Annotated in this window: 71 protein-coding genes and 1 pseudogene (2 of these 72 running past the window's edge); 26 read left to right on the top strand and 46 right to left on the bottom strand. The window is 38.4% G+C overall.

Annotated elements, in window-relative coordinates:
• The 5 genes from ACXAE4_RS11855 to ACXAE4_RS11835 all read right to left on the bottom strand — a co-directional run.
• On the bottom strand, nt 1–768 hold the 5' portion of the coding sequence (locus tag ACXAE4_RS11855) for an N-acetylmuramoyl-L-alanine amidase (RefSeq protein WP_028414431.1). The gene continues 78 nt to the left of window position 1, outside the view; the window shows 768 of its 846 coding nt (coding positions 1–768); the start codon lies at nt 766–768; its stop codon lies off the left edge, out of view.
• Between the two features lie 271 nt (nt 769–1,039).
• Nucleotides 1,040–1,663, bottom strand: coding sequence for a LysE family translocator (locus ACXAE4_RS11850; RefSeq protein WP_028414432.1), 624 nt, complete (start codon nt 1,661–1,663; stop codon nt 1,040–1,042).
• Between the two features lie 157 nt (nt 1,664–1,820).
• Nucleotides 1,821–1,955, bottom strand: a complete 135-nt coding sequence (locus ACXAE4_RS11845; RefSeq protein ID WP_255219779.1) for a hypothetical protein — start codon at nt 1,953–1,955, stop codon at nt 1,821–1,823.
• A 136-nt stretch (nt 1,956–2,091) separates the two neighbouring features.
• A complete protein-coding gene (locus tag ACXAE4_RS11840) occupies nt 2,092–3,735 on the bottom strand; it encodes an APC family permease (RefSeq protein ID WP_028414433.1) in 1,644 nt (547 codons plus the stop codon).
• Between the two features lie 383 nt (nt 3,736–4,118).
• Entirely contained in the window at nt 4,119–4,676 is a 558-nt protein-coding gene (locus tag ACXAE4_RS11835; RefSeq protein ID WP_033580554.1) for a thioredoxin family protein, read from the bottom strand.
• Nucleotides 4,677–5,027: 351 nt separating this feature from the next.
• Between ACXAE4_RS11835 and ACXAE4_RS11830 the strand changes: the two genes are divergently transcribed.
• The 3 genes from ACXAE4_RS11830 to ACXAE4_RS11820 all read left to right on the top strand — a co-directional run bounded on the left by ACXAE4_RS11830 (nt 5,028) and on the right by ACXAE4_RS11820 (nt 7,363).
• Nucleotides 5,028–5,159 carry a hypothetical protein gene (locus tag ACXAE4_RS11830; RefSeq protein ID WP_013057845.1) on the top strand — a complete coding sequence of 44 codons (132 nt, stop codon included), beginning with the start codon at nt 5,028–5,030 and terminating at the stop codon, nt 5,157–5,159.
• A 343-nt stretch (nt 5,160–5,502) separates the two neighbouring features.
• Nucleotides 5,503–6,636 carry a processed acidic surface protein gene (locus ACXAE4_RS11825; RefSeq protein ID WP_289578022.1) on the top strand — a complete coding sequence of 378 codons (1,134 nt, stop codon included), beginning with the start codon at nt 5,503–5,505 and terminating at the stop codon, nt 6,634–6,636.
• 1 nt (nt 6,637) lies between these two features.
• On the top strand, nt 6,638–7,363 hold the full coding sequence (locus ACXAE4_RS11820; RefSeq protein ID WP_028414436.1) for a class D sortase: 726 nt from the start codon (nt 6,638–6,640) through the stop codon (nt 7,361–7,363).
• Between the two features lie 29 nt (nt 7,364–7,392).
• Here ACXAE4_RS11820 and ACXAE4_RS11815 read toward each other — a convergent pair whose 3' ends face one another.
• A complete protein-coding gene (locus ACXAE4_RS11815; protein WP_028414437.1) occupies nt 7,393–8,184 on the bottom strand; it encodes a sulfite exporter TauE/SafE family protein in 792 nt (263 codons plus the stop codon).
• Nucleotides 8,185–8,496: 312 nt separating this feature from the next.
• Between ACXAE4_RS11815 and ACXAE4_RS11810 the strand changes: the two genes are divergently transcribed.
• Together ACXAE4_RS11810 and ACXAE4_RS11805 are read left to right on the top strand one after the other, a co-directional pair.
• The gene (locus tag ACXAE4_RS11810) at nt 8,497–9,066 is read left to right on the top strand and encodes a GNAT family N-acetyltransferase (RefSeq protein WP_013083913.1); all 570 of its coding nucleotides are present in this window, start codon (nt 8,497–8,499) and stop codon (nt 9,064–9,066) included.
• Between the two features lie 191 nt (nt 9,067–9,257).
• Complete coding sequence (locus ACXAE4_RS11805; RefSeq protein WP_165573214.1) at nt 9,258–9,473, top strand: hypothetical protein; 216 nt, start codon at nt 9,258–9,260, stop codon at nt 9,471–9,473.
• On the opposite strand, the gene ACXAE4_RS11800 is transcribed toward ACXAE4_RS11805, so the two are convergent.
• Nucleotides 9,466–10,290 carry a 5'-nucleotidase, lipoprotein e(P4) family gene (locus ACXAE4_RS11800; RefSeq protein WP_028414438.1) on the bottom strand — a complete coding sequence of 275 codons (825 nt, stop codon included), beginning with the start codon at nt 10,288–10,290 and terminating at the stop codon, nt 9,466–9,468. The genes ACXAE4_RS11805 and ACXAE4_RS11800 overlap by 8 nt on opposite strands.
• A gap of 417 nt (nt 10,291–10,707) precedes the next feature.
• Between ACXAE4_RS11800 and ACXAE4_RS11795 the strand changes: the two genes are divergently transcribed.
• Nucleotides 10,708–11,340 (top strand): YitT family protein, encoded by a 633-nt coding sequence (locus ACXAE4_RS11795; RefSeq protein ID WP_028414439.1) that lies wholly within the window; start codon nt 10,708–10,710, stop codon nt 11,338–11,340.
• A 40-nt stretch (nt 11,341–11,380) separates the two neighbouring features.
• Here ACXAE4_RS11795 and ACXAE4_RS11790 read toward each other — a convergent pair whose 3' ends face one another.
• Entirely contained in the window at nt 11,381–12,379 is a 999-nt protein-coding gene (locus ACXAE4_RS11790) for an NADP-dependent oxidoreductase (RefSeq protein WP_014459317.1), read from the bottom strand.
• Nucleotides 12,380–12,507: 128 nt separating this feature from the next.
• Here ACXAE4_RS11790 and ACXAE4_RS11785 point away from each other — a divergent pair, with 128 nt between their 5' ends.
• Nucleotides 12,508–12,735: a hypothetical protein gene (locus tag ACXAE4_RS11785; protein WP_028414440.1), complete on the top strand. Its 228-nt coding sequence runs from the start codon at nt 12,508–12,510 to the stop codon at nt 12,733–12,735.
• Nucleotides 12,736–12,823: 88 nt separating this feature from the next.
• Here the strand turns inward: ACXAE4_RS11785 and ACXAE4_RS11780 are convergent, their stop codons facing one another.
• The gene (locus tag ACXAE4_RS11780; protein ID WP_028414441.1) at nt 12,824–13,258 is read right to left on the bottom strand and encodes a hypothetical protein; all 435 of its coding nucleotides are present in this window, start codon (nt 13,256–13,258) and stop codon (nt 12,824–12,826) included.
• Between the two features lie 251 nt (nt 13,259–13,509).
• Between ACXAE4_RS11780 and ACXAE4_RS11775 the strand changes: the two genes are divergently transcribed.
• The gene (locus ACXAE4_RS11775; RefSeq protein WP_028414442.1) at nt 13,510–13,968 is read left to right on the top strand and encodes a GyrI-like domain-containing protein; all 459 of its coding nucleotides are present in this window, start codon (nt 13,510–13,512) and stop codon (nt 13,966–13,968) included.
• A gap of 28 nt (nt 13,969–13,996) precedes the next feature.
• Here the strand turns inward: ACXAE4_RS11775 and ACXAE4_RS11770 are convergent, their stop codons facing one another.
• Entirely contained in the window at nt 13,997–14,470 is a 474-nt protein-coding gene (locus ACXAE4_RS11770; RefSeq protein WP_028414443.1) for a hypothetical protein, read from the bottom strand.
• Between the two features lie 98 nt (nt 14,471–14,568).
• Nucleotides 14,569–14,694, bottom strand: a complete 126-nt coding sequence (locus ACXAE4_RS11765; protein WP_016764808.1) for a hypothetical protein — start codon at nt 14,692–14,694, stop codon at nt 14,569–14,571.
• Between the two features lie 303 nt (nt 14,695–14,997).
• Here ACXAE4_RS11765 and ACXAE4_RS11760 point away from each other — a divergent pair, with 303 nt between their 5' ends.
• Nucleotides 14,998–15,882 (top strand): YitT family protein, encoded by an 885-nt coding sequence (locus ACXAE4_RS11760; protein ID WP_016764809.1) that lies wholly within the window; start codon nt 14,998–15,000, stop codon nt 15,880–15,882.
• A 38-nt stretch (nt 15,883–15,920) separates the two neighbouring features.
• Here ACXAE4_RS11760 and ACXAE4_RS11755 read toward each other — a convergent pair whose 3' ends face one another.
• From ACXAE4_RS11755 to ACXAE4_RS11715, 9 genes are all read right to left on the bottom strand, one after another.
• A complete protein-coding gene (locus tag ACXAE4_RS11755; RefSeq protein ID WP_028414444.1) occupies nt 15,921–16,679 on the bottom strand; it encodes a cytochrome c oxidase assembly protein in 759 nt (252 codons plus the stop codon).
• Nucleotides 16,672–17,154 carry a DUF2243 domain-containing protein gene (locus ACXAE4_RS11750; protein ID WP_047750497.1) on the bottom strand — a complete coding sequence of 161 codons (483 nt, stop codon included), beginning with the start codon at nt 17,152–17,154 and terminating at the stop codon, nt 16,672–16,674. The genes ACXAE4_RS11755 and ACXAE4_RS11750 overlap by 8 nt, the downstream gene beginning before the upstream one ends.
• A gap of 1,068 nt (nt 17,155–18,222) precedes the next feature.
• Nucleotides 18,223–18,633, bottom strand: a complete 411-nt coding sequence (locus ACXAE4_RS11745) for a disulfide oxidoreductase (protein WP_028414446.1) — start codon at nt 18,631–18,633, stop codon at nt 18,223–18,225.
• Nucleotides 18,633–19,340 (bottom strand): DsbA family protein, encoded by a 708-nt coding sequence (locus ACXAE4_RS11740; protein ID WP_098112343.1) that lies wholly within the window; start codon nt 19,338–19,340, stop codon nt 18,633–18,635. The genes ACXAE4_RS11745 and ACXAE4_RS11740 overlap by 1 nt, the downstream gene beginning before the upstream one ends.
• Nucleotides 19,341–19,376: 36 nt before the next feature.
• Complete coding sequence (locus ACXAE4_RS11735) at nt 19,377–20,228, bottom strand: M56 family metallopeptidase (protein ID WP_028414448.1); 852 nt, start codon at nt 20,226–20,228, stop codon at nt 19,377–19,379.
• Nucleotides 20,229–20,231: 3 nt separating this feature from the next.
• Nucleotides 20,232–20,645: a BlaI/MecI/CopY family transcriptional regulator gene (locus tag ACXAE4_RS11730; RefSeq protein ID WP_028414449.1), complete on the bottom strand. Its 414-nt coding sequence runs from the start codon at nt 20,643–20,645 to the stop codon at nt 20,232–20,234.
• An 84-nt stretch (nt 20,646–20,729) separates the two neighbouring features.
• Entirely contained in the window at nt 20,730–20,867 is a 138-nt protein-coding gene (locus ACXAE4_RS11725) for a YvrJ family protein (RefSeq protein ID WP_028414450.1), read from the bottom strand.
• Between the two features lie 55 nt (nt 20,868–20,922).
• Nucleotides 20,923–21,135 carry a DUF2922 domain-containing protein gene (locus ACXAE4_RS11720; RefSeq protein ID WP_013057867.1) on the bottom strand — a complete coding sequence of 71 codons (213 nt, stop codon included), beginning with the start codon at nt 21,133–21,135 and terminating at the stop codon, nt 20,923–20,925.
• A 15-nt stretch (nt 21,136–21,150) separates the two neighbouring features.
• Nucleotides 21,151–21,369, bottom strand: a complete 219-nt coding sequence (locus ACXAE4_RS11715) for a DUF1659 domain-containing protein (RefSeq protein WP_013057868.1) — start codon at nt 21,367–21,369, stop codon at nt 21,151–21,153.
• 118 nt (nt 21,370–21,487) lie between these two features.
• On the opposite strand from ACXAE4_RS11715, the gene ACXAE4_RS11710 reads away from it, so the two are divergent.
• A complete protein-coding gene (locus ACXAE4_RS11710) occupies nt 21,488–21,931 on the top strand; it encodes a hypothetical protein (RefSeq protein ID WP_028414451.1) in 444 nt (147 codons plus the stop codon).
• Nucleotides 21,932–21,970: 39 nt separating this feature from the next.
• Here ACXAE4_RS11710 and ACXAE4_RS11705 read toward each other — a convergent pair whose 3' ends face one another.
• Together ACXAE4_RS11705 and ACXAE4_RS11700 are read right to left on the bottom strand one after the other, a co-directional pair.
• Nucleotides 21,971–22,117, bottom strand: coding sequence for a hypothetical protein (locus ACXAE4_RS11705; RefSeq protein WP_165351766.1), 147 nt, complete (start codon nt 22,115–22,117; stop codon nt 21,971–21,973).
• A gap of 157 nt (nt 22,118–22,274) precedes the next feature.
• Nucleotides 22,275–23,597: an AlbA family DNA-binding domain-containing protein gene (locus ACXAE4_RS11700; protein ID WP_028414452.1), complete on the bottom strand. Its 1,323-nt coding sequence runs from the start codon at nt 23,595–23,597 to the stop codon at nt 22,275–22,277.
• A 149-nt stretch (nt 23,598–23,746) separates the two neighbouring features.
• Between ACXAE4_RS11700 and ACXAE4_RS11695 the strand changes: the two genes are divergently transcribed.
• On the top strand, nt 23,747–24,301 hold the full coding sequence (locus ACXAE4_RS11695) for an HAD-IIIA family hydrolase (protein WP_099331132.1): 555 nt from the start codon (nt 23,747–23,749) through the stop codon (nt 24,299–24,301).
• Here ACXAE4_RS11695 and ACXAE4_RS11690 read toward each other — a convergent pair.
• Nucleotides 24,252–24,827, bottom strand: a complete 576-nt coding sequence (locus ACXAE4_RS11690) for a poly-gamma-glutamate hydrolase family protein (RefSeq protein ID WP_099331133.1) — start codon at nt 24,825–24,827, stop codon at nt 24,252–24,254. The genes ACXAE4_RS11695 and ACXAE4_RS11690 overlap by 50 nt on opposite strands.
• A gap of 237 nt (nt 24,828–25,064) precedes the next feature.
• Here ACXAE4_RS11690 and ACXAE4_RS11685 point away from each other — a divergent pair, with 237 nt between their 5' ends.
• Together ACXAE4_RS11685 and ACXAE4_RS11680 are read left to right on the top strand one after the other, a co-directional pair.
• Nucleotides 25,065–25,598, top strand: coding sequence for a TetR/AcrR family transcriptional regulator (locus ACXAE4_RS11685; RefSeq protein WP_034328103.1), 534 nt, complete (start codon nt 25,065–25,067; stop codon nt 25,596–25,598).
• Nucleotides 25,595–25,921 carry a DMT family transporter gene (locus ACXAE4_RS11680; protein WP_013057875.1) on the top strand — a complete coding sequence of 109 codons (327 nt, stop codon included), beginning with the start codon at nt 25,595–25,597 and terminating at the stop codon, nt 25,919–25,921. The genes ACXAE4_RS11685 and ACXAE4_RS11680 overlap by 4 nt, the downstream gene beginning before the upstream one ends.
• Before the next feature lie 97 nt (nt 25,922–26,018).
• Here the strand turns inward: ACXAE4_RS11680 and ACXAE4_RS11675 are convergent, their stop codons facing one another.
• A complete protein-coding gene (locus ACXAE4_RS11675) occupies nt 26,019–27,596 on the bottom strand; it encodes a peptide chain release factor 3 (protein ID WP_028414456.1) in 1,578 nt (525 codons plus the stop codon).
• Nucleotides 27,597–27,838: 242 nt separating this feature from the next.
• On the bottom strand, nt 27,839–28,036 hold the full coding sequence (gene cspD, locus ACXAE4_RS11670) for a cold-shock protein CspD (protein ID WP_013057877.1): 198 nt from the start codon (nt 28,034–28,036) through the stop codon (nt 27,839–27,841).
• Between the two features lie 327 nt (nt 28,037–28,363).
• On the opposite strand from cspD, the gene ACXAE4_RS11665 reads away from it, so the two are divergent.
• Nucleotides 28,364–29,086 (top strand): DUF421 domain-containing protein, encoded by a 723-nt coding sequence (locus tag ACXAE4_RS11665; protein ID WP_223546162.1) that lies wholly within the window; start codon nt 28,364–28,366, stop codon nt 29,084–29,086.
• Nucleotides 29,087–29,163: 77 nt separating this feature from the next.
• On the opposite strand, the gene ACXAE4_RS11660 is transcribed toward ACXAE4_RS11665, so the two are convergent.
• Nucleotides 29,164–30,651 (bottom strand): hypothetical protein, encoded by a 1,488-nt coding sequence (locus ACXAE4_RS11660; RefSeq protein WP_154990284.1) that lies wholly within the window; start codon nt 30,649–30,651, stop codon nt 29,164–29,166.
• A 535-nt stretch (nt 30,652–31,186) separates the two neighbouring features.
• Between ACXAE4_RS11660 and ACXAE4_RS11655 the strand changes: the two genes are divergently transcribed.
• The 3 genes from ACXAE4_RS11655 to ACXAE4_RS11645 all read left to right on the top strand — a co-directional run bounded on the left by ACXAE4_RS11655 (nt 31,187) and on the right by ACXAE4_RS11645 (nt 33,427).
• Nucleotides 31,187–31,801 (top strand): NAD(P)-dependent oxidoreductase, encoded by a 615-nt coding sequence (locus ACXAE4_RS11655; protein ID WP_098112345.1) that lies wholly within the window; start codon nt 31,187–31,189, stop codon nt 31,799–31,801.
• A 22-nt stretch (nt 31,802–31,823) separates the two neighbouring features.
• Entirely contained in the window at nt 31,824–32,072 is a 249-nt protein-coding gene (locus ACXAE4_RS11650; RefSeq protein WP_014459293.1) for a hypothetical protein, read from the top strand.
• 275 nt (nt 32,073–32,347) lie between these two features.
• Complete coding sequence (locus tag ACXAE4_RS11645) at nt 32,348–33,427, top strand: PrsW family intramembrane metalloprotease (protein ID WP_154973754.1); 1,080 nt, start codon at nt 32,348–32,350, stop codon at nt 33,425–33,427.
• A gap of 468 nt (nt 33,428–33,895) precedes the next feature.
• Here the strand turns inward: ACXAE4_RS11645 and ACXAE4_RS11640 are convergent, their stop codons facing one another.
• The 7 genes and pseudogenes from ACXAE4_RS11640 to ACXAE4_RS11610 form a co-directional block, all read right to left on the bottom strand.
• Nucleotides 33,896–34,036, bottom strand: a complete 141-nt coding sequence (locus ACXAE4_RS11640; RefSeq protein WP_014459290.1) for a hypothetical protein — start codon at nt 34,034–34,036, stop codon at nt 33,896–33,898.
• A gap of 262 nt (nt 34,037–34,298) precedes the next feature.
• A pseudogene (locus tag ACXAE4_RS11635) lies at nt 34,299–34,565 on the bottom strand (manganese catalase family protein); the annotation flags it as partial.
• Nucleotides 34,566–34,608: 43 nt separating this feature from the next.
• The gene (locus ACXAE4_RS11630) at nt 34,609–35,565 is read right to left on the bottom strand and encodes a siderophore ABC transporter substrate-binding protein (protein ID WP_028414464.1); all 957 of its coding nucleotides are present in this window, start codon (nt 35,563–35,565) and stop codon (nt 34,609–34,611) included.
• Between the two features lie 23 nt (nt 35,566–35,588).
• A complete protein-coding gene (locus ACXAE4_RS11625; protein ID WP_028414465.1) occupies nt 35,589–36,347 on the bottom strand; it encodes an iron ABC transporter ATP-binding protein in 759 nt (252 codons plus the stop codon).
• Entirely contained in the window at nt 36,341–37,288 is a 948-nt protein-coding gene (locus tag ACXAE4_RS11620; protein ID WP_034267834.1) for an iron chelate uptake ABC transporter family permease subunit, read from the bottom strand. The genes ACXAE4_RS11625 and ACXAE4_RS11620 overlap by 7 nt, the downstream gene beginning before the upstream one ends.
• On the bottom strand, nt 37,281–38,231 hold the full coding sequence (locus ACXAE4_RS11615) for an ABC transporter permease (protein WP_028414467.1): 951 nt from the start codon (nt 38,229–38,231) through the stop codon (nt 37,281–37,283). Before ACXAE4_RS11615 ends, ACXAE4_RS11620 begins: the two co-directional genes overlap by 8 nt.
• 563 nt (nt 38,232–38,794) lie before the next feature.
• Entirely contained in the window at nt 38,795–39,601 is an 807-nt protein-coding gene (locus tag ACXAE4_RS11610) for a cell wall hydrolase (protein WP_013057892.1), read from the bottom strand.
• 362 nt (nt 39,602–39,963) lie between these two features.
• Here ACXAE4_RS11610 and ACXAE4_RS11605 point away from each other — a divergent pair, with 362 nt between their 5' ends.
• Complete coding sequence (locus ACXAE4_RS11605) at nt 39,964–40,218, top strand: hypothetical protein (protein WP_013057893.1); 255 nt, start codon at nt 39,964–39,966, stop codon at nt 40,216–40,218.
• An 81-nt stretch (nt 40,219–40,299) separates the two neighbouring features.
• Here the strand turns inward: ACXAE4_RS11605 and ACXAE4_RS11600 are convergent, their stop codons facing one another.
• The 6 genes from ACXAE4_RS11600 to ACXAE4_RS11575 form a co-directional block, all read right to left on the bottom strand.
• Complete coding sequence (locus ACXAE4_RS11600) at nt 40,300–40,464, bottom strand: hypothetical protein (protein ID WP_013057894.1); 165 nt, start codon at nt 40,462–40,464, stop codon at nt 40,300–40,302.
• 490 nt (nt 40,465–40,954) lie between these two features.
• Nucleotides 40,955–41,140 carry a hypothetical protein gene (locus tag ACXAE4_RS11595; protein ID WP_014459286.1) on the bottom strand — a complete coding sequence of 62 codons (186 nt, stop codon included), beginning with the start codon at nt 41,138–41,140 and terminating at the stop codon, nt 40,955–40,957.
• Between the two features lie 556 nt (nt 41,141–41,696).
• Complete coding sequence (locus ACXAE4_RS11590) at nt 41,697–42,260, bottom strand: NAD(P)H-dependent oxidoreductase (protein WP_289578033.1); 564 nt, start codon at nt 42,258–42,260, stop codon at nt 41,697–41,699.
• 235 nt (nt 42,261–42,495) lie between these two features.
• Nucleotides 42,496–43,056: a signal peptidase I gene (lepB, locus tag ACXAE4_RS11585; RefSeq protein WP_098112348.1), complete on the bottom strand. Its 561-nt coding sequence runs from the start codon at nt 43,054–43,056 to the stop codon at nt 42,496–42,498.
• Nucleotides 43,057–43,142: 86 nt separating this feature from the next.
• Entirely contained in the window at nt 43,143–43,502 is a 360-nt protein-coding gene (locus tag ACXAE4_RS11580; protein ID WP_028414471.1) for a nuclear transport factor 2 family protein, read from the bottom strand.
• A 107-nt stretch (nt 43,503–43,609) separates the two neighbouring features.
• On the bottom strand, nt 43,610–44,155 hold the full coding sequence (locus tag ACXAE4_RS11575; RefSeq protein WP_028414472.1) for a CBO0543 family protein: 546 nt from the start codon (nt 44,153–44,155) through the stop codon (nt 43,610–43,612).
• A 282-nt stretch (nt 44,156–44,437) separates the two neighbouring features.
• Here ACXAE4_RS11575 and ACXAE4_RS11570 point away from each other — a divergent pair, with 282 nt between their 5' ends.
• A complete protein-coding gene (locus tag ACXAE4_RS11570; RefSeq protein WP_028414473.1) occupies nt 44,438–45,094 on the top strand; it encodes a DUF975 family protein in 657 nt (218 codons plus the stop codon).
• Nucleotides 45,095–45,208: 114 nt separating this feature from the next.
• A complete protein-coding gene (locus ACXAE4_RS11565) occupies nt 45,209–45,622 on the top strand; it encodes a DUF1259 domain-containing protein (RefSeq protein ID WP_028414474.1) in 414 nt (137 codons plus the stop codon).
• 116 nt (nt 45,623–45,738) lie between these two features.
• On the opposite strand, the gene ACXAE4_RS11560 is transcribed toward ACXAE4_RS11565, so the two are convergent.
• Both ACXAE4_RS11560 and ACXAE4_RS11555 read right to left on the bottom strand, forming a co-directional pair.
• Nucleotides 45,739–46,068: an AzlD domain-containing protein gene (locus ACXAE4_RS11560; RefSeq protein ID WP_033580525.1), complete on the bottom strand. Its 330-nt coding sequence runs from the start codon at nt 46,066–46,068 to the stop codon at nt 45,739–45,741.
• Nucleotides 46,065–46,790: an AzlC family ABC transporter permease gene (locus ACXAE4_RS11555; protein WP_033580524.1), complete on the bottom strand. Its 726-nt coding sequence runs from the start codon at nt 46,788–46,790 to the stop codon at nt 46,065–46,067. Before ACXAE4_RS11555 ends, ACXAE4_RS11560 begins: the two co-directional genes overlap by 4 nt.
• Before the next feature lie 95 nt (nt 46,791–46,885).
• Between ACXAE4_RS11555 and ACXAE4_RS11550 the strand changes: the two genes are divergently transcribed.
• Nucleotides 46,886–47,437 (top strand): helix-turn-helix domain-containing protein, encoded by a 552-nt coding sequence (locus tag ACXAE4_RS11550; RefSeq protein WP_028414477.1) that lies wholly within the window; start codon nt 46,886–46,888, stop codon nt 47,435–47,437.
• Between the two features lie 38 nt (nt 47,438–47,475).
• Here ACXAE4_RS11550 and ACXAE4_RS11545 read toward each other — a convergent pair whose 3' ends face one another.
• Entirely contained in the window at nt 47,476–48,159 is a 684-nt protein-coding gene (locus tag ACXAE4_RS11545) for a TerC family protein (RefSeq protein ID WP_028414478.1), read from the bottom strand.
• A 272-nt stretch (nt 48,160–48,431) separates the two neighbouring features.
• On the bottom strand, nt 48,432–49,415 hold the full coding sequence (locus ACXAE4_RS11540) for a LacI family DNA-binding transcriptional regulator (RefSeq protein ID WP_475236055.1): 984 nt from the start codon (nt 49,413–49,415) through the stop codon (nt 48,432–48,434).
• 160 nt (nt 49,416–49,575) lie between these two features.
• On the opposite strand from ACXAE4_RS11540, the gene ACXAE4_RS11535 reads away from it, so the two are divergent.
• Both ACXAE4_RS11535 and ACXAE4_RS11530 read left to right on the top strand, forming a co-directional pair.
• Nucleotides 49,576–50,055 carry an RrF2 family transcriptional regulator gene (locus tag ACXAE4_RS11535; protein ID WP_289578040.1) on the top strand — a complete coding sequence of 160 codons (480 nt, stop codon included), beginning with the start codon at nt 49,576–49,578 and terminating at the stop codon, nt 50,053–50,055.
• Nucleotides 50,056–50,073: 18 nt separating this feature from the next.
• On the top strand, nt 50,074–50,457 hold the full coding sequence (locus ACXAE4_RS11530; protein WP_028414480.1) for a nuclear transport factor 2 family protein: 384 nt from the start codon (nt 50,074–50,076) through the stop codon (nt 50,455–50,457).
• A 37-nt stretch (nt 50,458–50,494) separates the two neighbouring features.
• On the opposite strand, the gene ACXAE4_RS11525 is transcribed toward ACXAE4_RS11530, so the two are convergent.
• Complete coding sequence (locus ACXAE4_RS11525) at nt 50,495–51,319, bottom strand: SPL family radical SAM protein (protein WP_099000372.1); 825 nt, start codon at nt 51,317–51,319, stop codon at nt 50,495–50,497.
• A gap of 446 nt (nt 51,320–51,765) precedes the next feature.
• Here ACXAE4_RS11525 and ACXAE4_RS11520 point away from each other — a divergent pair, with 446 nt between their 5' ends.
• Together ACXAE4_RS11520 and ACXAE4_RS11515 are read left to right on the top strand one after the other, a co-directional pair.
• Nucleotides 51,766–51,894, top strand: coding sequence for a hypothetical protein (locus ACXAE4_RS11520; protein WP_255219776.1), 129 nt, complete (start codon nt 51,766–51,768; stop codon nt 51,892–51,894).
• A 145-nt stretch (nt 51,895–52,039) separates the two neighbouring features.
• A complete protein-coding gene (locus ACXAE4_RS11515) occupies nt 52,040–52,564 on the top strand; it encodes a hypothetical protein (RefSeq protein ID WP_099331137.1) in 525 nt (174 codons plus the stop codon).
• A 137-nt stretch (nt 52,565–52,701) separates the two neighbouring features.
• On the opposite strand, the gene ACXAE4_RS11510 is transcribed toward ACXAE4_RS11515, so the two are convergent.
• Together ACXAE4_RS11510 and ACXAE4_RS11505 are read right to left on the bottom strand one after the other, a co-directional pair.
• Nucleotides 52,702–53,142, bottom strand: coding sequence for a cell wall hydrolase (locus ACXAE4_RS11510; RefSeq protein ID WP_014459259.1), 441 nt, complete (start codon nt 53,140–53,142; stop codon nt 52,702–52,704).
• A 77-nt stretch (nt 53,143–53,219) separates the two neighbouring features.
• A complete protein-coding gene (locus ACXAE4_RS11505; RefSeq protein ID WP_099331138.1) occupies nt 53,220–53,738 on the bottom strand; it encodes a dihydrofolate reductase family protein in 519 nt (172 codons plus the stop codon).
• A gap of 90 nt (nt 53,739–53,828) precedes the next feature.
• Between ACXAE4_RS11505 and ACXAE4_RS11500 the strand changes: the two genes are divergently transcribed.
• On the top strand, nt 53,829–53,833 hold the 5' end (the start) of the coding sequence (locus ACXAE4_RS11500) for a helix-turn-helix transcriptional regulator (RefSeq protein WP_099331139.1). Its footprint extends 931 nt past the window's final position; 5 of the gene's 936 nt are visible here — the first part of the coding sequence; the start codon lies at nt 53,829–53,831; its stop codon lies off the right edge, out of view.

The following is a 53,833-nucleotide window of genomic DNA, read 5'->3' as shown; positions in this document are numbered from 1 at the left end:
CTGAACAGTCATATTATACTTCTTTGCAATGCTATAGAACGTATCTCCTGCTTGTACAGTATACGTAGTGACAGGAAAAACAATCTGCTGCCCAATTTGCAGTTTGGTAGGATCTACGCCGGGATTTGCATCCTGCAGCTGCTGAACGGTGATATTATACTTCTTTGCAATGCTATAAAACGTATCTCCAGATTGAATGATATAGAATGTAACGCTAGTAGAAGGTAAGTTTAAATACGCAGCAATTCCACGCGCGTGTGCTTCTCCCACTTCACGAAGAAACGTCGCGTTTTTTAATTTTTCAGCGTCGGCTGTTGTATCGATAAACAAGTTTTCAGTTAAAACAGCAGGCATATTTGTTTCACGCAGGACAGCATAATTAGCTGTTTTTAAACCGCGATCTGCAATCGTTCCAAATTTGCGCATGGTTGGTAAAATCTCTGCATGAAGCTCTTTTTGTAAAAGAGAAGATTGACTTCCCTCTTGTGATGGATAGCGATACGTTTCAAATCCAGTACCTCCGCCGGCATTAATGTGCATCGAAACAAATATATCTGCTCCCCATGCATTAGCTCGGTTCGCTCGATCTGATAATGAAACGAACACATCGGTTGAACGAGTTACTTGAACATCTACTAAATAGTTATGCTCTAAATACGCCCGCGCGTGTAGTACAAGCTGCAGCGTAATATCTTTTTCACGCAAATTATTTCCTAAAGCGCCTGAATCTGTACCGCCGTGCCCTGCATCTAGCCATACTTTTTTCATGTGAACCTTTCCTTTCAGCCATAATATGAAAGAACTTGGGGTTAACACCGGCTTTGTCCGATGTTTTATCTCTCATTTTATATATATATGTAAGTGGACAAGAAGGGTTCGTCCTCTTAAAGGTTAGAGAACAATAACTTAAAAAACTGGATTTTACCATAAACATAAAAAATCCGAACGAATTGGATTTATCGTTCGGATTTCCCTTTAACTAACCTATGTCCACGCCTCTTAATAGAGATAAAAAGCAGGTTCGCCATCTTATCTTCTGCTATTTCTCACTAAAAGCAATTTTTAAGCCAATAAGTGTAAAGATAGAGCCTTGCACGAGATTAAGCCGCTTAGACAGCGCCGGAGATTTTCGCAAAAACTCCCCTACTTTCCCTGCAAATAGACTAATTAACGTAAAGATAATCAGCGCTTGAACTAAAAACACAGCTCCATAAACAAGCATTTGCTGCGTGGTGTGTCCGGTTGAATGATTAACAAACTGAGGTAAAAGAGCAAGAAAAAAAAGCGAAACTTTTGGATTTAGCAGGTTCATAATCACTCCTTTTTTATATAGCACCTTGTACTCAATGGCTTCTTTATTTTCAACAGCGAGAGCGGAATCTTTGGCTGTAAACGTCTTATAAGCCAGATATAATAAATAAGCTGCCCCAGCGTATTTGACAATAGCAAATGCTAAAGCTGATTGATAAATAATAGCCGACAGACCCAACGTTGCCGCTGCTATATGACCAAGCAAGCCCGTGCAAAGACCTAATGAAGTCGAAATCCCTGCGTGTTTACCGTTTGATATGCTTTGTGCTAAAACAAATAAGTTATCAGGACCAGGCATAACCGTAAGCAAAGCGGCGACACCTAAAAAAGAAGTGATTGATACGATATCCATAAGTCGTTCTCCCCCTGCATGATTTTGCCAACCATTATAGCATTTTTTACTATCTAGTATTCAAAAAAAGAAAATTTATCCATAAAAAAGGCTGGGACATAACTAAATCAATCTAATCTAAAGACGAATAAATTGTATACATGAGCTGAGCTGCTTGTTACACCGCTGTTGATTTCCGTGCAAGGCTTCGCTTTCCGCGGGCGGCCGCTGAGCCTCCTCGTCGCTTACGCTCCTGCGGGGTCTCATCTGTTCCGCTTTTCCCGCAGGAGTCTTCGCCTTGTCCTCCAATCAACTGCTAGAAGCAATTGAAAACATGAAATCTATCTTCAACATAACAACAAAAAACACGAACTACCAATTAAAAAATAATTAATAGTTCGTATTTGACTTTAACTGAAATACTTTTGTCCCAGCCTTATTTTTACTACTTATTTAATTTGTTTTTCCATGATTTGTTCTTTAGCCGAGGCAGACTGTGCTTCCGCTTCTTTCATTTCATTATTAACATGAATTGCTTCTTTTAAATACTCTGTTTTGTACCCGCTTTTAAGTGCCCAAGCATAAAAGAAAAGTGCAACAATTGCAATAAGTCCCATATCCCAGCCGTATTTAATAATATTGAGTCCCCCGAATTTTTCACTTCCTATCCAGGAGATTGTCATCATACATAATAAGTAGACAATCATCCAAACGCCAGCTCGGAAGTTTTGACCAAAGCCTTTCCATTTTGATTTTGCTTGATAATAAAAATAAATTGGCAAACCAATTAAAATAATAAATAATACCTGTCCAGTTAACGGCCATCTCGCCCAGTAAAGAGTAAGTGAAGCAAAAATAAAGCCAAGAGGCGCTATTACATTTAACCCTTTTATACGTAAAGGTCTATAAAGATCGGTCCCCGTTTTTCTTAACGTCATAGCTGTGATAGGACCAGTAAGATATGAAATTAACGTAGCTACAGAAATAATTTCGGCTAAAATTCCCCAGCCTCTAAATAAAAATAAAAAGATGAATGAGACAAATAGATTAAAAAACATGGCTTGACGAGGAACGCCGTAAAGCGGATGAACTCGTCCTAGTATATTCGGCAAGTATTTATTTTTTTCCATACCATAAATCATGCGTGACGTGGTAGCTGTATACGTAATACCTGTTCCTGATGGCGATACAAACGCATCGGCATATAAAACAATAACAAGCCAGTTAATATTTAGTGCAATCGCTAAATCGGCAAACGGCGAATTAAAGTTCAGATGACTCCATCCTTTTACGATTTCTGAAGGATTTACCGCTCCAATAAACGCAATTTGAAGCAATACATAGATCACGGTTGCAATCAAAATGGATCCTACCACGGCAATTGGAATAGAGCGTCCCGGATTTTTCGCTTCTCCCGCCATGTTAATAGGGCTTTGAAAACCGTTAAAAGCAAACACAATCCCAGACGTAGCAACAGCTGTCAACACGCTTGCCCATCCATTTGGAGCAACGCCTCCTGCAGAGGAAAAGTTTCCGCCGTGAAATCCTGCAAATAAAAGAGCACCAATTGTAAGCCCTGGAATCACAATTTTAAAAACGGTAATAAGTGAGTTAGCTTTCGAAAATAAGCCTACCGTCCAATAATTTAAAAGAAAATAAATGATTAATAGCCCTGTAGCAATAGCCAAGCCTTTTCCAGTAAGAATCCCGTTTTCTACTAAACTGCCTGTCCATTTCGCCCACTCCCACGGCCATGAACTCATGTACTGAACAGAGGCAACCGCTTCAACAGGAATAACGGATACAATGGCAATCCAGTTTGCCCAAGCCGCAATAAAGCCAAGAAATGAGCCGTGTGAGTACTGCGTATACTTAACCATACCTCCTGCTTCTGGAAACATCGATCCTAGTTCACTGTAAGAAAGAGCTATAAATAAAATAACAACCATTCCAATAATCCAAGAAGCAATTGCTGCAGGGCCTGCAATTTGAGCAGCTCTCCATGCCCCAAACAGCCATCCTGATCCAATAATAGATCCAAGGCCGACCATCATGAGAGAAAACGTTCCCATTTTTCTATGTAAGTTATTCATGTATCTAACACCTTTCTTCTATATATTCTGAGAAGTGAGTTATTAAGCGCTTTCATTAAATTTAAAAAATAAAATTCATTTTGATCTCTAAAAATGCTGCTTAAAAGTACTAACCAAAAGCTTTTACATTCATTCACGCGTCCCCCTTCTTCATTTATTATTTGCTATTATATCATCATCAAGTTAAAAAAGTACGCGTTTTGAATAAAAAATATTTTTATTTTTAGAATTTTTTGCGTTTTACCAATTAAAAGTACGCGTTCTGAACACTAACATTTATAAAAACAGCCTTTTCATTAAAGTGATATACAAACGATTTTGCTGCAATAACCAGAAAAAAAGCAGGGTAAAATGAAGCGCTCATTTTACCCTGCTTTTTTAAATTATTTTACAACAGCTAACACTGTTTCTTTGAAGCTGTTATAAACATACGACCAGAGAGCCGGTTCTTCTTTATATCTTGTTCGTAACGCAGAAAAGACTTCTTTTTGCTTTTCTTCAAACGAAGGATCTTCTTTTGAAGGAAGTTCGGCGCGAAGCTCATCCACGATTTGCTGAACTTCAGGAGCACGAGGACCCCATTTACCTAGTAAATTTCCTTCATTATTAAAAATTAAAATAATCGGAATAGCACGGCCGCCGTTTGTTAAGTGACGATCAATTAATTCGGTGTCCGCATCGCGCAGTGCAACACGCACATCGATACCGGCAGCTTCAGCTACTTTACGAATGATTGGGTTAATCATCATCGCATCTCCGCACCAATCTTCAGTAATCGCTAAGAAGTGAAGATTGTGAGCTTTTAATTTGTCAGCCAGTCCATCTTTAGGAAGCTGAAATTGTTCATAAACAGCTAAACTTTCCTCTTTTAATGTACTCATGTCGTTCATATATGTTTGAATTGATTTTCCTTCTTCAAAATACTGCTGTTCTGTTTTCATCAAGATCCCTCTTTCTTTTTTGTATACGAATAGATGAGATATCCAATCTCGTTTTCGTCTTTTCTATACGCACTACTAGTATAGCTTTTAAGCACCATGAATCAAAATATAAAAGTCTGCGTGCTCATTTTGATCATGTTTTTTTATTCTGCGACGGAATTCATAAAACTTCAATTTAAAAACAGCACATTGAGATGTTATAAAAAAAGAGAATGGGGTACATGTACACTATCAATGTAACAAATTTTAAATCTTTGTGAATATTTGAGAATGTTTATTGTGTAACCGTCATCTTTTGATTATGATAATGATATGTTAGCTACTTGACTAAATATGGAGGATGAGGCGAATATGAATCAATCCCCGCATGAAAAGCGAAAAAAACGCAAACAGTTTGTAGAACGTTTAAGACTAAAAGGAATCAAAATAGAGCTGACAAAACCGCGCTCTCACTTTTCTTCACTATCCTTACTAAAATCATAACTCGTAGCCACCTTTTTCTAAAGCGGAACGGTATCGAATTTCAACTATCTATGCTAATGCTTACATATCATTTCAAAAAGAACAGCTTCTAAGTGCTGTTCTTTTTTGATGTTTCTTTATATTTCTGCTTTGTCAAAAAAATTATAAACCTTTTTCTTTATTTTCCCCTTTTTTCTACCTAGGTCTTTCCGCTCCCTTCCATATGGTATTCTCAAAATATATAGTTCTATAAATACCTTAAATTACCACTATATTCAAGGTATATATAATATAAGTATATATTGTAAATTTATAACTCTTACTATATAATCTTGTAGAAAACGTAAAAAAAAGGAGAAAATTGATGAAAAAACTGGGGACAATTTTATTATCATTTCTGCTGTTTGTTGGCGTATTTCCAACGTCTTCATTCGCAGCCGCGTCAACATTTGACGCAGACTTCAACAAATATTTAAAATCGGTAAGCCAAACGCGAGGTTTTGAAGTAACCAAAGACGACGTTGAATATTCACTTTCACTGTATGACGATAGTCTTGAAAACTACGATACAATCGCAGATTTAGAAGATTTGTTAGGTGAACCGATTGCAGCTGACTTACATAACGTGCAAGATGTGTATGCAGATTTTGACTTAGACAAAACAAGCTTAAATGCGTTATTAAAAGAGAACGGCCAAAGCTTAGACGATTATGTGTACCTAGATGATTTATACGATGATGTCGGCTTCTATCTAGAAGGCGATGACTGGTATGAAGATGATGAGTCATATGACGAAGAAGACACTTCTTACGATGATGAATTAAGTGAAGAAGATTTAAGCGGCTTACTATCATTTATGCAGTCTGAATTAGGCTTAACTTCAGAAGAGTTAAATCGAATTGAAGCACATTTTACATCGTTAGAAGATGAGCTTTCAAATGAAGCAACGCTTAACCGCTTAGATCAATTAGGCGAGCGCTTAGCGGCATTCGAAGATTTTGATACAGCAACAGAATTATCTGCTGATCAAATCGCTGAATTAATGTCTATTTATAAAGAAATGCTAACAATCTTCCATTTAGACGCTAAATTTTCACTTGTACAAGGTGGAAATGAAAGATCGCTTTCTCTTACTGATTTAATCAACTTAGAAGAATTAAAAAATGCAAGTCTAAAAATTTCTCTTTATACAACAGACGGTAAATTTTTAGCAGACATGGTGATCACAGGCGATATGTTTAATTCTGATATCATCACAGACACAGGAAAAGAAGTAGAAAAATCTGCTGAAGCTGTAGCAAAACCAGCTCAAGCGCAAAAACCAGCAGTGGAAAAGAAACAAGAACCGGAGAAGCAACAAACGAACAGCGCTGTACAAAAAACCGTTAAAGGCGGAAAACTTCCGGAAACGGCTTCTAATTATGTAACAAATACATTAATTGGATTAGTGCTTGTAGCAGCTGGCTTTGTTCTTTTCCGCAAAGTGAGACGCGCATAAAATGGAACCAAGAAAAACAAGAAGAACAATCAATCGTAAAAAGCGGTTGATTGTTCTTTCCCTTTTAGCCGCTGTTATCTGCTTTGGTCTTTGGTTTACAACAACAAACGCCTATAAATTTGCAAGAGGCTATTTGGCATTTAAAACAATGGATACAGAAGAACCAGCCGCAGCTTCAGTCTCTAAAAGCAAGGACTCATCAACAGCAGACTCTTCTGCTGAAGCTTCTTCTGTTGAACCCAAAAAAGCGGTACACTCTCGTACTGCTAGCTCAGAAAAAAAGCCAAAAGTGTCAAATGTGTCTTATCCGAAACAGCCAAAAATCGGTGATTTAATGGGAGAACTATATATTCCTAAATTAAACGCGAAGCTGCCAATTTATCACGGTACGAACGAAGATGAATTAGAAAAAGGCGTCGGTCATTTTGCGGGAAGCGTGCTGCCTGGTCAAAACGACAATTCTGTTCTATCAGGACATCGCGATACGGTTTTTCGTAAGCTTGGCGACGTGGGTGAAGGCGATTCGCTTGTGGTAAGTACAGCAGCAGGCACCTTCACATACAAAGTAAACAAAGTACGAATTGTGGATGCGGATGACCGGACCGTTATTGTGCCAAAACCTAGAGCCACTTTAACCGTCAGCACCTGTTATCCATTTAACTACGTTGGTTCAGCACCTGAACGCTATATTTTAGTCGCTCACCTTGTTGCATCAACAACAAAATAAAAAAGCTGCCCTTAAAGAGGCAGCTTTTTTTAATGAATAGATTTCATTAGTAAATCAAACCATATTTTCAACGAAGTCGCCGTAATAACGACTGCTAAGATCACTTGCAGCGACGCTACCTTCGTCTTTTGCCCGACAAAAGCGCCAATCGGAGCTGCTAGTAAGCTTGCTCCAATAATCATAAGCGCCGGAAGCAAAAGAACTTGATGCGTCATCACTTTACCGAATGTTGTTCCCATAGACGAAATAAACGTCACGGCTAATGAGCTTGCAATCGTTACGCGCACGGGAATTTTTAACACAGTAATCATAATAGGCACGAGTAAAAATGCGCCTCCTGCTCCGACAATCCCCCCGCAAATTCCAACTAAAAACGCCAGGGCTGCTGCCAATGGTTTTGAAAACGTCACTTCGAATGAATCGGCCGCTGGATTATTTTTTTTGGGCATAAACATTAATCCTGCAGCAATTGTTGCCATCACGCCGTAAATGAAATTAATCATTCCTTCTGAAAACGAGTTTGATAGCGTCGAACCAATGAGACTGCCAACTAAGACGCTGATACCCATATATAAAATTAACGGTTTATTCAAATAGCCGCCCTTTTTGTAAGCAAGAGCTCCTGAAACAGACGCAAACAGCGACTGTACGGCTCCTATACCAGCTACTTCGTGTGCGCTGAACATTCCCACTCCTACAAGAGGCGGAACAAATAGCAACAGCGGGTACAAAACAACTGACCCTCCAATTCCAAGCATACCTGCTAAAAATGACCCGAAAAACCCGAGTGCAAATACCGTTATTAATAGTTGTACATCCATGTTTTTACCACCTGCTTTTATCAATCCAATATCATGTTTGTTAGAAAGTATGTATACATACAACGCCTTATCTCTTCTTCCATTGTATCACTGTATATGGTTCTTTTCTGTAAAAATATTGATAAAAGTGCTTTCAATTATTAATTTTTTTAATCATTAAAATCCTATCGACTTTATGCGTTATTTACGTTTAGCCTAAACTTCCTCGTTCTCCCTTCTATTACTTGTGGTAGAATAAAGAAAAACTAGATGTTAGAACTGCCTACACGCTACGCTTATCTCAGCAGGCCCATCATCACAGGAGGCTTTCGTATGTTTGAATACAAAATTGATGACGAAGTTAGTTTGCATTTAATTGAATCAACTGACGCTTTCCCCTTGCTTTCTCTTATTAACGAGTCAAGACCTTACCTAAAAGAATGGCTCCCATGGGTAGATAGCATGCAAAGTATTGCTGACTATGATGAACTCATCCCTGAATGGAGAGCTCAATACTATAATAACCAAGGGTTCCAGGCGATCATTCGGTACTACGGAGAAATCGCCGGAATGATTGGTTTCCACGGAATTAATTGGGGAAATAAAAGTACAAGTCTCGGCTATTGGATTGGACATGATTTCCAAGGAAAAGGCATTATGACAAGAGCCGTACACGGATGCCTGAATTATGCATTTAATACGTTAAACCTTCATCGAGTCGAAATACGCTGCGGCGTTAATAATGAAAAAAGCAAAGCCATCCCTACGCGTCTAGGTTTTACGGAAGAAGGCATTTGCAGAGAAGGTGAATATCTATATGATCACTACCACGATCTTGTAATTTATGGCATGTTAAAACACGAGTGGAAGCAAGCTCCTTATGCTCCGTGGCTTCTTTCTTAAAAAGTAGAATCATTTGGACAAGCTATCGTTTAAATAGGGTATAGTAAAAAGATTAAAAGAAGCTGGGACAACAATATGTGAGTTGAAGAGAAATCCGAACGAGGTTGATTCTTAATGAAGAATCAACCTCGTTCGGATTTTTTATTGTGATGCTGAACACAGGTTTCATTCAATGCAGGTGATACCAGCTGTTGATTGGAGGGCAAGACGAAGACTCCTGCGGGAAAAGCGGAATAGATGAGACCCCGCAGGAGAGAAGCGACGAGGAGGCTCATCGGCCGCCCGCGGAAAGCGAAGTCTTGTACGGAAATCAACAGCGGTGTAACAAGCGGTTCAGCTCATGTATCCAATTTGTTCGCCTTTTGATTGGAGCGATTTCGTTATGTTTCAACCTATTTTTTAATTAAAATATTGAAGCTGTTCGCGGCGAAGCTTATCTTTTTGTTTGTCCGAAATTGAGTAGTCGTAGTTATAAATAGCTCCTTCCCAATCTCCATACATTGGATTTGGAAACACAATTAGCTTTTGACCAAATGCTTCTTTTTGTTCTTCTACAAGCTTATTTCGATCGTTCATCGACTTTTTATCAAAGCCGCTAAAATCAGATAAGTTATCACCAAACAGCAGGACTACATTATGATTCGTCGCTACTTTTTGACGGCGCGTTTCTTTTCCTTCGTCTTTTGGACCCGTCAACAGCACATGGTCTTTGGTTGCTTGAGGAATATGTAAATTCTTTAGGTTTTTAATTGTTGCCTCAAGCTGAGAAGTTGTACGGCCTGAAATGTAGTAAATATCTACACCTTTTTGATCTGCATACGTCAAGAAATCGACAGCACCTGGCACTGCTTTCGCTTTTGCTGCTTGCACCCATTCATCCCACTTATAAGGGAATCCTTTACCCGTTTTGATGGCTGAAGCTTGAAATGGGCTATTATCAAGCACGGTCTCATCTAAATCCAAAATAATGGCAGGCTTTTTATCGGTACTTTTTGCAAGCGCCTCATCTAAACGAAGCTTCCCTGTATTATAGCCTTGGTAATACAAAGCTTTCATTTCGCCGGATGTCTGGTACCAAGCGTCCGCCATAATTTGCTGATCAGCTAGATTTTGAACGGGTTCTTTTTTCTCAGCAGAAACCTCTTTTTCCTGCTGAGGGGCACATGCTGTAAGCGAAAAAGCAAGTACAGCCACACCTGTCAACGCTGATAATTTCTTATTCATTTTGCATCCACTTCCATCTCTACATATTTTCATGCTAATAATGTTATATATTACCTCAATCAAACAAAAAATCAACACAAATACGAATAATATTTTAATTAATAATTAAAATAGTTCGTTTTAACTGATATTCCTTCCCTTTTTTTGACCATTATCCAAATATTTGTTTATACATTTTCCAAAATCCGTTTTTCTCATTCTTTCTTTTTAATCTTTTTTTAGAAACATATCGGCTTATCACTCATTTGCTCCAGAAGAACTCAATAAATCTGAATTATCTAACTTTTTATCTTGTGTTAGATTCTCTCACAAAAGTGCTTTTTTTTGAAAAGATATATAGTAAAATAGATTTTGTGAATTAAAAGACGGTGTTTTCTATCGAAAGTATTGTATAAATATACAAAAGGGGATGGAGATATGAATCACGTAAAACAATGGGGATGGATTACCTTTGGCTGCTTATGCGTTGCCATCGGAATTCAATTTTTAACCGCTTCTAACCTCGTTATTGGCGGAACGGCAGGACTTGGCATTGTGCTGCAGCATTTAACCGGTATTTCATTTGGGGTATTGTTCTTTATCATCAATCTACCGTTTTATTTTATGGCTCTTACACAAATTGGACTGCAGTTTACGATAAAAAGCTTCATCAGCGTTAGCTTGATGTCAGTGATGTCCGATTTATTAGCTGCCAACTTTTCATTTGCACTTCCGCATCCGCTTGTAGCCGCGGTTATGGGCGGCATTATCGTCGGCATTGGACTAATCTTTTTGTTTCGTCACGGCTCTTCTCTTGGCGGAATCAACATGCTATGCGTGTTTCTTGATAAGAGATTTGGCATTAATCCAGGTAAAACAATGCTTTTGACAGATGTGTTGATTGTAGGCTCTGCAACAGTGGTATTCGGCGTAGTTCAAGTTCTTTATTCGTTAATTGGTATTTTTATCATGACAGGACTGCTTGGACGCTATCACAAACGCTCGCCAATCGAACGAACTGGTGAACATATTGAAGAAGAAGCCAAGCAACAAACGGCTTCAACCATGTAAAAAAACCGTGCGGAAATGATCCCGCACGGTTTTTTTACGCTTATTCTGCTACTTTTACAAGCTGTTTTCCTAAGTTTGCTCCTTCGAATAACCCAAGGAACGCTTCAGGTACATTTTCAAAACCTTCTACAACGTTTTCGCTGTACTTGATTTTCCCTTGCTGCACCCATTCGCCTAACTGCTTAATGCCTTCAGGGAATTTGTCAGCATAGTCGGCTACGATAAACCCTTTCATTAGCGCACTGTTAATTAATAAAGGTGTTTGAACACGTGGTCCAACATCTTGTTTTTCTAAGTTATACAGTGAAATTTGGCCGCAAAGTGGAATGCGCGCAAATTTATTTAATAAGCTAACAACTGCATCTGAAATCTCTCCGCCGACGTTTTCAAAGTAAACGTCAACACCATTAGGACACGCTTCTTCTAACGCTTCTTTCACATTTCCTTTTTTATAATTAATCACTTCATCAAATCCGAGCTCATCTTTTAAATAAGCAATTTTATCTTCAGAACCTGCGATGCCGACAACACGTGCGCCTTTAATTTTAGCGATTTGACCAACAACAGATCCAACAGCACCTGCTGCACCGGAAACGACTACTGTTTCGCCTTCTTTTGGCTGACCGATTTCAAGCAGTCCAAAATAAGCTGTGAGACCAGGCATACCAAGAACGCCGATAGCCGTTGTAATTGGCGCTAGCTCTGGATCAACTTTCTGTAAGTTTTTTGCTTCTGCGGCTGAATAGCGTTTCCAAGGAAGCATACCTGTCACGATATCGCCTTCTTTAAAGCGATCTGATTTTGATTCCGTTACGCGTGCTACAATGCCGCCTGCAAGCGGTGCGTTTAGCTCAAATGGAGGAACATATGATTTTGTATCGTTCATGCGTCCTCTCATATACGGATCAACAGAAAGGTAAAGTGTTTGAACAAGTACCTCGCCTTCTTTCGCTGTAGGCATTTCAATTTTTTCGTATTTAAACGTATCTTTTGTTGGCATTCCCTTTGGGCGTTCTGCTAATAAAATTTGTTCATTCATCGATATCGCTCCTTTTTATTTCTCTGTTTTTTGTAAAATGTGCTAAACTTACCTTTGTTATTTTAAATTATATATTGTGCACAACGCAAAAAATATGATTGTGCAATAACACCGAAGGAGAAAAAGACATGGAGCTAATTCGCTGTAAAGAAAATGTTGTTAAAAAACTAAACGAGTTTGTTCAAGTAACTCCCCCCGTTATTTTGTTTAAAAAAGGCAATATGTATCCGATTAAAATGGATATCAACTATAACTGGATTGCCACGGATGAACAAGGTCATGAGCATATTGTCGCTTCAAACACAAAGAATGTGCAGGACGACTACTGGTTTAGCTACCATTTTGACTTATATTAAGGAGTTTCCCGGATTTACTCTTCGTAAACGTTATATAAATAAAGTGTTGCATCAGTAAAAAAACAGCGCCAGAATTCTGGCGCTGTTTTTATGTAGTAATCGCAATTGCACGGGTAGTCGTTTGAACGGTCACCCCAGTTGAAGACCGGACAAAAAATTCCATTCTGACTGAGTACGTGTATGTACCAATTGATGCTACTGTATCTACCCATGTAAAAGAAAGAGCATTTTGCTGAGTAAATGATAGTGTTAGAACGGCTGCAGCTCCTTGCTGTAAATTCTGTGAAAACAAAAGCTGAGAATTTCTATATACTCTAAGTGTTACCCCGTATTGATAGCTAGTTAATCCAAGAGGAATGTTTGCTTCAATTGTAGCAAACCCATCTATTTTCATCTTCTGATTGTTTTTTTTCGTCTCAGCATTTACTGTTAAAATGCTCGTTTCAGAACCGTAAGTCAACGACTGCACGCTTTGAGACTGCGATGAAAATATATTCAGCTGGCTTTGAATTACGTCTCCCATTACTTTCCCTCCTCTTAGTTATATGAAATATATGGTAATAAAGTATATACTTACCTTTTGATTTACATGACTAAGAGTTCAAAGACCTCCGTCAACCAGCTTGCTAAAACTATTTCTTAATTCACAAAAGCTGGCTACTGTAATGTTCCATTTTCTGCATCGATATCTACTTAAGATTATGTTACAATCACGGTAAAGTAATTTATGATTGATAGAATAAAAGCTAGAGCTTGAAAAATTCGAGGTGGATTATGCAAGGTAAAGTTGTATATAAAGAAGGATTTTCAGTGATAGGCATAGCAAAAAACGGAGAGTATCAAAAAGAGAATCTTTTGAAGCAAATACTTAAAGAAAAAGAAATGATTAGCTCTTCAAAAGAACCTTATATGGTTACAGGCATTTGCATGGCTCCGAAAAAAGAAAATTATTTTTATATTGCAGGGACAGAAGTGGCTGATACGGCTTGTATTCCAAACGGTATGAGCGTTCATACGTTTCCTTCGTTTACATACCTGCAGTTTAAACACAGAGGTCCCATTACATCGCTTGGGTCGACGTATAACAGCATCTGGAATGAATGGCTGCCGAACTCTTCTTACAGCATGATTGAAGGTCCTGCTCTTGAAATTGTAAATACAGCTATACACGGCAATTTATATAGTGATACATATGAAATGGATATTTATATTCCCATAAAGCTTGGACATTAAAAAAGGTGAACTTACGTTCACCTTTTTCCTATTTTTGCAGCTGTTTATATAAATGATAAAGAGTAAAAACGCACTCTGGATGCCGCTCTTTATGGTTAAAAAAGCCATGGGGAAACATGAGTGAAAGATTCCCTTTTTCAATTCCGGTTACATACTTGTTTTCCATAAGCGGATATTCTTTCACAACCCAGCGCGCTTCATCAATCGTAGACGTAACCACTTCACCAAAGTATACGCCCATACACTCTTCGAATTCTTCTTTTGTCATCGAAAAATAGTCAAAACAATTGCTGTCTTCTAGATCATAGTAAAGAAGCTCTAATATTTTCAAACTTTCATCTGTAAAATCAACGGTGAATTCAGCTACCGCTTTGCTTATTTCATGAATATGATTCATGCACTGTTCGCGCACTTGATGATAGTAATAGCTAGCTTCAAACTGATGTTCACACGTCACTAGCGATTCTCCGTATGATGTTGTTAGATCATGATGCTTGCTCATGCTGACACCTCCACGCTAAGCTTATGGAGCAAGTATAACATTAACCAAGCTACTATTGAGCATCTTCCATTAACAACCTATCCGCGGCAATATTAGGTTCACTTTTTACTCATTATTCTGCCGTACACAAATCCTCCGCTAACAAGAAGAATACCGCTAATTAATACGCTGCTTAAAAAGATTTGCGAGTGCATCAAGTGATTATACATCATCCACACGCTCATTTCGTCATCTCCTTTTGGCCTTTTTTAACTAGTATCCCCGATTTTCTTGCCGCACATGCCGGCATTTTCATCATTTTTTCATCAAGCCTCTATATAGTTAAAGCCGTGAAGCCAATTATCTTTTTTCATCGTTTTACTCTTTAAAAAGCCTGCTTATGACTCTAAAGCAGGCTTTTTTTTATAGAGTGAAATAAGTAATTAAGCCGTCTATCCCCACTAATTGTGCATAGTAAGGTATAATTAAAGATAGTTTCACTTTTCTAAAGTGAGAAATACATAGGAGACATCAAAGGAGACATGCAAATGACAGAACTCGAAAAAGCGAAAATTCAGCACCGAAAGCTGTCCAAGGGACAGGTATTTGGTAGGGCTATCGCCATTGCGATCGGTGCCCTGCTCATGGCCACAGGACTTGAAATCTTCCTTGTTCCAAACCACGTTGTCGACGGAGGAATTACCGGTATTTCCATCATGCTTTCGCATATTACCGGCGTAAATCTAGGAATCTTTCTTTTTGTACTAAATCTTCCGTTTGTATTTATCGGGTACAAGCAAATGGGAAAAACATTTGCCCTTTCCACTATTTTTGGCATACTGGTTGTATCCATCTTAACTTCTATGTTTCATGATGTCCCCGCGTTTACCGCAGACGTTCTCCTTGCTACCGTTTTTGGAGGGATTATTCTCGGAATTGGAATTGGACTCGTAATTCGCTACGGCGGAGCGCTTGACGGTACGGAGATACTTGCTATTTTAATCAGTAAAAAAATTCCGTTTTCTGTAGGAGAAATTGTAATGTTTTTCAACTTCTTCATTTTAGGAGCAGCGGGATTTGTGTTCACCTGGGACCGCGCCATGTATTCTATCCTTGCGTACATCATTGCGGCTAAAGCCATTGATACAGTTGTAGAAGGATTGGAAGAATCAAAATCAGCTTGGATTATTAGTGATCATTCTGATGACATCGGCGATGCGATTAATGCGCGTCTAGGTAGAGGCGTTACCTATTTGCACGGTGAAGGTGCTTATACGGGCGATGATAAAAAAGTGATTTTCTGCATCATTACGCGCCTTGAAGAATCAAAGCTAAAAACCATTGTTGAAGATTTTGACCCTACTGCCTTTTTAGCCGTTGCAGATATTACCGAAGTCCGCGGCGGACGCTTTAAAAAACGAAACATTCACTAAAAAAAACGCGCAGAAAGCATGATGCTTTCTGCGCGTTTTTATGTAAAAGAGACTTTTTGAACCCGCTTAAACCATTCATAACAAAGAAGTACAATTAAACATAAGTCGATTAAATCGCCTCCGTAATACATCAGCATAGCCCCTTGCTGCGCCTCTTCTGCCGAGACGTGCATAGGCGGGTGAGCGTACACATATTTTGATAAAATACCGTGGGCGGCAAGAGCAAGAACCAATACGAACGCTCGGTACGTAAAAGTTTTTTGATGCGGCGAAGGATCAATTGAAATCATCGATACGGTGAATAAATAGCCGGCTAAAAATACGTGAATATGTACAGCGACATGCACGAAAAAAGAGTGATGCATCATGCCATACAGACTTGTTGTATAAAGAATCCAAAGTCCTCCTACGTTAAGAACAGAAGCTGTCACCGGACTGCTGATGAACCGAACAAACCGTCCTTTTAAAAGTTTTGACACCTTTCTGGCTGCATGAACCGGAAGCGTGCGAAGCAGCAGTGTAAAAGGTGCTCCTAACGCCATTAAAAGCGGAGCTAACATACCTAAAAGCAAATGCCCCGTCATATGCGCGGTAAAGTCCATATGAGCACGAGCTGCGAGCGGTCCTGCTACAGAAGATATGGCGCATAAAATACCAAGTGTCCAGCTGGACGTCCTATATAATGACCATTTTCTATACGTTGCATTTGAAGACGTTACAGCCCACACGTATAAAAAAAAGGCAGCGACAAAAGGCAGGGCTAATAAAAGCTGAGATATTACTTTATATTTAATCATGATGTGCACCTTGTTTACGTGTAAACCATGTTAACATGATGCCAATAAGCAGCATCAAACATGCAAGTACATTCCACGTAATGTCGTAAGGTGCAATCTTCACTCCGTACCGAATTTGGTGAAGGCCCATAAGCTTATGTTGCACGGTCCCGTCATAAAGCTGAAACGCCCCGGCTCCAAGCAATACTCCTCCTATCCACCTTTTCACCCACCAGCCGCCCCGGCGCCTTAGATCTGCCACCATAAAAAGTGATGCAATTGTAGCGAACCAGCTGAATGCATGAAACAAACCGTCTGACACTAAACCAGCGGCCGTTGTGGACTTATCATAAAAATGATGCCAATGAAGCAGCTGATGAAACACTGCTTCATCAATAAAAGCAACTAACCCTACGCCAAACAAAAAGCCTGACCAGCTATTTCGAGCGCGGTGAACCACGCGCTGATTTGCAGTTGCTTCGTGCTTCTTTTCCATATATATCCCTCCCTGCCAGTTCTTTAAGTTTATATCGATTCTAATGAACGTATACCCTATTAAAGAGAAATGAATCTATAATATGGAAAAATAGGAGCTATATCCTAATCTCGTTTTCACTATCTTTTCACCATAAAGGTATAGGATAGTATTTGCGAAGCCAATTAGCATATTTTTTCATAGTTTTACTCCCTTTCTAATGACCTGTTTCCCCAAAGCAGGTCTTTTTTATATCCCGCTTCTCTTTTCACCATTTTTTCACCATAAAGGTATAGGATAGTACTTGCGAAGCCAATTAGCATATTTTTTTCATAGTTTTACTCCTTTTGAAGACCTGCTTCCCCAGAGCAGGTCTTTTTTTATATCCAGTTTCTTTTTTCATCATTTTTTCACCATAAAGGTATAAGATAGTACTTGCGAAGCCAATTAGCATATTTTTTCATAGTTTTACTCCCTTTCTAATGACCTGTTTCCCCAAAACAGGTCTTTTTTTATATCCAGTTTCTTTTTTCATCATTTTTTCACCATAAAGGTATAAGATAGTACTTGCGAAGCCAATTAGCATATTTTTTCATAGTTTTACTCCCTTTGAAGACCTGTTTCCCCAGAGCAGGTCTTTTTTTATATCCAGTTTCTTTTTTCATCATTTTTTCACCATAAAGGTATAAGATAGTACTTGCGAAGCCAATTAGCATATTTTTTCATAGTTTTACTCCCTTTCTAATGACCTGTTTCCCCAAAACAGGTCTTTTTTTATTTTTTCTAAAAGCTTCCATCTTTTCACCGTTTTTTCACTTTTCTTTTGTATACTAAGTTTGTCAAAGCAATTTCATCATTTTTCATAAATGACCCCTATTTATTCCCCGCTTTTTGTGAGCGGGGCTTTTTTTATAAGAAAAGCATATTTTTTAAAAAAGCTTTTCTCTTTTCACCGTTTTTTCACTTTTCTTTTATATACTGTTCTTGTCAAAACAATTTCATCATTTTTCATAGATGTACCCTATTTGCACCCGCTTCTTGTAAGCGGGACTTTTTTTGTTTTCAGATAAAAAAAGCTTAACCCGGAGGTTAAGCTTTTTTCATCTGCTTGCGAAGAACAAGCATCATAATCGTAATAATGGTAAACGCAATAAACGCTAAAAAAGGAATGGTGATAAATCCAAGCCAGTTAATATATTGACCTGAGCAAGGAACACCGCTTGTACACGTTTCAAATGCTTTAAGAGCCGGTATCTTCTGCAGGCAATAATGATAGCCTGAAAGCGCCATACCAATCACCGAAAACGGCAGGACGTATTTGTAGATGAACGTATCATTCCGATACACGGCTACACCTAACACAATCGCGAGCGGATACATTAAAATTCGCTGATACCAGCAAAGTTCACACGGGATAAAGTGAAGAACTTCACTAAACGTTAAGCTTCCAAGCATCGCGATAAGCGCTGTAATCCACCCGAAAACTAAAGACTTGTTCATTATTTGTTCTCCTTAGCCGCATCTTTGACCATTTGATCAAAGTCATCGATTGTTTTTCCTTCGAATTTTTTGCCGCCTACATAAATGGTTGGTGTACCTGTAATGCCTAAGTCATTGGCTGTCTTCATATCTTGATCAAACGCATCTTTTCCTTTTTCATCTTTAAATGCACTCGCTACTTTTTTTGCATCGGCATCGCTAGATACTTCTTTCAGCGTATCTTCTAAGTAAGATTCCGTTAAGACATCTTTCTTTTCGTCCGCTGCGTTTTGCTTTTTATAAAGAAGTTCATGGAATTTCCAAAATGTATCGTTTCCAAGCTCTTTGTATACCGTCTCGGCAAACTCTGCTGCACGAGAAGAGTCGTTGTTGATAAATGCATAGTTCATAAAGTAGAATTTGACTTTACCTGTATCTACATAATCTTTTTGAATCAGCGGGAAAAAGGATTCCGTGAAGTTTTTACAAGCCGGGCATTTGTAGTCTCCAAACTCTACCACTTCTACCGGAGCTGACTCTTTTCCAAGATACGGCTGATTATCATATGTAAGAGCGGCCTTTTCATCTCCTCCGCCCTTTGACATATTCGAAAGGACGATTAACCCTAAAATACAGACCGCAATAATTCCAATCACCCAAAAAATCCACTTGCTCGAGGACGTTTGCTGATTGGGCGTTACTTTTTTCTTTTTCTTTGCTTTTGACACAATCTCATCTCCTTCTTTTCTTTCTCTCTTACAAACTTACAAAGCTGTTAGAGCTGTAAAAATCAGCGCACACAAAATAAAAAACACGTATAGCGACGTCAGCGTTAAAATAACAGGAGGCTGCATCGGCATTTTCGTTTCCGGATTTAAAATATATTGAATGCGATAATTAACCGACGTATCAGCAAACGATACGTGCGCACACGAGAGACTTGTCTGTCCCGTTTTCACCATTTTTAAAAGCGCGCTGCCGATGTGAGCAGGCGTGCCATTTTTCACAATGGCATCTTGATCAGCCAGCACTTCACGCATAACTTTGAAGCGTTTATGGCTCCATTTAATAAATGGAATATACCATAATGCAGAAGCAAGCGTACTTAGTAAAAACGTTTTGAGCGGGTCTTTGTTTGCAACGTGCGACTGCTCGTGATAAATAACGGCTTCGAGTTCATTTTCATCAAGCACCGACAGCAACCCTGTAGACAGGACGATATGCGGTGTAAACAGCCCCATCGTTAAGGCAATGGGCTGATCTGTTGTTAAGACCGTTAAATCCTTTCCGTACGCTTTTTGCAGGTCAGCCGTTGTTGTTTCATCTCGCAGCTTCGTAATCATTTTACGGACTTTCCGCATTTGAATCACTTGCTTTACAGCTTTAATGAACAGTACAAACATCGTGTGAAAAATAACGGCATTCAGCATGTATTCAATAAAAAACAAGCCGAAAAAGTGGGCTACTTTGTTACAAAGTAAAATTAAGTTAAACGATAAATTCCATCCAAACAGCAAATGCAGCACATACATCCCCATTTGCATAAGCAACGTCACGGCAATAAAAAAGCACAGGTTAAAAATAAGCTTAGAACGCTTTAGTATTCCTTGATTCATTGATTATTCATCCTTTTTTAACTGTTTGACTTTTGATTCGAGCATGCTTAGCAGTGAATCATCCACTTCTTCTAGCGCATCAAGCATATGAGTAACAGCAAGCGAGCCAAATTCATCGATCAATTCGTGCGTTAACTCTTTCGACTGAGCGTCGATAAATTCCTCTTTAGAAAGAATCGGCTGATACATCGACGTACGTCCTTTTAAACGCTTTTGCAACACGCCTTTTTCCACCAATCGATTCATAACGGTCATAACGGTGTTGAAGTTAACTGTTTTTTCTTTCTCAAGCACGTGCTGCACGTCTTTAATGGACATTTCACTTCCGTTCCATAAAGCCGTCATAATTTTTGCTTCAAGCGGGCCAAAAAAGCGATTAAGGCCGGTTTCGTTAAATTTGAATTTTTCAATTTTCATATTCGACACCTCACACTACTAATTGTAGTGTGAGGTGTCAAATCCGTCAACTTTTCCATGACAACCGCCTTACAATTGTCATAATCACTTTTTTACTTCATCGGTTAAATGCTGAATGGACAGCACAACTGTATCGAGCTTGGCTTCGATTCGGTGAAGTAAATAAAGCGTCACCACAATAGGAAACCCAACGTCTGAAACAAGCGTAAACCACTCTGCCATCTTCCTCTCTCCTTTTAAAAAAGCCCTTCGCACCGAAGTGGAAGGACTTTCATTTTTAAATCGTAAATTCGGTTACATTTCGCTCGACAATTTGGGCGCCTTTTCTGGCAACGAGCGCTCCGCCGCTTGAAGTAAAGACATCGCTTGCGATCAGCGCGTTCATTGCTGCTGTGATGGCTGCTGCGTCTAACGTATCTTTTGGTGATTCAATCGATAGGCTTACTGCTTTTTGTGACTCATTCAAAAACTGCATCGTTAAAGTTTTCATACTCTACCTCTTTTCTTATTTTAAAAGTGAAAACGTGACAACTTCGTTGATTTCAACAAGCGGCAGCGACTGCAGGCTGGCGATGGTTTCGCTTGCTGTAATGAGCGCATCTGCAGAACTTCCGGGCTGAATGTTCATATAGGATTTTGTCTTTAAATCGGGTTTTCCATCCTCTTTTATTCCTTGTTCTAATACTAAGCGAAGCTGGCTTGAATGCTGAATTTTTTCTGCCATCTTTTATTCCCCCTTTCACTTTATATATAGAAATGGAAATAGGAAAGAGGGATGATGGAAACATAAAAATTTTTGGTTTATAATGGGAGATAGTCTGAGTTAGAAAGAGGCTTTGGTAATGAGAAAGTGGAGCTTTTTATTTTTTGTTCTAGCATTCATGCATCCAGCTTCAGCACTTGCTGATGACGGTGCAGATGAAAAAAAGCTTGGTCCGTTTTACTACACGGTTTCTCATGATTATAGTCGAGAAAAATGGGATGTAGGGGTGTTAAATCAGCAAGACAAAACGAACATTCCTGAGACTGATTTGAACGATGAAACGCTAAAACTGTTTCAAAGCACGGTTGATGATTTAGCAGAGCTCGCGATTCGATTTGCTGCTATGAGCGTACTGCTTGTATGTTCACTCGTTGTTTTTACGTACTTTCGCATTCAAAAAAAACGCCCTTTTCTCCGCTTGTTTTTTATTTTTTCAAGCGTTGGCTTTCTATTTTGCGTCTATACATCATTGGAGTTATTTAAAAAAACTGAACAAGCAAAATCTTTATTTTACTTACTATGACTTGAAACCCAAAAAAAACCAGCCGATTGGCTGGTTTTTTCATGCATTTCTTACGGTTATGTAGTTCTGTTCATACGTCATTTCTTCCGTTTGCTTTTGCTGCTCCAAATGATAATAAGCAGCGCATACTCCTCCTAGACCAGCAAGTGCTAGGACAATTAGAAGTATGGATGTCGCTTTTTTCATTACTTTTTCTCCCCTTATGTTTAACCCTACCTAGCAACGGCAGCTGTAAAAAAGAGTCCCCTTTCTCTTCTTTACTTGCTCATTACTTACGAAAGATATTATCATACTTTTTTTCATTTTTGTCATTTTTTTAGCTATTGTCAAAAAATTGTATATTTTATACTCGGTTTAACGAATGTTTAAGAAAGTCCATGGACTGGTTTTTTGAAAGGCCAAACGCCGTTACGATATAATCAACGTAGGCAAGAAGCTCGACGTTTCCCCCTAGTTTTGTTGTTTTAAATGATTGATTAAACCGATACTGCTTTTTATCTGAAAAGACGAGCCCTTCTTCTTCTAGAAATGTTTGAAACTGCTGATGCGGAAAGTAAAGCACATCATTTCGAACGTTCTCTAAATCAATTACAATAATCATGTCTTCAAGCTCAGTTTTTAATTCCATCATACAATCGATGTATCCGCCGATGCAGCTGATTAAAGATGTAAGAAAAAAGGGTCCGTTTATATATTGAAACTGCTCAAAAATCGTCTCATCAATGTAGCTTGAAATGCTGGATTTCAGCACGTCATGAATTTGTTTTGGTTCTTCCATATACGGAATAGGAATGTGAAACTTAGCTGATCCGTTATAAAACTGCTCCCACGCAATTGTTTTATCATATGCATCAATTACATCTGTGCTTCGAAAAATGATGGATTCCGCTGAATAAGAAGCTTTGACAAACGGTGTATGCAGCATCACCGTACTCTCATCGTCCAAACGATAGTGTTTTGGTTCGCTAGACTTGCTTAAAATATATTGCTTTAACCGTTCTTCTTCCATTTGTTCGATTAAATGCAAATCATATAGTGGCAGCACGTACATATTACACATCCCGTAATGAATATAGCTTTTCCCGTGCATCGGCCACTTTCTGTTATAGATAGACAGTTCTTTTGTGCAAAATTCCTCTATTCGCTGCGTTTGATCCTCCGATTTTTGATAAAGACGATCTAAATGATAGCGATCATCGATTTCCGTAACCGGAGATGTGCCGCTTCCAATTCTTCTGTAAATTTTCCCGTAAGACATGTACGGAGGGTTCGGACCTTCGGGAATCCAAATAACAAAAACACCTTGCCCGGGGTGATCTTCAGGTGATAAAAAGCGCGTAACGATACGAGGAATGGGATTGGTGACATCTTTCAGCATATTATTAATAAACAGCTCATATTCCTTGCGCTCGAGCAGGTTAATGGAATGGTCGTCTTCATCTACGCCAAAAATAAGCCACCCTCCTTTTTCATTGGCAAACGAAGCGATGATATTTGGGATTTTCCGTTTGACCGTTGAGCTTACTTCGCGCTTGAACTCAAGCTGATAGCCTTCTTCTAAATGTTTTTCCATCATGCGCTGCACATCTGAAAACTCAATTTCTCCAATTGTTTTTTTCTTTCCTTCTTCGCTTATAAATGGTGAATAAAACGATTCTTCGTTCACTTGTCTTCCCCCTCCTCACCACTTCTATTTAACTTATCCATATGATGAGAAGTAAAAAGACAGTCATATTTCTTTGATTTTTTTCAAAAAACAAAATTTTTACCAAATTCATCCTGTTTTATATTATGATAGAAAACGAGGTGAATAACATGATTGAAGCAATATTTTTAGACCGAGACGGAACGATTGGAGGCAGTAATGACATTCAATATCCAGGTGATTTTCAGCTGTTCCCCCAAGCAAAGCAAGCGATTAAAGACATAAAAAAACAAAACATTCCGCTGTTTTCCTTTACGAATCAGCCCGATGTTGCAAAAGGAAAGGTAAATAAATCACAGTTTATCTCTGAACTTTTAGCTTTTGGATTTGATGATGTTTACCTTTGTCCTCATGAAGATTCAGACGCCTGTTCGTGCCGCAAACCAAACCCCGGCATGCTGTTAAAAGCAGCGGAGGAGCACAGCTTAAATTTGGCTAACTGCATCGTGATTGGCGACCGGTGGAAAGACCTAGTAGCGGCCAGTGCAGCAGGCGCTCACTGCATTTTAGTGTTAACAGGAGCCGGGCATGACACGTTACATAAACGAGGAAAATGGGCTGATGTACAACCAGCCTTTATTGCAGCCAATATACAGGAAGCTGTTCAATTTATCTTTACATCACTGAGTTCACAGCCGATACTATCGCATTCACATACTCGTTGAACAGCTGCTCATCCTGTAATAATTGTTCATACTGCGGAGTGGTGATTTCAAGCTGCAGTCCTTTATGCCGCTGATTGTCGTTGGCGATATTTCGAGGTGAAACGCCTTTTAAATGTACGGGCGTTTCACTGATCGGAAAATTCGAAAGTGCTTGACGCACCGCTTTTTCTAACTTTTCGTCTCTTCCTCCAATATAAGTTGTGCAGACATCGCTATAGGCACCGTGAAGAGAAATGGTGACCTCTGATTTTTTCACAAGATGACGGGCCATTTCTTCATCGTAGTTTGCAGACGTAACATGTAATTCAAACGGATTTTCTGTTTTCAGCGTTTTAAATACGTACACCGTTGCGTTCAGCTTTTCTGCTATTTTTTCCGCTACTTCTCCTGTCCCAATTTCCATCGTTCCTCCGTGAATCGCAAGCACGACAATTTCTCTCCGGCGAATGACACACTCTATTTCGTAATCAATTCCCGCTCGTTCACACTGAGATAATTCTTGAAAACTTTGATACACATCCCTCATCTGTTTCTTCACACCTTTCTTTTATCTTTCATATACCCAGGCTTTAATTTTCCTTTTTCTTCATATAGTAAAAGTAGTAAAGGGATTAACCCTTTGTTTACGCGTTCATTTTTGTTTTTATACTTTATATTTTAGTGTGCACAAAAATTTTTTTTGAAATTCGAAATAAAAGTATTGCCAAACAAACCGTCCAGACGGTAAAGTATTCTAGGGAAAATCAAAAAGGAGGAAATTCATGTGTCTACATATGATGATATATTGCTTGCGGCCACTCAGGTTGTACAGCGTGACGGCGTTGGAAATTTAACGCTCGAAAAAGTAGCAAAAGAAGCCGGTGTTAGTAAAGGCGGCTTGTTGTACCACTTCTCATCAAAAGATGAATTGATTCAGCAAATGCTGTACTCAGTCACAAAGCAATATGATGACGGGCTACACGTGCAAATTGAACATGATGATGCTCCTGGCAAATGGAGCCGGGCTTATCTCGCTGAGACGCTTCATGACCTTCAGCGTGAACAAGCGATGAGCGCAGGGTTGCTTGCAGGTATTGCAACGAATCCTGAACTTCTGCAGCACCTTCAAACACACTATGAAAAGTGGCAGCAGCATATTGAACAAGACGGCATTGACCCTGTCCTTGCTACCATCGTGCGCTTAGCAGCCGATGGATTATGGTTCAGCCAAATGTTTGGGCTCGCACCCGTGGATCCAGACATGCAAAAACAGATTCAACAACAACTTCGGAAATTAACAGAGGAGGGTTTTCGATGAAAGCCTATTTATTTTTAGCAATTGCAATTAGTTCAGAATTATTTGGTACATCTATGTTAAAAGCATCAAACGGATTTACAAAATTTTGGCCTAGTCTTGGTGTTTTATTAGGATTTGGTCTTGCTTTCTATGCGCTTTCCACATCACTTCAGCACATTCCACTCAGCGTTGCATACGCCATTTGGTCTGGTGTAGGAACTGCTGTGACAGCTGTAATTGGCGTAGTCATTTGGAAAGAAAGCGGCAGTCTTACGATGGTATTTGGCATCGTATTAATCATTGCAGGAGTCATTCTTTTAAATTTAAAATCAGTGGCTCATTAAAAAAAGAGCCAGTAAATACTGACTCTTAAGCAAAGGAGGAAAATCGACTGTCTACTTATGAAAGTAGTATGTATCGTTTTCCTTTTTTTATACTCTTTTATAGATTAAACGGATCTAGGAATTTAACAGATGGATATTTGTCCTGGAACAAACGCCATACAAAATCGTTTTCAAACATAAGAACAGCATGCTTATCACGATCTTCTACTAGCATCACGCGAGAATCTAGCATGCGATCTTCAATTGTTGCTTTGTCTACCCATTTTGCAATGTTGTGAGACATGCGTGTGAATTCAAGATCGACATTGTACTCACCTTTCATACGATGTTCAAATACTTGGAACTGAAGTTCACCGACTGCTCCTAAAATATAATCTCCAAAGAACGGCGTACGGTAAAGCTGTACCGCCCCTTCTTGTACAAGCTGATTAATCCCTTTTTCAAAGTGCTTGGATTTCATTGCGTTTTTCGCACGAACTTTTACAAACAGTTCAGGCGGGAACTTTGGAAGAGCATCAAATTCGAATACTTTTCCTTCTCCTACAATTGTGTCCCCGATTTGATACGTGCCTGAATCATATAAACCAATGATATCTCCAGGATACGCTGTGTCTACTGTTTCACGGCTTGACGCCAGGAACTGATGAGACTGCGCTAGCTTCATTTTACGGTTTGTTCTTGCTAACGTCACGTTCATTCCACGCTCGAATTTCCCTGAACATACGCGTACGAACGCAATGCGGTCGCGGTGAGCTGGGTTCATGTTCGCTTGAATTTTAAAGATGAAACCTGAGAAGTTTTCATCCGTAGGCTGAACGGTGCCATTCGTTGATTCACGAGGCTGCGGCGGTGATGTTAATTGTAAAAATGAATTAAAGAAAGACTGTACACCAAAGTTTGCAATCGCACTTCCGAAGAAAACAGGTGTTAATAGACCTTGCTTTACTTTTTCAATTGAAAAATCATTACCTGCTTCGTCTAATAGAGATAAATCATCCACTAAGCCTGGTAAATACATTTCATCGACGTGCTTTTTAATTTCATCGTCGATATTTTCACCGTCAAAGTCTGCAAAATATGACTCTTTGTTTCCTTGGTATACTTCAATTTGTTTTGAAAAACGGTCATACGTTCCTTGGAATCGTTTCCCCATGCCAATTGGCCACGTTACAGGGTATGATTCAATACCGAGTACATCTTCAATTTCTTCAAGCAGCTCAAGCGGCTCTTTTCCTTCACGGTCTAATTTATTGATAAATGTTAGGATGGGAATACCGCGCATACGACAAACTTTAAAAAGTTTAAGCGTTTGTGCTTCAATCCCTTTTGTTCCGTCAATAACCATGACCGCACTGTCTACAGCCGTTAAGGTACGATACGTATCCTCACTGAAGTCTTCGTGTCCTGGTGTATCCAAGATGTTAATAAAGTGATCTTTATACTCAAACTGCATAACACTTGATGTAACCGAAATTCCACGTTGTTTTTCGATTTCCATCCAGTCAGATGTAGCAAACTTGCCTGATTTTTTTCCTTTAACCGTTCCGGCTGAACGAATCATTCCACCCAGTAACAGCATTTTTTCTGTTAACGTTGTTTTCCCGGCATCCGGGTGAGAAATAATGGCGAATGTACGACGCGAATCGACCATTGTTTCTTGAAGTTGGTTGCTCATACGTTTTAAAATCCTTTCTGCTCTACAATTCCTATTTTCATCATTTCATTATACGCTTTTTTTATACTGTGTGACTAGTTTTTTTCATATTTGAATACTTCTGCAAAATCAAAGAAATCGTCAACAAGGTGTAAAAAGCGAACAAGAAAAGACCCCTTTTATAAAAGGGGCCTTCTCCCAGTTTAGTTTAACGAACGACCAGAGAAACGTTCTGCTGATCGGCTTAAACTTTATAAAAAAAATTACTTTTGAACGTTAGCAGCTTGTGGTCCACGGTTGCCTTCAACGATTTCAAATGTAACTTCTTGACCTTCTTCTAAAGTTTTGAAACCTTCGCCTTGGATAGCAGAGAAGTGTACGAATACATCGTCTTGTCCTTCTACTTCGATGAAACCGAAACCTTTTTCAGCGTTGAACCATTTTACTTTACCTTGTAACATATCTCTTTTCCTCCTTGTGTGACAATCCACACATTGTGTATTACTCTATTCCTGCTCTTACAATAAGTCAAGACGAACACTTCGAACTATCCTTACCGAACAAAAATAAGCACCTTTATTGTAACAAATCCTCCAAAAAATTTCAAAGGAATTTGCACATTCTTTTTGTTCGCTTCTATCCCTTACCTACAGCCTTTCTACCCCCTTTTAAGCAGCCGAATGTGAACGAATTATCCGCACTTCTTCTTGATGTTTCTTCTGGTATAACGATCCTTTAAATGGATAACGCTATAGAGATAGATACTCTTTCTATTTATGAGAAAGCAGGTGACATCACAAGCGATGGAAGACATTCTTTTGTCCCTTCTTAGAACCTTTGTTTCTTTTATTATCTTAAGCATTACAACTTTCCTGATTGGAAAACAAATTAACACGCATAATAATCATTTTACATTTGCAATGTCCATCATTATTGGATCGTTCATCGCAAATATGGGATTTGATTTAAAATTAAAATTTCTGCCGATGTTCGCTTCTTTTGCTTTTCTTGTGGCCATTCATTTTCTTTTAGCATCAACAGCTCTAAAAAGCAGGCGCTTACGAAAATGGATTACAGGCCGCCCGACGGTTATTATGGAAAAAGGAAAGCTTCTTGAAGCAAATATGAAAAAAGTCAAATATTCTATTGACGACTTGAATCAGCATTTACGAGAACTAGGAACGTTCAACATTGCTGAAGTAGAATTTGCTGTTTTAGAAGTAAGCGGAAAACTGTCAGTATTAAAAAAAGCGGCTTATCAAAACATTGCCAAACAGGACGTTTTGTCTAAGCCGTTTAAAGAAATGAATTTACCGGTAGAACTCATCATGGACGGAGAAATTATTCATAAAAATTTAACATCTCAATATACCGAACAATGGATCAACCTTGAGCTTTCAAATCGCCAGCTTCAGTTGAACCAAGTGCTGTATGCAGTTGTGTCAACAAACGGCATGCTCTATGTAGATGAGTATAAAGATCAGCTGTCCGCTCCTACAGACAGAGAATAAGGTTGAGACATAACTAAACGAGTTTGATTCTCCATAAAGAATCAAACTCGTTCGGATAAAATACGTTTGTCCCAGTTTTACTGTGCCATTTCTTCAACTGTTCCTTCTTTTAAGCCATAATAGTTCCGCTCAAATCGCTTTATTTCTTGATCATAGCGGCGTACTTTTGCATCGGCTAGCTGGCGGCTTTGTTTTGTTTCTTCAAGCAGCTCGACCTGCTGATTAATTTGAAAAATAGTCGTCGTCAACTCGTCTTGATAATCATAAATTTCATTTTGAATATCCACGCATACGGGCAAACGATTTGCTAAAATAAAGTCCGTCATTTGCATAAGCACTTTTTTACGCTCTACTTCTTTCACTTTGCTTTTGACAGCTCGTTCTGCAGAACGGAACGTCAGCCTTACTTTAGAGAAGAAGTCACCTTTAATCGAAAGCTTACGCTGCAGTTCTTCTACATCTTGTTTTAATGATTCATGCTCTTCAATCATTTTTTGAAGCACAAGCCCTCCGTTTAATGATGTGAGCTCCATTTCATCAAGCTGATGGCGAATAGCTGTTTTGAGCGTTTCAATTTGTTTCACCGTCTTTTTCTCCGTTGCGCGGAGCTGCTTAACATACTGCTCTGTTTTATAAATAAAGCTGTCCAACCGTTCACGGTCAAACAGTGACTGCTCTTTCTTTTTTACATAATCTTGATACGCTGTGTGTACAGATGACCATTTAATCAGCAGAGACTGATAATTCAACAGCTCATCCTGATGCTCAAGCTTGTACGTCCACATCAGCTGAACAACTACTAATAACAGCGGTAAAAAAGTTCCAGCTTCTTTGCGTTTTGCAATAATTTCATGACTTTCAAAGCTCGCCATTAAAAACAGCGGCGCATTCATACTAAATAGCAGTGCTGGCGGGTAATTAACGGGAATAAAAATACTCATTACGGTTGCCATAAGGCCTGAAATAGCAGGGTATGCGTGCGGAGGAAGCTGTTTGTATAGCTCGATTGTCCCTTTTTTTTGCAGCAGTTTCACAAGCGATTTCTGCTGATAGTCTCCTAATGCATCAATCATTCTTTCTTGATACATGGGGTTTAGCTGTTCAATCCAATTCATCAACTGCTGCTGAAACACAACTTGCTGACGATTTGTAGCAATCATGTACTGCGAATCAATTAGATGAAAGAACAGTCGGATTTGATGGCGCATTACGTCTTCTAGCGTATGACAGCGTGCAATTGAAAACAGCTCATTGTATTTAGATACAAGCAAATTTCCAATGTTATCACTTAACTCGTACAGTTCGCCATTTGTCGTAGCATGAGAAACGGGAAGTTCAAAAAACTTCGCCATTTCAAGCAAAATATGCAGATGCATGTCTACTTCAGGCTGTTTTTCAAGCAATTTCATTTCTTCTACCAATGATGCTTGAAAATCCGTATGCTCCGTTTGCTGATACTGTGCTGACATTTCCGTATAAATGCGGTGGTCACATAACACATAAGCAGCTCTTAGGATATCGCCTTTAGACGTAAGCAACCCATACAATAACTGTTGTCCGTTCATCTTCACACCGTCCTTCATTAAATTTTCTTACTATAGCTTTCTATCATTTTATACTTTTTCTATAAATTCGATGCAATAGTTCAAATTTCCTGTTATCTTTCTTCTTGCTTTCTTAATACGAAGAGTGCCGTCCAACATGACATCAGTGCAGGCGGGATTATCCAAGTCATATATCGCCACTCACCCGTCACAAGCGCCATAATGAGAAAGATGAGCGGAAAACCTATTAGTACTATGATAACACGTGCTCGGCTTACCGTTTTTTTCATAGTGCATCGCCCCTTCTGTTCGTCCCTTATTCCTATAATACCCTTTCGCTTCTATAGCATTAAACACCTTTATAAACCGTTCGTACATTTCCTCGTTTTCTAGACAGTCTATGACATAAGTTTTAAAAAAGAACAGAGGATACCTCTTACTTTGATGAATCTCGTAAGCAGCTTTTATGTTTTGACAAGCTAAATCGAGAAAAATGTGTTATGGTAAAAGAAAATTTCGTTTTTACTACCTACATTGAAACGAAAGGGTTGATCGTATGAACATTTTTTTGATTGGCGCAAGTGGCAGGACCGGACAGGAATTAATAAAGCAAGCGATTAAAAACGGACATTATGTAAAAGCATTTGTGCGAAATCCATCTAAGCTTAAGATAACGCATGCGAACGTACACATCATACAAGGGGACGTGCTTGATTATTATGAAGTTTGTCAGGCCATGCGGGGGTGTGATGCAGTAATCTCTTGTCTTGGAACCGAAAATCTAGGGCATTCTACCCTTTTAGTAGAAACGACAAATCTGCTGGTTCAATGTATGAACGAAAACGGAATTCAGCGTATCGCCTACACGGCTTCAGCGGGAATCGACGGAGAAATTCCTGGGATGACGGGCTGGCTTGCTCAGCGTATTTTAAAAAATGTACTTCGCGATCATCACGAAGCCGTGAAGCTCTTGAAGGTAAGCGGACTCGACTGGACCGTTGCTCGGCCAATGGGTTTAACAAGCGGTCCATTAACCACGTATTATCGTATAGGAGAGGCTAGCATACCAGAAAACGGACGCAATATCAGCCGTTCTGACGTCGCTCATTTTCTCCTTCAAGCCGTAGAAAACAACAGGCACATAAAAAAATCACTAAGTCTTTCGTATTAAGTGTTCTAAAGGAGTGTTGATAGTGAACCTATCAAAAATTTTTCTAAAAATAAGTCTTGTACTTTTAATGGCATGCGTCTTTATTGAAGGTAATTTTCAGCTGGCGCTTGGCATCTTTGCTGCTGTTTGCATGCTTGTCATTATTTTTGCCAAGCCTCTTGCAAAATCGCTGCTTCCTGCTAATAAAAAAACAGGAAAAAAAGACCGCGAAACGTTAATGATGATTATTGGTGTGATCGTTTTTATTTCAGGAAGCTTTTTTATTGCGTAGTACTGTAAAGAAAACAGACTTAAATCCACATTTTCAATCATATAAAGGGCTGTGCTGTAAGTCGAATGTTCGACTTATGACACAGCCCTTTTTTAGTTTTAATAAGGTCTCTTTTTACAATAGCTTCTGTTCTTTTATATACATACCATTCCATTATTTAAGCAAATTACCTACCAAACCCTCTTATGCTTTTTTCATCAGCTCACATAATATATGTAGAAGATGTCAGAAGACAAGCGTCAAACGATTTATATCTAGAAAAAGGAGGAAGATAAATGAAATGCCCCCATTGTGCTTATTCTAATTCGGAAGGGGTAAAATTCTGCTTAAATTGCGGCCATGAAATCGTGGACCACAACGAAAACTACAGCATATTCTACTTGTTTGCCCATCGTGTTGATAAAATTCCGAGAAATGAACGTTCCGTTGAACCTAAGTTTCGAAATATATTTTCTCGAGTCTTCCGACAGCACAGTGAAATGGAAGCTGAACGGCTTTTTATTGTAGGAACAGGGCTTACGACTCCTAAAATAGAAGAAGTTGTAAATACATGGCCAAAACCTTGGCTTTTTGCAAGGGTCTTTCTTATTGCGCTTGTCGCATACTTAGGCCTATATTTAGGCGTAAGTTTGTTCGAAAACATCAACTTCATACCAGGTCTTATTGTAGTCGGTGCTTTTGCAGTTCCATTTACTACTCTCATTTTCTTTTGGGAAATGAACGCTCCCCAGAATATTGCTATTTACAAAATTGTTTATGTCGTTTTTATTGGCGGAATCCTTTCACTTTTATTAGCACTTGTGTTTTACGATATTCTTGGAAATAACACAAACGTGATTGTAATTGGAATATGTGAGGAACTCGCTAAAGTTATCGCTGTTATTTATTTTGTGCGCAATCTTAAATATAGATATATCCTTAACGGCCTTCTTTTAGGAGCTGCAATAGGAGCTGGTTTTGCTGCTTTTGAAACCGCTGGCTATGCTCTACGGGCACTTCTTTCCGGCAGCTTTCACATGCTTTATTCCACAATACTCTGGCGCAGTATTTTCGCTCCTGGGGGGCATGTGGCTTGGGCTGCCTTGACAGGAGCTGCCATATGCATCGTACAAGAAGATAAGAAATTTCAGTGGAACATGCTGGTAAAACTGAAATTTCTCGGTGTATTTTTGCTTGTCGTTTTTATGCACGCTCTTTGGGACTCACCTATACTAGGTGTTGTCCCAGCAGGACATACGATTTTGACGGTTGTCTTATGGATTTTAGTATTCAGTATGATCCGTATTGGTCTAAAAGAAATCGCGGATAAAAAGTTGGAGTTGACCTACTCTAAAGAAAATCCTACACCCTCTTAGGAGATGTTCAGCTTGCGTTAAGCTGCTCGTTTTAACTTTTTATTACCTTTATGTTTCATTTTGAAAATTGGTGTTACAAATTGTAAAAAACAGCATTCAAATTACCTGTACATGATATGATAACCTCAATAACATGAAAGGGTGACTTGGTGAATGAACCTCACTGAAATTAAGCATATGATAACAAATTTAGTAAATTATAAAGATAGTGACATTACTCATACTCTTGCTAATAGGTTTACACTGAGTTATTCAGAACAATTAAACAGTTTTCAAATCTGCGACATTGAGAACGATATCATTTATCGTTATGAAGAACTGGAAACAGCTGCGTTAGCTTTGTTTAATATGATCCATAATCTTCCTAAGACCATTAATAGACATATTAATTCGTTTGAGCAAGTTTAAAACAGACAAAAAAGTTCATTTATTAACTAACATGAGCTTTTTTGTCTGTGTCTATCTATTTTAGTTATTTATAACCTTTTTCAAAAGCAGAATATCCTTTTGAATGGCCCGTCTAATTTCTTCAACTTTACAACGTTTATATTCTTGTACTAAGCGATAGAGCTCTCTTTTAAATAAAAATTCATCTTGTTGACTACTCATAGCAGCATGCCCCTTATTAGCTTTCTATTACAAGCGATTAAAGAAAGTATTCCCTTTTCTTCTTGTAAAAAACAATTAAATTAACAAATAGATGTAGAACAAACATTTCATCCGGAGCTTATGCAAACGACGAGGTGTTCTTACCTTTAGAGGAATGACATCATTTAGCTGAGAAAATATAAAAAAACATTGACTACTAGCTCTCAGTCAATGTTTTTTTATTTACTTTAGCTCTAATTCATTAAAGCTAATTGGCATACTTTTATGCATTCATGTCTCCTGAACCTGGAGCGTGCTCATTTGGCATTTCAGATAAGTGAGGAACGGGAAAAGCTTCCGGTGGAGGCGTTACGCTCAAGTCTCCGCCATTTCTGCTTGGCGTCTGCCCTTGGAATATTTCTTCCATTCTGTGCGGATCTGACCTAAAATCAAATTGCGTGTTATGATAGCCCATCTCGACAAATTTTCTTCATTCAGGGTATTTATTAATATCATAATTTGGTACAGGGAAAAGCTTGCCCCAGTCCATGCACAAAAAAAGGAGCTGGTTAAAACCAGCTCCTTTTTCTCTATTATTTCTCTATCCCTGCTTTGATTTCTTTAATCATGCCTGCCATTGACTCAAGGCCTCCTCCAGATAAATACCAAAGACCTGGATCAAGATACACAACGTGATTGTTTTTCACTGCATTGACTTCTTTTACATACTCATTTTCAACAATTTGTTTAGCAGATGATTTTTCACCAATTGCTGCGCCGCGGTCAACCACGAATAAGTAGTCCGGGTTTTGCTTAACTAAATATTCATATGCAATGCTTTGACCGTGCTTAGCCGATGGATCTAGGCTGTCGTCTGCTGCTTTGATACCAAATACATCATGAATTAATCCGTATTTAGACCCTGGACCAAATGCTGTCATTTTGCTGTCATTTGCCATCATTACAAGCGCTTTTTTATCTAGTTTGTCCGCTTGTTTTTTCAAATCTGCAATTTGCTTATCAATTGCTGCTAGATCTTTTTTCGCTTGATCTTCTTTATCAAAAATTTGTCCTAGTACTTTTGTGTTTTCTTTAAATGACTTCATATAGTGCTGGTTGTCCGTATCGATATAGATCGTCGGCGCAATTTTTGAAAATTCATCAAATGAATCTGCTTGGCGGCCTTGAATAATAATTAAGTCTGGCTTTAGTTCTGCAATCTTTTCGAAATCAGGTTCTTTTAAGCCACCTACATTCGCATACTTATCATCTTGATACTTTGATAAATACTCAGGAATCGCTTGTTTTGGCAAGCCCGCTACTTCAACGCCTAGTTTATCTAGCGTATCAAGTGCACCCATGCTGAATACTACAACTTTTTTAGGATTTTTCTCAATTTTAATTCCGTCTTTATTGAACTGATCGGTTACCGTTACCGTTTCTTTTTGCTTACTTTCTCCACCTGTTGTTTCTTTTGCTCCTTGATTACCGCAAGCGGCCACAACAATCGCCGTTAAGACTGCTACAAACATTACTAACACTTTTTTCACTTTTGTCACCTCATGAATAAATTTTATGAAAAATAAACGCAAATACGCTGTCCGCCAACCGTTTCGATTGGAATATCCATATCGTATATATCCTTTAATACAGATGTTTGAATGATGGTTTCTGTTGGGCCTTCACGGATCACTTCACCGTTTTTAAGCGCCACGATGTAATCCGAATAGACAGACGCAAAATTAATATCGTGAATGACAATCACAATGGTTTTGCCTAAGTCTTCTACGAGACGTTTCAACAGCTTCATAATTTCAACAGAATGCTTCATATCTAAGTTATTGAGCGGTTCATCTAAGAAGATATACTCCGTGTCCTGTGCGATGACCATAGCGATAAAAGCTCGCTGACACTGTCCTCCGCTCAGTTCATCTAAGTATTTATCTTGAATACTTTCAAGCTTCATATAACTCAGCGCCTGATCAACCGCTTGTTCATCGCTTTTTGTTAACCGGCCTTTTGAATAAGGAAACCGGCCAAAATTTACGAGTTCACGTACGCTAAGTCTGATATTCAGCTGATTGGACTGTTTTAAAATGCTCATTTTTTTGGCTAAATCCGAGCTGTCAATATTCTCTATATTTTTTCCTTCTATTGATATTGATCCTGAGTCGGCTTTAATAAGACGGCTCATAATGGAAAGCAGCGTACTTTTCCCCGCTCCGTTTGGGCCGATAAATGATGTGATTTTCCCTTTTGGAATCACCACAGATGTTTTTTCTAAAACGGTTTTTTCTCCGTATTTTTTACTGACATTTGTTACTTCTACCATGATCTATTCTCCTTTAGCAGCAAATAAATAAAGTAAATTCCGCCGGCAAAGTCAATGATGACGCTCAGCGTGGTGCTGAAGGTGAACACTTTTTCAACAATAAATTCTCCTCCGACGAGGGCTATAACACTAAGCAGCAGTGATCCCATCATTAGATAGGTGTGCTTGTAAGTTTTGAACAGTTCTCTCGCAAGGTTCACAACAAGCAGTCCAAGAAAGGTAATCGGCCCAACTAAAGCTGTGGCCACTGAGACAAAAATGGCGATCACAATCAGCATTTTTTTGACAAGCCTGTCATAATCAATACCTAAATTTACCGCATGTTCTCTTCCTAACGACAGAACATCAAAAATGGAGGTAAAACGCCATACGTAAATGCCAAGCAGGATAAAAATAACCGCTGCTATGTATAGCAAATCAGTATTGACATTGTTAAAGCTTGCAAATGATTTATCTTGTACAATTTGAAATTCATTCGGATCAATCAGCATTTCCATAAATGAAGACATGCTTTTAAATAACGTGCCGAACACAATTCCAACCAGTAAAATAAAGAAAATATTCTTACCGGCTTTTTTGAACATCAGTATGTAAAGCAAGACCGAAAAGATAATCATCAGCGAAACGCAAAGAAGAAAGTTAAGATTTTTGTTCATGATGACAATATTCGTCGAGCCAAAGATGTACACAATAAACGTTTGCAGAAATAAATACAGTGAATCCAGTCCTAGAATACTAGGAGTTAGAATTCGATTATTGGTAATCGTTTGAAAGATAACGGATGAAAACGCAATTGCTCCTCCGGTTAAAACAATCGCAGCGACTTTTTCAATTCTTCGCGGCAGCGTGTACTGCCAGTAGCCTAAATCATAGCTGATAAACAGCGCAGCCGACAAAATAGCCAGCGCGGCCAGAATAATAATTTTATATTTGTTATGCATAACGACCTCTCCTTATCAGCATAAAAAGAAAGATCGCACTTCCTATTACACCGACCATTAACCCAATAGAAACTTCATAAGGGAAAATAATGACTCTGCCTAAAATATCGCACGCAAGTACGAATACAGCTCCAAGCACCGCTGTATGAGGCAGGCTTTTTCGCAAATGATCTCCACGGTAAATCGATACGATATTGGGGATGATTAATCCTAAAAAAGGCAGCATGCCAACGGTCAAAATCGTAATCGACGTAATAAGCGAAACAATGACTAATCCAATGTTTACGATTTGTTTGTATTTCACGCCTAAATTGATTGAAAAGCTTTCTCCCATACCAGCAACCGTGAACTTATCTGCGTAAAGATAAGCAATTATTAAGAGCGGTATACTCAGGTATAAAAGTTCATATCGCCCTTTGACTACTAGCGAAAAGTCGCCTTGCAGCCATGAAGAAAGGTTTTGAATCAAATCGTATTTGTAAGCGATGAAGGTAGCTAGGGAACTTACGATACTGCCGAGCATTAAACCAACTAGTGGAATATAAATCGTATCGTTAAATTTAATTCTGTCTAGTATTCTCATAAACAATAGATTGCCCGCAAGTGAGAAAATGAAAGCAATGCTCATTTTTAATAGAGGACTTGCTGAAGCAAATACTAGTAGAGAAATCAACACACCAAGTCTTGCCCAGTCCATCGTTCCTGCAGTTGTTGGAGAGACAAACTTATTTCGCGTAATTTGCTGCATAATTAACCCGCAAATACTAAGGCTCATTCCCGCCATAATAATACTCAAAAGCCTAGGAAAACGACTAAAAAACAGCGTTTGGCTTTCTTCTTTTGTTAAATGAAACAGATCCATCGCTGACAGGTCTTGTACTCCTACAAAAAGAGACGAAACCGCTAGTACAGCAAACACAAGAATTAACTGATAAAACTTCAACTTTCCTTGCTCCTTTCTTTCATCTAGAAGTCTAGTTATCTCCTCCTCTATATCATATGTAAATGATTATCATTATCAATTGACTACCCCTATAATACCATTATTCTCTAAATAATCAATGGTTTTCTTAAAATTAAAGCAAAAAAATGCCTTAACAGATGGATCTGTTAAGGCATTTTAAGGTTCAATTAAACTTAAAAAGAGCTATTTCTCTCTTCATACATAAGAGATTAAAACATACCTAACTCGCCCTCATTTAAAGACGAATAATAGGAATAAATGATCTGGACTGCTTGTTTCACCGCTGTTGATTTCCGTGCAAGGCTTCGCGCTCCGTGAGGTCTCATCCCTTACGCTTTTTTCGCAGGAGTCTTCGCCTCTAACCACCAGCTAGAAATAACTACATACATGAAATCTACGTTCACCATAACAACAAAAAATCCGAACCATTAATAATTATTAATGGTTCGGATTTAACTTTAAGCAAAATACTTTTGTCGCAGCCTCTTTGTATCGCAATTACATATATATGAAATATATGTTTATATTTGAAAGAAATCTACTTATTTTGCAAATACATGGTTTCCGATAACTGCCGTTACTTGCTGCGTTGCAACCCATTGACTTTCAGCGATTTTCGGATTATAGAAAAACAGCGCATCGTTTTCATGCGGGTTTGATAATGCTTCACTTACCGCTCGTTTTGATTCTTCTGATGCAGGCTGATTAATTGCTCCGTTTGCTACTGGTGAAAATTGATAGACGCCGTTTCCTAGCTGCTGATAAATAACGTCGTGAATGTTATTTGGGAATTCCGGTGAAGCTACACGGTTTAATACCACAATTGCTACCGCTACTTTTCCTTGGTACGGCTCACCTTTTGCTTCTGCCTCTACTAATCTAGCTAGTAAATCTTGATCTTGTGCAGAAACCGATGTAGACGGAGCAGTTTGTGCCGGCGCCGGTGCTTCTCCTTGAAGTTTTAATGTTTGTCCGATGGTAATGATATCACTTTGTAAACCGTTAACAGCTTTTAACTGATCCACAGTCATGCCGTTTTGTGTTGCAATATGATATAACGTTTCGCCTTGTGCTACTGTATGTACAGATGTTGCCGGACTAGCGGCAGGTTGTGCTTGTCCCTGGTCAGGAATCGTTAATGTTTCTCCAACGTAAATCATGTCGTTTTGGCGGTTATTAGCACCTTTCAGCTCATCTACCGTAACCCCATTTTGTTGGCCAAGCCCCCACAAGGTATCTCCTTTTACGACTTTGTGCGAAGCTGCTGCTGATGCTGTTCCTTGACTTGCTAGAAATGCTACAGACGCTGCAGAAGCAACTGCCCATTTTTTTACACGTTTTTTACTCACAAAAACTACCTCCTAAAATTTGAACCTGTTATTACCTTAGCACATAGATTCGCCTTTTCATTAAAAAAAACAGTAACATTTGTTCTAATTGGATTAAGTTTCTTACAGTGCCATTCATTATGTTACAACTTTTACATGCCCCTTAAAGAATATGTAGAAATATGACGATTTCATTGCGAAACGAGCTTTTTATCTGTTTACTTACATTCCTCTTTCTGTAAAAAACTTGATTTAATTATGATTAATCGCAGAGATAAAAAGGAAAACAGCAGTCAAATAGAGAAATAGTGTAACTATTGAGGAATGATTCAGCGCTTCTTTGTCAATTTACGTTTGTTTATTAATAAAGGAGGTCTATTTGGATGTGTGCAAATAAAATGTATGTGACGTATAATACGGAAAAACCGGCTATTACAATTCAAGGAGCTTTTTATCATACGGGAGGAACGCAGGAAGAGTTTTTGCGGGAATTCAAGTACTGGCTTGAATCTCACGGCTGGTCATTTATGGGCGTAACAAATGAAACAACGATGACAACGGCGAACAAAGAGTTAAAAGAAACGATGGAACAGCATAAAATAGAAGGCAAAAAAGTTCAAAGACTAGAAGATTTATAACGATTGCTTCTATGACCCTTCACACATGTCCAAACGCCAATACGTAAAAAAGCCTTTAGATGAGCTAAAGGCTTTTTTACATTAACGAGAAAGTGCGACCACCTTCTGATTTTCTACTCTCTCTTCAACAGGCTTTCTCATTTCTTTTTCCGTCCATACGCCAATGCGTTTTTGTCTTTTCCCAAGAGGCTGTTTTTCACATGCATAGCAAATTTCTGAAATATCATCAAAATGAGCTAACGACATCTTTATCCCTCCTTTTCTAAATATACACAGGCAAGTTAGTATGCTTTTTCCCTTATTTTCCAACGCTAAACTGCTTCATGTTGGATTTAAACAATTTATAAACAAATGGAATAAATAACTTCTACTTCATTATCATTTAGATTGTTTTATTTACATATAGGGGGGTAAACAAAAACTATCCCACCTCACACCCTGAAGTTTGAAACTGTCACGTAAGAAAGCTGCTTTATATAAAGCAGCTTTTTTATGTTTTTACTTTTCCTAGCTCCATACCTGATAAAATTTATATAACATCTAAAAAAGCATTCTCACAATTAAAATTGCTGCTTGATGTGCAGATCCTGTAAGTGCTCAGCAAGCTTATTTTCAAAAGATTCCAGTTAAACAAAAAACACCTGTAGCATTTAAAAAAAGATAAATACTACAGGTGTTTGTGCATGAGTCATAATAACAGGCAGCGCTAACTCACATCTCTTTTACAAACATCGCGCTATGTTTTTGATACATCCCCGGTATTTGTTATAAAGCAAGTATGACAAATATCTTCAATGCCTGTACAACTGGTGATGATGTCTTTCTTTCCTTCTTTTTTAATAGAAGAAAGTTCTAGATTTACGAGCCGATCCGTCACAGGGCAATAGGCAACCCAACGTTTATTTTCTAGTCGTTCATCCATCCCATACCTTCACCTTCTTAGACTTTAAAGTAAAGATACGTGTAAGTACTGCTTCATAATTCATTTCATATCGGAGAACTATTTACTATACCCTTTCCTTAAACATCCAAAACATGATTTTCAAGGAAATCATTTATATAAAAATTTTAAGAGCAGCAGTTCATTTTTTGTATCGGTGAATAGTACGCATGGATTCGTTAAAATCTTTTATGAGACGATAAGGCTTGCTCACTAACCTTATAGGAACTCCAATTAAAAATTTATTTATATCTTTTTTATATTTTTTTGATACTCGGTTAGGTTTCGTAGAGACACGCTTATAAACCTCTTTATAAAACTCTTTATAAACATCAACTTGAAATACCATTGTGCGATTGCATTCATGACATTCTACGCGCACAATTTTGCCGTTAATATAGGGAAGTTCCTCTTTACAACCGTTGCCATATAAATCGGCTTTGAATCCTCAGCTCCAATAATTAAGAGATACGATTTTTGCATCATAATGAATAAAAAAAACCGACTGTTTAGTCGGTTTTTTTGTAGAGATTGATTTTTAATGTCCCTCAACTATTCCAAATACTTCTGCTACGTGATTTTCTAATTTATGCTTGTAGTGATCAATGTTTGGATGTTTAACTACATCGTGAATAGAGTATGTTGGAAGTGGACTCATACCGACGTACTGATTCATTTTATGCAAATGCATAATGGCTTCGTCTAAACTTTTTCCTTCATAGAAAGCTTCGTCATTGTTAAAAATCGCTTCCGGCGCATTCCATGTAAGAGAAAACATGTATTGTTTCCCCGTTAATAAGCCGCCTCGCCCGTATTGATTGGAACCTTTAAAGAAAATGTTATCCATATACACGCGATCAATATATTGCTTAAACTTTCCGGGAATGCTGAACCAGTAAATAGGCGTCTGCATAATCACAACATCAGCCCATAGCCACTTTTCAATTTCTTCTTCTACTTCGTAGCCTTTATCAACCACCGTTGTTTTAATGTCAAATTGATCAGCGAGTAAATGCTGCATTTCATTAAAAATCGTCTGATTTAACTCTCCTTTTGACTTTTTATAATACTCGTGTCCGTTAATGATTAATACGTTTTTCATGCTGACCTGCTCCTTTCCAAAATCCTTGCTTCTTTATCTTCATATATCTGTATACCCATAAAAATCACTTACCTATCAGTACCTACTCTTACTTTGAAGTAACATAAGGTCTAATTTACTAATTCTTTAGAAGATGTTTAACTTGCATAAAGCAAGTCGTTTTTTTAAAAATCAGTTCTTTTCACCCAACAAAAAAAGACTGACGAATTAAATTTCGTCAGTCTTTCTGTCTTTTTTATTTCGGTTCGCCTACTTCATTTAACGGATAGTAGCGAAACTGCACTTTTCCGATCACTGATTTTTGTGAAATAAAGCCAAATGCTCGTCCATCATGGCTTACAGGACGGTTGTCACCCATGACAAATAGTGAATTTTTCGGTACCTTCACTTTGCCATCAGTTGCAGGCAGCGTTTGAAGCGTAAAATCTTCCGTGAATTTTTCATTAGGTGCAAGAGATTTTTTAGAGTCTTTTAAATACGGCTCTTTATAAGCTTTGCCGTTGATATACAGAACGTCGTTTTTCATTTCTACCGTATCTCCTGGCAGTCCAATTACACGTTTAATATAGTTTTCATCTGCATCCGGTGCATGAAATACAATCATATCAAAGCGATCAACATCACTGATTTTATTTAAAATAACGCGGTTTGAATCTTCAAACGTTGGATACATCGATTCACCGTGAACCGTAGTTGGCGCAAATAAAAAATGGCGAACTCCCACTACAATAACCAATGCAATAACAATGGACTTAATCCATGAAAACACTTCTTTTTTTACGTTATTTTTGCTCATTTCAAAACATCCCTTACGTCAAAATATACTTTCATCATAGCATCAAATAGAGGGAAAGTATAATAATAACCGAATAATCTTATTTATTACTCACCGTTTGTCACTGTGCCTTGATGGAAAAACAAGCGCCACTTTTCTTCTCTTTTTCGCCAAATAGAACTGCGAAGCGTCTTTTTTTCTGCCGTATGGTTCATAAGATGATAGGTAGTTAATACGCAGTCAGGAGACAATACGTCTACATGAAAATGAGAGATCTCAAATACATCTGGCGAAAGTACATGATTGTTATTGTAATCTTTTCGTTTCCATACCCTGCCCGAGCTGCCAAACTCCACGTAACCATCTGCAAGAATGTTTGAAAGCTCTTTAGCAGAGGTTCGTATCTCTGATTTTAAGTGGCTGCATTCCAACTCATAAAATGTCCGGGTGATATTCGCTTTTTCCACTTTCACGGTCTCCTCTCATTCTTTCTTACATTTATTATAAAGGAATACTGCCGTTTTCCTTTAAACAAATAATACTCCTATCTCAAATAGACAGGAGTATTATTTGTTTAGCTAACCCTATAACCTCTCTTCTTACCTGCCATCCAATCGCTAATTATTTTCACGACAATTCCCATGATGAATACTGTAAGAAATGAATAAAACATCGACCAGTTCAGCAATTTGTACAAATACAGCGCTTTGAATATTGGAATGCCTATAAAAGCAATAACGGCAGACGTAATAATATGTGCGATAAAGAAAAATTTCCATTTGCTGAAAAATTGGTAGACGAGTGCAATACTTACCGGAATAATAGCAAAGTCAACCGTATTGAAGCGATCTGTAAACGGCAGCATCTGGTGAGGATAGCACCACAGGTTAAAAAATTTCCCGAATTCATCTACTAAACCGACTATGTCAAAGCTGATAAAAAAAACGAGAAGCATAAAAAAGAGGCGCTGTCTATCAATAAAAAAGTAAAAAAGCAGCAGAAAAAGAGCGTTTATCACTACTATGAGCCACCATTGAAAACTAAAAAGATCTTGATGAACCCAATAAGAAAATTCCTTTTTGTTTAAGACTTGTTGCATCATTTTAATCATTTCAAACATAGAAATCCCTCCTATCTTAGAAAGTCTTTCCATGAGGGTTTCACTTCATACTAAAATAAAACATCGCACACAGTGCTTTTGCACCTCCTCCTTCTTCAAAAGCAGATTGTAGCTACTTAGAGATTTCTATCTGTCTAGTAAAAATTTTTGTAAGAGCGCTCTTTTCATCTCAGAACCTATTGACTATTATTTTCATTTCATACAAAATTAACAATTGTGCATGGTTTACATGTTAATACGAGCAAAAAAGATACTGTTTTGCAACATTAAAGGAGGAACAACATGAACATCGGTACGATTAAAAGAGAAGCTAAAGCTTCTTTAAAGAATCGCTGGGGACTTGCGATTCTACTGACAGTGGTGACGTACGGAGTATATACGCTTCTGCCTATTCCATTTGAAATTGTGGCAAGCGGCGGCTATGACAATTGGATGAAAGATGAATCTGATTCCGCTTCATGGATTTCAACTGCCTTTGCTATTGTCTTCTCGCCTCTTCTGATGGCGAACTACTGGGCATTTTTAGGTCTAGCACGAGGTGAATCTGTTCGATTGGGGCACTTGTTTAAAACATTCCAAGACTTTGGCCTTTATGTAAAGTCATTAGGAATTTATGTACTTATGACTCTTTATGTGATGCTGTGGTCACTGCTTTTACTGATTCCTGGAATTATTAAAGCACTGGCATATTCACAAACGTACTATATTTGTAAAGACAATCCTACTTACTCGATGAATCAAGCGATTACAGAAAGCCGTAGGTTGATGAATGGTTATAAAGGACAGTACTTCCTGCTGCTGCTAAGCTTTCTTGGCTGGTTTTTATTAAGTATTATTACAGTAGGAATCGGCTTTTTATGGTCTATTCCATACCTTTCTGCTTCACTTGCTCGTTTTTATGAAAATTTGTTAAACGAACGTTCATCGCATGCTGAATAATAAAAAAATCCTCTTCATCGTGAAGAGGATTTTTTTATAAGAACACGGTTTGCATAAGTGAAGCTCTTATGTCATAAAGCTTACTAAGAGTATAGAAGAAAGGCAGGGGCTTATATGTATACTACAAGTGAGATATGTCAGCAGTTTGGCCAGATTTTAAACGCTAAAAGCAAAGTTAGTCCAACAGGATGCTCAGTGTCGCTTAAAAGAAGCTTTCAGGCTTCTGTTCAAGGGCGGAAAAGCAGCTCTGTCGTTCCTGTTGGCGTATCATTTGAGGCGATAGACGCGCAGGGAAACGCGTTAAACTTGGCTGAGATTGCTATTTTACAAGAAGAAATCCCTCGTTTTACAGAAGCTGCTGCGCGGCAAGGTCTTATCGTAAGCGCTTTGCATAACCATTGGCTTTTTACAGAACCCGTCCTTATGTATCTTCATATTCAATCTGTAGAGCCTCCTTTGCATTTTGCAAAAAAAATGGCTTTTTGTTTTACAACGCTAAGCAGCTTGCCTGTTTCAACAAACGTATAATAAAAAAGAAGCACCTTTTAAAAGCATGGTAGAGCTATAAAAGATGCTTCTTTTTTTATGAATGAACATATTATGAGTAGACTCAATTTTATCTTCAACTAAACGAAAAGCCTCTTTTATGAAAATAAAAACAAACGAAGCAGCGCCATCATTCCAACTCCGCTAATAACGGTGATGGATAAACTTTTTGTTTTCAGCGCAATCAGTAAGGTTGGAATAACTACGATGATGACGGGCCAGTTAATTTTCACACTGTCATTTGTTTGAATGATAAAGTTCTGTACAACAAGTGCTGTTAAAATACAAATAGGAATATAGGACAGCCATTTTAATACGGGTTCTGGCAGCGCGATGTTACGCACAACTAAAAACGGAACAATACGAGGAACTACGGTAACAAGGGCACACCCTAAAATAATGATAAGTGTTGAATAGTGGATACTCATTTATCCGTCACCACCCCAATCGTCGCTACAATAATCGTTGAAATTAAGACAGCTACATGTGAAGGTACCAAAAAAGACAGCACAATCATAATAATCGCCATATAAAGAATTAAACGTAAATAATGATTAAGTTTTGAAGGTAACACGCTTTCGATTTGTAAAACAAGCAGAGCTAAAAACATAGCCGTTAAGGCAAAATCAAATCCAAAGGCTTCCGGGTCAGATAGCAAATGCCCAAAAATGGCTCCCATCGTACAGGCGATAATCCAGCTGACGTAAGCCGTTATATTTAATCCGTTCATCCAGCGGTCATTAATTGGCTCCCCTTTTGCAATTTTATTTGAAGACACTCCAAATGATTCATCCGTCAGAAGTGCTCCAATTCCGACGTTTTTTAATAACGAATATTTTGTGAATTTAGGCGCGACCGTAGCACTCAAAAGAAAATGTCGTAAGTTAACGATGAATGTTGTGAGAATAATAGCTGAAATCGAACTGTTCGCAACCATCAGTGCACAAATAATAAACTGAGCAGCCCCGGCATACACGAGCGCTGATAATAAAGTAACTTCCATAACGGAAAGATGCGAGGACACGCCGACAATCCCGGCGGCAAGCCCTATGCTTATGTAACCGAGTAGCGTAGGGACACAGTCCTTGGCCCCTTGTCTGAACGTTAGATCCACTTTTTCTCTCTGCTGTACTGCTTTTTCTGCGATCACCGTACTCCCTCCTTTTCTGCTATATTATACATCTATACGTTATATTAAACAACGGTATGTTATACTATCTTTATAATCATTAAAGGAGTACAACAATGGACGCGATTCAAGATATTATTGCTAAAAATCTTGTTAAACTACGAAAAAATCGAAATTTGACGCTTGATCAAGTTTCTGAATTAACAGGTGTGAGCAAAGCAATGCTTGCACAAATTGAAAAAGGTAAATCCAGTCCGACAGTTACTACGCTTTGGAAGATTGCGAACGGCCTTCAAGTCTCTTTTTCTGTATTTATAAAAGAAGACACTCCGGATGTGCAGAAAGTAAGCATAAAACAGCTAGATCCCATCACGGACAACAAAGGTGATTACTTAGTGTATTCTTTTTTTCCTTATCACCCGGAAAAAAAGTTTGAAATTTACATTGTCACATTAAAGCCCGGATGCGTGCATGAAGCAAAAACTCACTTAGGAGATGAATACTTACTTATTAAAGAAGGAGAATTAACGGTTCGTTTTGAAAGTGAAGAACATGAATTAGTCTCAGGAGACGCTCTGCATTTTTCAGGAAATACCTCTCACAGCTATATCAATTCATCTGAAGAAGAAGCAAGCTTTTTTTTACTTATGCACTATCCCGAATCATAAAAAAAGAGCGTACGGATCATCCGTACGCTCTTTTTTTATTAAGCTGCGTGGGCTTGTTCTTTTTTCATTTTTTTGTTTTTCATGTATCCAATACTTACAACTGCAATCGTTAAGATAACTTGAACAGCAAGATGTAAAGCTGTACTTGGAACAAATCCACCAATAATTTTATCTTCAACAATCATTTTTCCAGCAGACCATGCGAGCATCGCCGCTCCAGCGTAAATGATAATCGGAAATTTTTCCATTGCTTTCATAATAAAGCTGCTTCCCCAAATAATAATCGGAATTGAAATTAATACACCAATCATAATTGGAACAAATTCATGAGCTACACCAGCTAGAGCTAATACGTTATCTAATGACATGACCGCATCTGCGATAATAATCGTTTTAACCGCACTCCATACCGTTGCTCCACCTTGAGGGTTATCGCCGTGTTCGTGATTATCGGCTAATAATTTATACGCGATCCAGACTAGCATCAAGCCGCCGACCGCTCCGATTAATGGAATCTTTAATAATGGGACAATAATAGCCGCAAATAATAATCGAAGACCAATCGCGCCGCCTGTTCCAATTAAAATCGCTCTTTTTTGTAAGTCTTTTGGTACGTTACGAGCCGCCATTGCAATCACAATCGCGTTATCTCCGCTTAAAATTAAATCAAGAAAAATAATTTGCAGCAAACCTTGCACTGATACGCCAATTAGTTCCTCCATAGTTACCTCCACCTTCTCTTTTTATGTAACGTTTCTCCTCTAAATGTCCGAGCCTTTTCCTCCTTTTTTATAATTGAATACAAAAAAGACCCTTACCAAATAAGCGGTAAAGGTCTTGCTAACAACATAATGTCGCCAACAAAGCCGAGAGATAATCTCTGTAATGACGACTTTGCTGTTAAAGCTACTCCCCTTTAGGAGATACGTTCAATTATTTGTTTGTATTTACACCATTTATACTATAGCACCTCCTACATTCTGTCAATCATTTTTTATGTAAAACGATTGTCAACGCTTTCTCTTTCAATCAATTCATAGTTCGAAAGTGTAAGCTTTTCGACTTCTTCGCCGTTAACTAGCTTGATAATTCGCTGTGCTCCCATTTGGCCCGCTTCTTTATAGTAATATTTTACGGTTGTTAAGCTCGGATGAATCACACCTGTAATTTCATAGCCTCCAAAGCCGGTAATGGATACATCTTCAGGAACGCGCAGTCCGTTTAAATAAGCGGCCTTTAACGTACCAAGCGCAATGTTATCGGTCGCACATACAATCATGGACGGGTTAAATTCTTTCATCACTGCCGTAGCTGCTCCGATTGCATCGCTCATGTTAAAGCTTGTTTCATAACAGCGGATTCCGCAGTCGCTGTCTTTAAGACCTTGCTTTACCCCTTCTTTTCTCTTTACACCTACAGCTATGTCCTTTTCAGTTACGCCTAAAAAAGCGATTTTTTTATGCCCTTTTTCCCCTATGTACCTTCCAATGTCGCATGCAGCCTCGTAATCTTGGTGAATTAAACTGTGAACTTCTTTATGCTCCTGTCCAATTAGCAAAACGGGAATTGAAATCGTACGGAACGCTTCCAAATGAGCTTTTGTAATCTGAACGGCAAGCAAAATAATACCGGCTACCTTCTGCTTAGCCAGCGTATAAATATTTTCAATTTCTCTTTCTAAATCTTGATTAGAATTGGAAACAATCATTTGATAGTGGTGGTCTCTAAGTTCTTGGTCAATGCCATCTAATGTGCGGGAAGTCGCAAAAGAACCCATGCGCGGAACAATGACACCGATGATATTTGTTTTTTTTGCTTTTAAGCTTTGAGCAAAAGCATTTGGGCTATAGTTTGTTTCTTTAATAATTCCTTCAATTTTTCGTTTCGTCGCATCGCTCACAGACCCTCCGTTAAGGTAGCGGGATACAGTGCTTTTTGCTACTCCTGCAAGCCGAGCGATATCTGCAATAGTTGTCATTCTCTCATCTCCGTATTTTGTTGCTGCTTCTTTCACAGTATACACGAATATCGCGTGTATATTAAGTAACTGCTTTACTTTTTGCTTCATAAGCGGTATGATAACCTAAACGTGGATAAATATTATCCACGTTGTACACATATAGCAGGAGATGATGTTTTTGCACATGAAAACAGGCGTTGAGCAATCGGTGTATGCCATTTTGCTGCTTACGTTTTTACCTGAAAAAGCTGTGCTGCCAGGAGATGTTATCAGCACTCAGCTTGGGGGCTCGCCTACGTATTTTCAAAAGCTTCTTCGCAAGCTGGTTAGCGCTGATTTACTTGCTTCCGTTCCTGGTAGCAAAGGTGGATTTTGCTTAAAGAAAACGCCGGAAGAAATTCGAATCTATGACGTATACGTAGCCATTGAAGGCAAGCAGTCTCTTTATTCATCAAGCGGTATTTTTCACGATATGCTTAATTTAAAAGACAAAGATATTTGCTTATTATCCGATTTAATGGAAGAAGCCGAATCTTCATGGCAGTCCATTTTAAAACGGCAAACCATTGCCACGCTTACAAATGAAATTCATAAAAAATGTCCAAAAGAAAACCTGGACATGCTAAAAGCAACTGTAGAAGAAAAAATGGTGCTGTAGCACCCAAAGGAGATTATCATGGAAAACTTAAATAGATATTTTGATTTATTCGATCAATCACGTACAAGCGAACAAGCATTTGAAGAATTGGTGAGCCTTTTTTCAGACGATATCGTATTTGTCTTAAACGGCCACGAAAAGCAAGGCATTGAAAACTGGAAGCTGTTTGTGAAAATGGTTTTTAAAGAAAATGCTGATATTAAGCATATGTTCGAAGGCTGGAAAGCAGTTGAAGGTACGGACATGTTTGAAACGCCTTGGGCAGTATGCGGAAAACGTGCATCTGGCAGCGTATTTACTCAAACAGGAAAAGATATTGCTAAGCTAGATAAAAACGGGAAGATCAGTTATTTAGAAAACGTACCTGATGACACAAACATGTTTGATACGTATAAAAATTAATATGGAGAAAAGAAGGGCTATATAGGCCCTTCTTTTTTTACGGCGCAAACCCTTCTTGAGAAAGATAAATCATCGAAGAAGGATAAAATTTTTCAAAATAACGAATGGCTTTGATATGAATGTCTTTGTCATACCAGTCTAGGAAACCGTGCTGATCAAATAGTTCCGGCATCCCTAGCCTTTTAGACGTTTTCCCTAAGGAACCGTCTCCTAAGTACAAGGTATCAATGCAAATCCGGTCCATCATTCCTTCTATTTTCTCAGGAAATTCAGGCGTGAAAGGAAGCATTGGAGCAATGGCTACTTGCGTTAAAATTCCGCTTTCTTTTACTTTTTTTAACGCATTCATACGAAGTTTCATCCCCGGAGCATAAGGAGAAAAAATTTGTTTTACATCTTCTCGGTCTGTTTCAATAGTCATCGATACGCGAAGGTCACATACTTTTTGAAGCTGTAAAAGCAAATCAATATCTCTCGTCACAAGCGGCGATCTTGTTTGAATCAGTAAAAAATCAGGCGGATGATTGATCATTGTTTCTAAAAGAGCCCGAGTGATGCCTGCTTTACGCTCAGCCGGCTGATAGGGATCTGTCGCTGAAGACATAAAAATGCACACCGGCTGCTCTTTTTTTCGCAGTTTTTGTATTTCTTTTTGATAGACTTCAGCTGCGTTGAATTTCAGCTCTAACCACGTTCCCCACTCCATTTCTTTAAAACGCTGAATTGGTAGTTCTCGCACGTAGCAAAATTTGCAGGAGAATGTACATCCAGCATACGGATTTAAACTATGAGTATAACCGGATGCCAAAAAGCCGGTCGCTTTTGTTAAAATACTTTTCGAAACCACGTCTTTTTGGTTCATCTTTCTCACCTCTTTGTCCAATAAGTATATCAAGTTCACAAATGAAAAAACTACTTCCCACATGGAAAGTAGCCCTTTATGTTTTCAACTCATCAACTTTGATTTTCTTTCTTTTCACTTGTCGTTTCAAGTAAAGAGGTTAAATATGAATTTAACTCAAATTGGTCCTTTTCAATAAAATCAGATAATACAGGCTGCTCTTCTTTTCTCATCTTTCTCCACTCCCTTTGTTTTTTATGTATGTGTTTTCAATCATCAATGGATAAAAGTAATGTACTTAACTCTACCCGTATCTAAACAAAAATAATCATGGTATTTTATACTATTTTTACATTTATGCACGTTTTATTTGTATATTTTTTACAATGTAACGTAAATTAATAGCAAGATTAGTAAACGTATAAACTTGATTAACAGCTCACTTCATAGAAGGAGGAATGACAAACATGAATCATGAACAAAAATCCACGCTGTCTCCTGTTTCACAAGAGCAGCAAAGCCCCGATACTCAACTAACGGAAAAAGAAGAGCGTATGCCGGAGTATACGCATACTTCGCTTAATCCAGACTCATAGAACAAAAAGAGAAATGCCGAGGCATTTCTCTTTTTAATGTTTCTATACTTTTCTTCATTAATCATGACGTTGAGACAAATAAAGGTAAAGATAATGAACATGGCGAATGAGTACCATTATCTATTAATGACAAAGGAGAACGAGCATGAAGAAAAAAGTGATGGGAGCAATTTATGCTCTTTTAACGCTGTTCATTTTAAGTGCCTGCAGTACCGAAGACGTTGTGACAAATAATTCAGATCCAAAAGTTTCTGTTTCTACTACAGTTACACCGCTGACGAAAAAAGAATTTAGTGAAGTTGGAACATCAGGGTTAACAAGCCCCTCTAAAAAAGATTTTCACAAAGTACATATGACTCTTACTTTACGCGGTACGAACTACCTGTCGGATATTCAAGTTAAGCTACCTAACTATAAAGAAGCTTTTAATAACATGAAAGACGATCACCAAACAAGATATTGGTTTGGCAGCGGTGCAGATGAAGAGCAAGAAAACAAAAACATCTATACAAGGGAATTTGTCCTTTATACGAAAGGCTTAACCGATAAGCAAATCAAAGATATTTTAGCAGCAGCTAAGGTAAAGACGTCCTGGGTGGTAAAGGATACAAAAGCGAAGGATCAATCCGAATTTGCTGCTGGTAAAAACATAAAATTTGAAGCAAAATGAGACATGCACCAATTAGCAAAAGCCCCCTTTATGAAAAGAGGGCTTTCTTTCATTATATGAAGAACGACTACCTTGTCACCTGCAGCTAAAGTTTTTTAAGGTCAAACCTTTAGAATGCAGCATATCTCATAAGCTATCTAACCGTTATAAACGCTAGCGCACGTTCCTGGTTTTGGCTCATAGTAACAGTGATTTTTGTATTGACCAGAAGCGGGCTGACCGTACCAGGTTGGAGGGCATGGAGCGGATGGATTAAAGTACCACAAGGCATATTTCCCCGGGTGTTCTCTCCAATAATCCAAATTCTTTTTGGCTAACCTTTTTTCAACACTTCTTGCTCTTTGATAAAATACGTTCCCTTTTTGAACTGCTTCAAATGAATAGTTGCCTCCTTGCACCTGGTAAATAACTTGCGGAACTGATCTTAAATCTTTGAAATCTAAACAGTTTGCTTTAAGGCGATTTACAATGACATTTCCAACATACAGCATGCCTTGTTTTCCTTCGCCTTCAGCTTCTGCTCTCATCATCCTTGCCATTAAAGCAACATCTGAATCTCGATAACTTACTCTTGGCATTTTTTCACCCCAAAAATATACTATGAAAAAAGGACGCTCTTGATGTCACTGTCCCTAAAATAACAGAAGGTGGATGTTTATCCTCTTTTGTAATACAGCTGAGCGATTTGCCCGTACTGCTTCATATCGGTAAGCTTCAAGTCCATTTCTGGAATTCCTTGTTTGAATAGCGGAATACCACCCCCAAGCAAAACAGGAATGACCGATATGATAAATTCATCTACACTCTCTGCTTTTAAGAAATCAGCAAGGATCTCAGCGCCTCCCACTAGCCATATTTTTTTAGCGTCTTGATCGAGGTTGTTGAGAAATGACGCCACGCTTTCGTTTACAAACTCTACGTACTGATCTTTTCCTTGAGCTGATCGGCTAAACACGTAGCACTTTTTATCGAGATACGGGAACTCAGGTGTGAGCTTCAGCACGTGGTCGTACGTAGCCTTTCCCATAACGACCGCATCACACGTTTGATAAAAATCTTCGTACCCGTTGTCTCCCTCTCCTTCTACGCTTTGTAGCCAGTCAATCTCTCCGTTTTCTCTTGCGATATACCCATCTAAGCTTGCAGCAATATATACGACAATTTTTTTCTTCATTCCCTTTTCTCCTTTCAACTTTACTGTTTCTGTATGATATCATCTTAATACGACACTTTTTGTCATATTAAAAGAAAAAGGTGAAAATAAATGGC

It is taken from the genome of Priestia sp. ABM2_011 (assembly GCF_056158845.1).
The sequence above is the reverse complement of the archived record's forward strand: the minus strand, read 5'-3'. Positions and strand labels throughout refer to the sequence as shown.

Bases quoted from the DNA above. Each gene is read 5' to 3' on its own strand.
- ACXAE4_RS11530 (WP_028414480.1), top strand. From the start codon at position 50,074: ATGGAAAACTTAAATAGATATTTTGATTTATTCGATCAATCACGTACA.
- ACXAE4_RS11560 (WP_033580525.1), bottom strand. From the start codon at position 46,068: ATGAGTATCCACTATTCAACACTTATCATTATTTTAGGGTGTGCCCTT.
- ACXAE4_RS11745 (WP_028414446.1), bottom strand. From the start codon at position 18,633: ATGAACAAGTCTTTAGTTTTCGGGTGGATTACAGCGCTTATCGCGATG.
- ACXAE4_RS11545 (WP_028414478.1), bottom strand. From the start codon at position 48,159: ATGGAGGAACTAATTGGCGTATCAGTGCAAGGTTTGCTGCAAATTATT.
- ACXAE4_RS11565 (WP_028414474.1), top strand. From the start codon at position 45,209: ATGTATACTACAAGTGAGATATGTCAGCAGTTTGGCCAGATTTTAAAC.
- ACXAE4_RS11660 (WP_154990284.1), bottom strand. From the start codon at position 30,651: ATGAACGGACAACAGTTATTGTATGGGTTGCTTACGTCTAAAGGCGAT.
- ACXAE4_RS11690 (WP_099331133.1), bottom strand. From the start codon at position 24,827: ATGAGGGATGTGTATCAAAGTTTTCAAGAATTATCTCAGTGTGAACGA.
- ACXAE4_RS11645 (WP_154973754.1), top strand. From the start codon at position 32,348: ATGAAATGCCCCCATTGTGCTTATTCTAATTCGGAAGGGGTAAAATTC.
- ACXAE4_RS11820 (WP_028414436.1), top strand. From the start codon at position 6,638: ATGGAACCAAGAAAAACAAGAAGAACAATCAATCGTAAAAAGCGGTTG.
- ACXAE4_RS11735 (WP_028414448.1), bottom strand. From the start codon at position 20,228: ATGAATCAAGGAATACTAAAGCGTTCTAAGCTTATTTTTAACCTGTGC.
- ACXAE4_RS11775 (WP_028414442.1), top strand. From the start codon at position 13,510: ATGCAAGGTAAAGTTGTATATAAAGAAGGATTTTCAGTGATAGGCATA.
- ACXAE4_RS11680 (WP_013057875.1), top strand. From the start codon at position 25,595: ATGAAAGCCTATTTATTTTTAGCAATTGCAATTAGTTCAGAATTATTT.
- ACXAE4_RS11705 (WP_165351766.1), bottom strand. From the start codon at position 22,117: ATGAAAAAAGCGACATCCATACTTCTAATTGTCCTAGCACTTGCTGGT.
- ACXAE4_RS11835 (WP_033580554.1), bottom strand. From the start codon at position 4,676: ATGAAAACAGAACAGCAGTATTTTGAAGAAGGAAAATCAATTCAAACA.
- ACXAE4_RS11785 (WP_028414440.1), top strand. From the start codon at position 12,508: ATGGAGCTAATTCGCTGTAAAGAAAATGTTGTTAAAAAACTAAACGAG.
- lepB (WP_098112348.1), bottom strand. From the start codon at position 43,056: ATGAGCAAAAATAACGTAAAAAAAGAAGTGTTTTCATGGATTAAGTCC.
- ACXAE4_RS11600 (WP_013057894.1), bottom strand. From the start codon at position 40,464: ATGTCGTTAGCTCATTTTGATGATATTTCAGAAATTTGCTATGCATGT.
- ACXAE4_RS11790 (WP_014459317.1), bottom strand. From the start codon at position 12,379: ATGAATGAACAAATTTTATTAGCAGAACGCCCAAAGGGAATGCCAACA.
- ACXAE4_RS11725 (WP_028414450.1), bottom strand. From the start codon at position 20,867: ATGGCAGAGTGGTTTACGCTTGTTTCAGACGTTGGGTTTCCTATTGTG.
- ACXAE4_RS11570 (WP_028414473.1), top strand. From the start codon at position 44,438: ATGAACATCGGTACGATTAAAAGAGAAGCTAAAGCTTCTTTAAAGAAT.
- cspD (WP_013057877.1), bottom strand. From the start codon at position 28,036: ATGTTACAAGGTAAAGTAAAATGGTTCAACGCTGAAAAAGGTTTCGGT.
- ACXAE4_RS11830 (WP_013057845.1), top strand. From the start codon at position 5,028: ATGAATCAATCCCCGCATGAAAAGCGAAAAAAACGCAAACAGTTTGTA.
- ACXAE4_RS11770 (WP_028414443.1), bottom strand. From the start codon at position 14,470: ATGAGCAAGCATCATGATCTAACAACATCATACGGAGAATCGCTAGTG.
- ACXAE4_RS11750 (WP_047750497.1), bottom strand. From the start codon at position 17,154: ATGGAAAAGAAGCACGAAGCAACTGCAAATCAGCGCGTGGTTCACCGC.
- ACXAE4_RS11675 (WP_028414456.1), bottom strand. From the start codon at position 27,596: ATGAGCAACCAACTTCAAGAAACAATGGTCGATTCGCGTCGTACATTC.
- ACXAE4_RS11730 (WP_028414449.1), bottom strand. From the start codon at position 20,645: ATGAAAATTGAAAAATTCAAATTTAACGAAACCGGCCTTAATCGCTTT.
- ACXAE4_RS11715 (WP_013057868.1), bottom strand. From the start codon at position 21,369: ATGGCAGAAAAAATTCAGCATTCAAGCCAGCTTCGCTTAGTATTAGAA.
- ACXAE4_RS11720 (WP_013057867.1), bottom strand. From the start codon at position 21,135: ATGAAAACTTTAACGATGCAGTTTTTGAATGAGTCACAAAAAGCAGTA.
- ACXAE4_RS11550 (WP_028414477.1), top strand. From the start codon at position 46,886: ATGGACGCGATTCAAGATATTATTGCTAAAAATCTTGTTAAACTACGA.
- ACXAE4_RS11590 (WP_289578033.1), bottom strand. From the start codon at position 42,260: ATGAAAAACGTATTAATCATTAACGGACACGAGTATTATAAAAAGTCA.
- ACXAE4_RS11755 (WP_028414444.1), bottom strand. From the start codon at position 16,679: ATGATTAAATATAAAGTAATATCTCAGCTTTTATTAGCCCTGCCTTTT.
- ACXAE4_RS11795 (WP_028414439.1), top strand. From the start codon at position 10,708: ATGAATCACGTAAAACAATGGGGATGGATTACCTTTGGCTGCTTATGC.
- ACXAE4_RS11825 (WP_289578022.1), top strand. From the start codon at position 5,503: ATGAAAAAACTGGGGACAATTTTATTATCATTTCTGCTGTTTGTTGGC.
- ACXAE4_RS11505 (WP_099331138.1), bottom strand. From the start codon at position 53,738: ATGAAGAAAAAAATTGTCGTATATATTGCTGCAAGCTTAGATGGGTAT.
- ACXAE4_RS11850 (WP_028414432.1), bottom strand. From the start codon at position 1,663: ATGGATATCGTATCAATCACTTCTTTTTTAGGTGTCGCCGCTTTGCTT.
- ACXAE4_RS11840 (WP_028414433.1), bottom strand. From the start codon at position 3,735: ATGAATAACTTACATAGAAAAATGGGAACGTTTTCTCTCATGATGGTC.
- ACXAE4_RS11510 (WP_014459259.1), bottom strand. From the start codon at position 53,142: ATGCCAAGAGTAAGTTATCGAGATTCAGATGTTGCTTTAATGGCAAGG.
- ACXAE4_RS11695 (WP_099331132.1), top strand. From the start codon at position 23,747: ATGATTGAAGCAATATTTTTAGACCGAGACGGAACGATTGGAGGCAGT.
- ACXAE4_RS11640 (WP_014459290.1), bottom strand. From the start codon at position 34,036: ATGAGTAGTCAACAAGATGAATTTTTATTTAAAAGAGAGCTCTATCGC.
- ACXAE4_RS11810 (WP_013083913.1), top strand. From the start codon at position 8,497: ATGTTTGAATACAAAATTGATGACGAAGTTAGTTTGCATTTAATTGAA.
- ACXAE4_RS11760 (WP_016764809.1), top strand. From the start codon at position 14,998: ATGACAGAACTCGAAAAAGCGAAAATTCAGCACCGAAAGCTGTCCAAG.
- ACXAE4_RS11655 (WP_098112345.1), top strand. From the start codon at position 31,187: ATGAACATTTTTTTGATTGGCGCAAGTGGCAGGACCGGACAGGAATTA.
- ACXAE4_RS11520 (WP_255219776.1), top strand. From the start codon at position 51,766: ATGAATCATGAACAAAAATCCACGCTGTCTCCTGTTTCACAAGAGCAG.
- ACXAE4_RS11595 (WP_014459286.1), bottom strand. From the start codon at position 41,140: ATGGATGAACGACTAGAAAATAAACGTTGGGTTGCCTATTGCCCTGTG.
- ACXAE4_RS11540 (WP_475236055.1), bottom strand. From the start codon at position 49,415: ATGACAACTATTGCAGATATCGCTCGGCTTGCAGGAGTAGCAAAAAGC.
- ACXAE4_RS11625 (WP_028414465.1), bottom strand. From the start codon at position 36,347: ATGGTAGAAGTAACAAATGTCAGTAAAAAATACGGAGAAAAAACCGTT.
- ACXAE4_RS11575 (WP_028414472.1), bottom strand. From the start codon at position 44,155: ATGTTTGAAATGATTAAAATGATGCAACAAGTCTTAAACAAAAAGGAA.
- ACXAE4_RS11765 (WP_016764808.1), bottom strand. From the start codon at position 14,694: ATGAGCGTGTGGATGATGTATAATCACTTGATGCACTCGCAAATCTTT.
- ACXAE4_RS11515 (WP_099331137.1), top strand. From the start codon at position 52,040: ATGAAGAAAAAAGTGATGGGAGCAATTTATGCTCTTTTAACGCTGTTC.
- ACXAE4_RS11780 (WP_028414441.1), bottom strand. From the start codon at position 13,258: ATGGGAGACGTAATTCAAAGCCAGCTGAATATATTTTCATCGCAGTCT.
- ACXAE4_RS11605 (WP_013057893.1), top strand. From the start codon at position 39,964: ATGTGTGCAAATAAAATGTATGTGACGTATAATACGGAAAAACCGGCT.
- ACXAE4_RS11620 (WP_034267834.1), bottom strand. From the start codon at position 37,288: ATGCATAACAAATATAAAATTATTATTCTGGCCGCGCTGGCTATTTTG.
- ACXAE4_RS11815 (WP_028414437.1), bottom strand. From the start codon at position 8,184: ATGGATGTACAACTATTAATAACGGTATTTGCACTCGGGTTTTTCGGG.
- ACXAE4_RS11525 (WP_099000372.1), bottom strand. From the start codon at position 51,319: ATGAACCAAAAAGACGTGGTTTCGAAAAGTATTTTAACAAAAGCGACC.
- ACXAE4_RS11710 (WP_028414451.1), top strand. From the start codon at position 21,488: ATGAGAAAGTGGAGCTTTTTATTTTTTGTTCTAGCATTCATGCATCCA.
- ACXAE4_RS11800 (WP_028414438.1), bottom strand. From the start codon at position 10,290: ATGAATAAGAAATTATCAGCGTTGACAGGTGTGGCTGTACTTGCTTTT.